Source organism: Haliscomenobacter sp., assembly GCF_041740695.1.
Lineage (GTDB): Bacteria > Bacteroidota > Bacteroidia > Chitinophagales > Saprospiraceae > Haliscomenobacter.
Genome location: NZ_JBGSLK010000098.1, coordinates 57,672 through 115,342, shown reverse-complemented (window position 1 = coordinate 115,342; position 57,671 = coordinate 57,672). Strand labels below are relative to the sequence as shown.

Below are 57,671 nucleotides of genomic sequence, written 5' to 3'. Positions count from 1 at the left end.
GTGGATGCCGATCACCCCAGGCATCTCCGGCAGTTGGAAAGCTGGATGAAAAGCTACAAGCCCGAAGAATTGTTCGATGCTGATGGCAGGCTGGTTCCGGAATTGGCCGAGCTGGCGCCCAAAGGCGAGCGGCGCATGGGCGCCAATCCGCACGCGAACGGCGGATTGTTACTCGTCGACCTGAACATGCCCGACTTTCGGAACTTCGCGGTGCAAGTCCCCGCTCCGGGAACTGTGGAGGCAGCCGACACGCATGAGCTTGGCGAGTTCCTGCGCGAGGTGATCAAGCTCAATCAGAAACAGCGCAATTTCCGGATATTCGGTCCCGACGAAACCCTTTCCAACCGCCTGAACGCCGTTTTTGAAGTCACCAACCGGCAATGGGACGTCCGGACGGAAGTGAACGACCAGTTCCTGGCAACCGAGGGGCGCGTCATGGAAATGCTGAGCGAGCACCAGTGCCAAGGTTGGCTCGAAGGGTATCTGCTCACGGGGCGGCACGGGCTGTTCAATAGCTACGAGGCTTTTATCCACATCATCGATTCGATGTTCAACCAGCACGCCAAATGGTTGAAAGTAACCGCGGAATTGCCCTGGCGGCGAAAAATTGCCTCGCTCAATTACCTGCTCGCCTCCCACGTCTGGCAGCAGGCGCACAACGGCTATACCCACCAGGACCCGGGATTCATTGATATTGTCATGAACAAAAAGGCCTCCATCGTGCGCGTCTATCTGCCCCCCGACGCCAATTGCCTGCTGTCGGTTTGGGACCATTGCCTGCGCAGTCGGCATTATGTCAACGTCGTAATAGCAGGCAAATACCAGGCACCGCAATGGTTGAACATGGAGGCAGCGATTGAACATTGCACCAAAGGGATTGGTGTCTGGCAATGGGCCAGCAGCGACCAGGGCGCAGAACCGGACGTTGTACTGGCCTGCTGCGGCGACGTGCCCACGCACGAAACGCTCGCCGCCGTTTCCATTCTTCGCAAACACCTTCCCGAACTGAAAATCCGGGTGGTCAATGTGGTTGACTTGATGAAACTGCAACCGGAAAGCGAACACCCCCATGGGTTGAGTGATCCCGACTTCGATGCCCTCTTCACGAAAGACAAACCCATTGTCTTTGCGTTCCACGGTTATCCTTGGCTGATCCACCGGTTGACCTACCGCCGGACAAATCACGATAACATGCACGTTCGGGGTTACAAGGAAGAAGGCACCATTACCACCTATTTTGACATGACTGTTCTGAACGATCTGGATCGCTTTCACCTGGTTCAGGATGTGATCGATCGGCTGCCACAATTGGGCGCAAAAGGGGCTAAGCTCAAACAGCTGATGCAGGACAAACTCATTGAGCACAAAAAATACATTAACAAACACGGCCTGGATATGCCGGAAATACGCGACTGGAAATGGAATCAGCAAAATACCTAGCGAAAGAAAGAGCCGATCAGGCTGGGAGAAAGCCGCGTACCCAAGCGTTAATCCATACAGCGAAAATGCTGGTCGCCAATGACAAGGGACTGCTGGCCATGGATGAAAGCAATCCAACCTGCAACAAACGGTTTGCCGCGCTGGGGATTCCCCAAACGCTGGAATTCCGGCGTGCCTGGCGGGAGTTGATCGTAACCACACCCGAGCTCGGCGAAAGCATCAGCGGCGCAATTCTTTATGACGAAACGATCCGGCAACACCAGCAAGATGGTACTTCCTTTATTCAAACCATCACCGATGCCGGTATCATTCCAGGTATCAAAGTCGATACCGGCGCTAAGGACATGGCAGGCCATCCCGGAGAGAAGATAACCGAAGGCCTGGATAGATTACGCGAGCGCCTCAATGAATATTTTGAAATGGGCGCCCGTTTTGCCAAGTGGCGTGCCGTGATTGCAATTGGCCCGGGTATTCCCAGCCACGCATGCATCGAGGCAAATGCACAGGCCTTGGCACGTTATGCTGCCTTGTGCCAGGGGGCCGGGCTGGTACCCGTAGTCGAGCCGGAAGTACTCATGGAAGGTGACCATACCCTGGAGCGATGCTCCGCAGTAACCGAAGAGGTGCTGCACACGGTTTTTAATCATTTGTACACCCAGAGGGTGCTCCTGGAAGGCATGATCCTGAAGCCCAATATGGTGCTCCCGGGGCTGAGCTGCCCGGTGCAAGCATCGGCGGCGGAAGTGGCCGATGCCACAGTACACAGTCTGCTGAAGACTGTCCCGGCTGCCGTTCCAGGCATCGCGTTCTTGTCTGGCGGCCAATCCGCAGAACTGGCTTCGGAACGTTTGAATGCCATGAATCTCAGGTTTAAATCTAGACAGCCCTGGGCCCTGGCGTTTTCGTTTGCCCGCGCCATCCAGCAACCGGCTATGGAGATTTGGCAAGGAAAGGAGGCCAACGTATTGGCCGCACAGCATGCGCTGATCCATCGTGCCAGGTGCAACCGGGCTGCGCGGCGGGGCGATTACCATGCTGCGATGGAAGGGTATTAGATGTATGCCTGAAACAAAAAAAATTAGACCTGCACGTAGTCCGCCACAAAAGGCAATGTACATCAGTGAAGCTTACCCCAGCTGAAGAAACGATCATGAAAAAACTCATTGTTTTTGATTTGGACGGCACCATTGCCAAAAGCAAATCGGCCGTGGATGCCGAAATGTCGGCGCTTTTGCATGACCTGCTTGGTATCGACAAAGCCTATGGAATTCGGAAACTCCGGGATCGGCTTGGCATTGCCATTCCAGAGATGATTTTTATCGGAGATGCATTGTTTCCAGGAGGTAACGATTATCCGGCCAAAGAAGCAGGTGTGGTGACGATCCAGGTGAATGGCCCCGAAGAATCGAAACGCGTGATTGAAGCAATCATCGCTTGTTCGGATGGTGTTCAGCATACAAAAATTGTGGAGGAACAAGTATGAGTAGTTTTCAACTGAAACGTCTGGGGCAGATCATGGAGCCCGAACCCGGCAATCCGCTGGAGGTCGAAGGTGTTCTGAATCCAGCTGCTGTACGCGGGCCGGATGGTGAACTGTACTTGTTTCCCAGGCTCGTTGCAAAGGGCAATTATTCGCGGATTGGCATTGCCCGGGTGCTGTTTAACGAAGCTGGCGACCCGACTGGTGTCGAACGGCTCGGCATTGCGCTGGAGCCAGAAGCGGCCTACGAGTTGCGACCAGATGAGAGCGGTGGATGCGAAGACCCCCGGATTACCTTTTTGGAGCCAATGCAGCGTTACATCATGACCTACACAGCCTTTTCTCCAATGGGTCCGCGTATCGCACTGGCTGAATCGGTGGATTTATTTCACTGGAAACGGCTGGGGCTCGCAACTTTTGAGGCGTATCGCGACATAGATTTCGTTCATGTAGCCAACAAGGATGCCAGCCTTTTCCCTGTCGCCATTCCCAATCATGCTGGGAAAATGCAAGTGGCTATCCTGCACCGGCCGCTTTTTCCTGGCACACTGCCAGAAGAAACAGCCTGCGGAACCGAACCCCGCCTGTTGGATATGGATCATGAAAGTATCTGGATTTCTTATTGCCCCATGCCTCCGGCAGGGCACGATGCGGACCACCTTGGCCTGTTCAACTCCCATCATCGCCTCGCTACGCCTGTTGCGCCCTGGGAACGGCTCAAAATCGGCGGCGGCACGCCCCCAATTTTGACCCGGCATGGTTGGTTGATTGTTTACCACGGCGTTTGTGAAATAGCTGCTTCCGAACAGGAAATGCGCCATTTATCTTACTCGGCAGGGATAATGGTACTCTCTACAAAGCAGCCGCACCTGATCCATTATCGTTCGGCCGAACCTGTACTGACGCCGGAATTGCCACAAGAACGCCGAGGAGCCGTCGACAACGTCGTATTCCCCACCGGCATCGATCGACGCGATGATCTTGGCCTGCCCGACCGTTTCGATGTGTATTATGGCATGGCCGACAACCGGATTGGCGTGGCGAGACTGGATTTGCCGGAGGTCTTGCCACAAGGAGAACCCGCCGACCCACCGGAAGCAATGCAGGGAAGTGTGTAACTTAAAATTTTTCAATCCATAAAAACAACATCATGAACAAGATAAAAATCATTAATGCCTTTGTTGTGGCTGTACTTTCGGTTGGTATTGCAGCCTGTACCAATCATCAGGGAATGATGCATGGAAACGGCACCATGTACATGACGAACTGGAATTGGGTTCTGGTTGTGATTGGTTTAGGGATCGTGTTCCTACTTGGGTTTTCAATTGCCAGAAGAAAACGGTAGTTGCTCTGAGAGGATGTTGAATTAGCCCCCCTGCCCTGTAATCTTTTGTTTCAGGCCATTGTTAAACCCCAGCCTTAGCCAAAATTTCTTCCTCCGTAATGTTTCGGAAGGAAAACTTGTAGCCTTCGTAAACAGCAATGCCATAAAACAAAATGTCCATTACACTAAAGGACTGCACCATTACCGAAGAGACTGAACTGACTTGGTTGATCATTTGGTAGGCTTCAAAAAAGGAAACATTGGCTTCTTTGGCAAAGTAAAATACGATGCCCAGATAATTACCAATCAAACAGCCCAAAAGCGCCAAACCTGCGCCCAAATAACCGAACTGAGGGTCAATTCCTTTGCCAGCAATCCGCACCGCCATTCCTACCAAAAAGCCTACCCCAACGGCCATGTAACCAATTTGGTAGCCCGTCAATGAGGTAACCAGCCCCCACAAAGCAGCACCGACCAGTGCCGCCAGAGCGCCTACCAAAATGGCCAAGGGAAAATTTTGTTCAACGCGGAGGTCTTCCAGGTACTCGTTTAGTTTGTTTTGATCGATTTGGGGTTCGACCGTGGAATCAAAATCTTGGGTTTGATTTTCCATACTGGGTTTTGTGTGTTAAGAGGTTTAATAAATATAGGTTTCGAGGACATAACTCTGGATGGAGAGAAAAGGTTCCCGAATTCTGTAAGGAACTTTTCCATTTAAAAACCAGCTTTTAGCTAATTTAAACTTAAACTTGAATTTCTACTCCCTGAGAGCATACTGCTTATTTCCCCTGTTTTTAGACTAGATTTAACAAATTGTGTACGACAGGTTGCCTTGTGAATACTGCTTTTTTTCGTATCTTTGTTAAAATGCAGCCAAGTATGACCATGAAAGTGAACATAACGGAGGATAGCCTGCTGATAGAAATTCCGCTGGATGAGAACCTGGATGAAGAAGCTCTCCAAGAACTTCATTTTCAAATATTAGCTGAGAAATGGAAGGAGGAAAACAAGTTTTTTTCCTTCGCGAGCGAGATGTCTAAATCGCCCTATTATCAGCGCATCATAGCCATGGGAAAAACTGCTCTTCCCTTTTTACTCAAAGCGCTACAAGAGGAACCACAGCACTGGTTCACTGCCTTGGGTGCCATCACGCAGGAAAATCCGGTAGCACCCGCTCACCGAGGCAATATTGCATTAATGACGAACGACTGGCTGGCATGGGGCAGGATGAACGGAATTATTTGAGCCACCGCTTGTTTCCCAATTCTTTTGAGGAGCCTTTTGAAATTACAAGTCCTGAGACGGCTGCCTACAATTGTGTAGCTTGGGCCATGCACGATTCAGAACGTTGGTGGGAAGCGGATGAAAATTATTCTTGGAAAGAAGGGGTTGCTTTAGACAACACGATTTCTACTTTTATTCAGTTGTTTCAGCAACTCGGATTTTCTGTCTGTCCAGATGTCACATTAGAAAAATCACATGAAAAAATCACACTTTTCTCTAATGGAGACGGTGATTGTAGTCATGTAGCGAGGCAATTGGAAAGTGGGCTTTGGACGAGTAAGTTAGGGGTTTCTTATGATGTAGCGCATACATTGGATGCGATAGAAGGTGGGATTTATGGTAAGGTTGTGTTGATTATGAAAAAGGTTATATAGTCAATAATTATTGTCCTTTTTTGTGTGTCAAGGTGGATGTAGAGGAACTTTTCACTCATCGACCTTATCCTAAAAGACAGCCAAATGAGAGATGCCTATAAAGCAAAATACCATGACGGGCTATCCAAACTCCCCAGTGGCTTATAATAAGTTAAAGTACAATCTATGGAAACACTCTCCACCTTTTGGCAACTCGACTTCCACTTAATAAAGCTTGGCTCTTACAGCCTGAGCCTGATCGAAGTCCTCGTCGTCGTATTCAGCCTGACGGGCACCTATTTTAGCCGTTTGGGTTGGCTGTTAACCCTACTGGCCAATGTTTGTTTTTTCCTCTTTTTTCATCAAATCCAATTGTATGGCTTGATGGCGGCGCAAGTTATTCTGTTCGTTTTTAATCTGGTGTGGGGCATTCGCTCTGGTGCTGCGAATGGACAGCCCATCAAAAAACTGGACAGCATGGGGCTGGTTATCAGTTGCATCGCCATTTTTATGCCCAGTATTTCTTTGGTACTTGCATTGACCGAAGTGCCCAGTTATTTTCCTGGCTTTTTCCCGCTACCAGCCACTTTTGCCATGCTGGATGCCTTGCTAGCCATGGGTAGTATTGTGGCTACAGTGCTGTTGGCGCGCCGCTTTACGGAGGCCTGGGTGTATTGGATCATCATCCACAGCTTGTTGATCGTTGTGCTGGCCTGGAAAGGTTATTATGTGGCTACGGTGGGGCAAATGGTGTTGTTGGGGCGTGCGGCAAATGAATATTTGCTTTGGCGAAGTTTGGCTAAATCTACTTTTCAAAAAAATAAAACCAAAAATTAAAATCCCTCACCTTTCAACTTATGAAATACCGCCATTTATTTTTTGATCTGGACCACACCCTTTGGGATTTTGAAGTCAACGCCAAAGAATGTTTTCAAGAATTATACATCGACAAGCAGCTGCAAAACCGTGGAATCGATGACTTTGGTGCGTTTTTCAGCGCGTATTCTGTTCATAACGAACGACTTTGGAGCGAGTACACCAAGGGCTTGATCCTTCAGGCTGAACTGCGCTGGCGTCGGATGTGGCTGACACTATTGGATTTCGGCGTTGAAGACGAGCCGCTTTCCAAAGCATTGTCGGTGGAGTTTCTGGAGCGTTTACCTTACAAAAAGAACCTGTTTCCACATACCATCGAAATACTGGAATACCTCAAAAACAAAGACTATGTCTTGCACTTGATCACCAATGGTTTTCAGGAAATTCAGGATCAAAAATTGCAAAGTGCTGATTTGCAAGGCTATTTCCAGGAAGTGGTTACTTCCGAAGCTGCTCAAAGCCTAAAACCGAATCGAGCGATTTTTGAATACGCCCTCAAGCAAAGCAAGGCTCTTCCCGGCGAAAGCATCATGATCGGAGACAATCAGGAAGCGGACATCCAAGGGGCTGCCAATGCAGGATTGGATACGGTTTTTGTCAACCATATCCAGGTAATGCCACAGGTGCAGTCGACCTACATGATCCATCACCTGCAAGAGTTGGAGGACATTTTTTGATTTAGTCGTACCTAATTGAGCATACATTTGGGTTAAAAGCCAACTGCGAACTACCACCCCCAATCCACCCTAACCGCAAAATTCCTCGGCGCCTCCAACAGCCCCGGTCTCGACACATACTCCGCATTCCCCACATTATTGACCAAAAAACTCAGCTTCAAATTGTCAATTGGCCGATACGCCACCCGCAGATCCAGCAGCGTCACACCCCCAGTGTTCATTTCCCGGTACGATTTAATCCCCGGCACAAAGAACTCAAAAGTCCGATCGATCGCCTCCTGGAAGCTGTAATACGTTCCTGCAAAACCAATTGAAAAACGTTTGATCTGGCTTTCGATGTCGAATTTGTAGCTGTTGCGCGAGCGGTATTTCAGCACATTTTCGGTGGAAGAACTGCCGATAGCATTGCGTTGCCCCTGGGTAGGTGTCACACCCGGCTCCTGGGGAGTCAGGTCAAATTCCAAAAATTGGGGATCAATCCACAAGTAACCAGCCATAAAAGTAGTTGGGCATTTGAACAGTTGCAATTCGCCCACGAGGCTCGCATCCAAGCCAGAAATGCGCACTCCACCCGTATTGAGCGAGCTAAAGCCACGTTGAAAATCAATGAAGTTGAACTCCATCATGTCCTGGTATTGCGTACGAAATAAGGCCAAGTCCAAAAAGCCTTTCAAACTCCCTACCTGCAAGCCTTGCTTGAGCCCCAGTTCCGCCGACCAGCCCGTTTCTGACTGCAAATCGGGGTTGGGCGAAATGTTAAAGCCCCCCAAATTTGTGTAAATGAACTTCTCCGCAATGGTCGGAAAACGGTAGCCCTGCCCCCAGGAAGCCCGCAGGAAGGAGTATTCCCCTACCTGATAGTTGGCCCCAATGCGCAACACAGGTTTGGCTTCACTTTCATTAGAGGGGGCCACTACCCCACCCGGATACACAAATCCTGGATTTTTGATGCGATTGGATTCGTAGCGGAATCCAGCGCTGATGGTGAGTTTGCTGCCAAATCTTTTTTCAAAATCGGCATAAGTCGCCAGGTTGCGCGATTGGAAGGTGGTATCGCCGTACAACTCGGCGTCCACATTGGTGCCGATGTACACTGCGCCCGCGGTGAAATTCAAGTCCAGGGCTTTAAACTTGCGCTGAAACTGATACTCCGCGTAGTACTGTGAGGAAAAATTGGAGCGCCCATTGCTCACCCGGTTTTCGACCCGAAAGTAACGGCTGAGAATCTTGTGCCGGTTCCCGCCCCCATCGTAATAAGTCAGGTGGGGATCGATGTTGAAACGGAATGGTTGATTTTTGGACACTGTGCCCCGGAATGGGCTGTATTTCAGCGAATCGGCTCGCCAGAAGAAAAAGCTGCTGTTGTTGCCGCCGTTGAGGTTGAGGTTGGCCCCCAGGGTGAGGCGTTTGCTGGCGCGGAAGCGGGTATTCAGGTTGATCCGACCGTATTTCGTGAAGGTGCTGTCGTTGTGACTTTGTTCGTTGAGGTAAAATACGCTGCTGACCAGGTCGAGTTTGCCTATTTTTTGTTTGTGCGAGAGGCTGGTGCCAAAGGTAACTGGTGCCTTGTCCCACCATTTGAAGCGGGCATCGGCCGGAGCATCTACGGTGGAAGTAAACAGGCTGAGTTTGGTTTCGGGTTCGTTGTGCGCGTAAGCAGTGCGGAAGTTGATCACCCCATTCAGGGCCGCCGAACCATACAGGGAAGAAGCTGCCCCTTTGACCACTTCAATTTGACCTACATTTTCGACCGGGATATCGTTCCAGTTGGGGAAGCCTGCATCGAGTTGCAGAATCGGAATATCGTCCATCAACAAGAGCACGCGGCTACCTGCGCCATAGGAAAAACCCGAGCCACCGCGAATATTGGCCTGCCCATCGATGACGCTCAAGCCGGGTACTTTTTGCAGGGCTTCGTCCAATTGGAATTTGTTGCTGTTGTTGATCAAACTGGGTTTGAGCACTTCGATGGACACCGTTTCGGAGCCAAGGCGTTTTTCAAAACGACCCGTGGTGAAGGTGAGGGTGCTCAGGATGGTAGGTTCGTTTTGCAGGATGATGTCCAAATCTAAGGTTTGCCCAGCCACAATGCCCAGGGTTTTGGTGTAAGTTTTGAAGCCCAGGTAAGACACGATGAGCGTGAGGTTGCCTGGGGTAGGATTGAGCTCAAACCGCCCTTCCGTATCTGTAGCCGTGCCCACATTGGCGCTGACGTACACGGAAGCGCCGATCAGGGGTTCGTGGTCGATGGTAGTCACCTGGCCGCGTAAAATGGCATTTTGGGCATTAATTGAACTAAAAGCAAAGCCAATCAGAGCGATAAGCCCAGCACAACGAAAGATGTCCTGCATTTTTTTATTTTTCATTTCAGGGAAAAGATAATCAAGACGTTGATGAGTTGCAGTAAATTGAGTCGAAATTCTCGATTTTTTTGTTAAATCTAAAGCTTAGTCGTGGCTTGGCTTTCTTGCAGAAAAAATTGCCCAATCAACCTGAAATGCTTATTTTGCATGCGGTCATTTCAGTTCAAGCGCAATTGCGTGATTGAACCTAAACTGGTGTTATGAAAAATTTTATACTTTCTATCCTGACGCTGTGCTGCTTGGGCACTGTGCTCGTGGCTCAACAAACCACTACTTGCAAGCCAGACGCTTCTTTGCCAGACACCGCAGTAGGCGTCATTCCCCTACCCTATTCTGCAACCAACCCCAAGGGCGGAATTTCTGACACTGCTTGCCTGAATACTTTTTACGATTTTGTATTCACCCTGGCCATTCCCAAAACAATTTCGCTGAGTGGCTTAACCCTTGCCATCAACAGTGTATCGCTCGCTACAACCGGGGCGGTGAAAAATCTGCCCAGCGGCTTGTCGTATACCTGCAATCCGCCCAATTGTGTATTCAAGTCTGGAGAAAAAGGCTGTATTCTCATTGCGGGCACCCCCAACAACGCAATTAACCTGGGTCAAAATGACCTTAAAATCGAAGGCCTGGTCAATTCTTTTTTACCCGTTCCAGTAACCTTTCCCAGCGATCAATTTGCTGCGGGCAACTACTATTTATACGTTCGGCCTCAAGGTTCTGCCGCTTGCCGTACTTCTTCTACCCGCGAGCTCGCCGCGACCAAACTGCGCATGGGCAATGTCCCCAATCCCTTTACAGGCTCAACCCAGATTGAAGTGGAAGCTGAAATCCGCGGGCAGTTCGATTTTCGGGTTTACGACCTGACGGGCAGGATGATCCAACGCCGCCCGGTGCAGATCACTCAAGGCATCAATCGTATTCCTTTTGAAGCCAACAACTTACCCCCCGGCTTGTACGTGTTTACCCTGACCGATGGGCTGAATACTGTTTCGCGAAAAATGGTCATTGGCCGTTAAATCCAATTCAGCATGAAACTGGAAGCTGCCCTGTGGCAAAGGAGTTACCTCTACTTTGTCTTCTTTTTTCTATTGGCCATCTTTGGCTTTTGGTTGACCTATTTTACCCGGATTTTTGAGCAGGAAAGTTACCGCATGCACCTGCATGGGCTGGCACTGATCCTGTGGTGCCTCATGTTGATTGTGCAACCTTATTTGATTCGCAGCAAAAAGAACCGCTTGCACAAAAGCATTGGCAAATTTTCTTACTTCCTGGTGCCGCTTATGCTCTTCAGCACTTTGGATTTGTTGAAGTTCAAAATGGATAAAAACACGGTATTGGACAGTCTGGATTATCATTTTATTGCCCTGGTGGTCAATGCCTTGATTGCATTTGTGCTTTTTTATGGACTAGCCATTTTTTATCGCAAACAAGCTACGGTTCATGCCCGTTTTATGGTGTGTACGGCCTTTCCGATGCTAACACCGATTACCGATCGGATCATTCACATTCATTTTCCGAGCCTCCTGGCCTATCTTCCCCAGATTGATGGACATCCCATTGCGCCCGTTTTTGGTTTTGCCGTGGTTGATTTGATTTTACTGGGATTGAGCATTTGGGATTGGCGCTCGCATCGGCGCTGGAATGTTTTTCCTTTGGCATTGTTGGTTATGCTGGTCTATCATTATTCGGTGCTGAATTTTCATGAGTTCTCCTTTTGGCAAGCTTTCTGTAACTGGTTTTTTAAGTTGTAATACACTACTGAGCCTGTAACTTTTTGGAGGAATCTGGTTATACTGGTGACACAACATACTGATCACCATACCATTTCCAGCCATGACCCACAAGTTAATCCTCCTGTCCAGTCTGTTTTTTTGTGCAAGCTTTTTTCGACTTTTCGCTCAAAGTGCCGAGGATTTGGGCCGTACCGAACCTTTTTTGATTGGTTTTAAAGGCACCATTTACAATTTGCCGCCCTCCAAAGATGGTTTTGTAGAAAAGAAATTAATGCGCTACAACCCGGCAATTGAACAAACTGAGCCCATCGGTTACGTTTATACCCAAAAATTATTCATCACCGAACGATTGCTCGACATGCCTTTTCCGGGCGTTCCGAAAGGTAAAGAGGTATTTGCCATCATTTATACTGGCCGTTTTGAAATCAAAAACAGTGGCCTGTACGAGTTTTTACTGCAAAGTGATGACGGTTCCCGCCTCTGGGTCGACTCTACAGAGGTAATTGAACGTGATGGCCTAAGGCAATTCAGGGAAATCAAGCAGGGAAAAATCCAACTCAAGGCAGGTTTTCACCACATCAAAGTCTGGTATTTCCAAGGTTTCCCCAACCGCATGGGTTTAGTTTTGATGTATAAAAAAGCCGAAGAAACGGCCTTTAAACCCTTTGATTTTAAACCTATGGAAGACGAGGCCAAACAATACATGCAAATGGAAGGGGAAACGATGAAAATTCGCTTTGCGGAAAAACTTTCCTTCGAAACGGGAGCACATGAGCTCAAGCCCGAAGCCGATTCCATCCTCGCCAACGTCATCCGCATCCTCAATTACAACCCTGGCCTCAAATGCCGCATCGAAGGGCATACCGACAATGTGGGGAGAGCCAAGGACAATCAGGTGCTGGCGCAAAATCGGGCGGAGGCAGTGGCGAATGCCCTTAAAGCGCTTGGGTTGCCGGAAACGGTAAAGGTCTCGGTCCAGAGTTTTGGATTGAGCAAGCCGATTGCGCCGAATGCCAGCGAAGCGGGTCGAGCGCAGAATCGGCGGGTGGATGTGGTGATGGAGTGGTGAGCAATCCTAAAAATTATGTTCAGAAATTTTCTTTACCTTAGGAACGTAAAGCATGTCAATAAACACAAGAAGCTACCATACATTAAACCTTATTGAATCTTTCAATCGCAAAAACCAGTCCAATGAAAAACACCTATTTCACCCTATTGCTCTGTACATTCATGTTGTCCTGCCAACAAACGGCCCCAAAAGTTGACTTTGAAAAAGAAAAAGCCGCCATTCAAGCCGTCATCGCCAAAGAAACCGAATCCTATTACAAACAGGATTTTGAAGCCTGGAAAAGCACCTACCTCGAATCTCCCGCTTTCCGCAAATACGCCTACTGGGAAGGTTTTGCCGAAAAAATCGCCTTCAACAATGGCTTTGAATCCCTGAAAAACGAAAAAAAGGCCCAATTCGACGCCGACGCCACCCTTTGGAAGGGTTCCACCGAAGAACGGGCCAATGAAAACTTCAGGATTTCCCCGGATATGGCCTGGTATACATTTGAGCAGTATTCTTATGAAAAGGATACCCGTAAGTTATTGGGCAAATCGCTGGAGACCCGCGTGCTGGAGAAACAAGGTGGCGAATGGAAAATTGCGTATTTGGGGTATCATTATTTCCCGGATACCTTGGTGAATAAGTAGCTGCAGCCCTGTGTGGCTGCTGTTAGCTGCAGCCCTGTCATAAAAACGATGGCACCGCTCTCACACAGTGCCATCTATATTTGCCCAATGTAAACGGAATGCCTTCCGTTTTACAGCAAACTTAACCCTCTCCTAATTTTTTTTACTGGGTCACGTTTAGGTATAAAGTATCCGAACTGATCGCTGTAAATATCCCCAAGCCATTTTTGACATTGGTTGGAGGCGACTTCAGGTTCTGCGAATTGTCGCCCGAGTCTTGGTACAACAGCGCGTATTCCGGATTGATGTGGTACAAAATGACCCGGTGTTGGCCGTAGTATTGAAACTGCCTGCTGTTGATCTCGAAGGAGTTGTTTTGCGTGGGTTCTACCCGAAATAAACGAGACGGCAGATTGCCTCCACCAAACATGCTAAGGTCAAAAATTGGGTCGGGATCGGTTTCGGTATTTTCCACCACCAGCAGGTAATACGTCAAATCGGGATTGCTCCAACTGAATTTGACGGGATCGGGGAAATTTAAACTCCCGGAAGGAGGAAAGCTGATTTGGGGAATTTTGATGGAAGTTGCATCCTGGGTAAAACCCTCGGGTTTGGCCAAAACTTTGGTTTCGGCACTCACGGTTTTTCCCTGGAACTCAAATTCCAGTTGATAGGTTTCTCCAACTTTGATTTGCAGCCCATCATTGCCTATGCGGTAAATGCCAGCTCCCTGGGGGATCAGGTTATAGAACTGATTGCCTGTTTTAATGCGGATGTCGAGCTTATCCAGGTCGGCGGGATCCAGGTTGAGATCATCGGCAAAAGGAGATTTACGGCTGATTTTTAACTCCACAGGATTGTCAGCGTACAAATAGCCTTCTACCACGGGCACGTCGTTGAAGGTTATCGCGTTATTGTCTTCGCAGGCCTGAAAAGCCATGCCCATCATCAGGATCAAGGCCAAGGTGAGGTATTGGATTAAAGTATACTTTTTCATAGGGATCGTGGATTAAAATTTGATGGTAAAGGTGAGGTTGGGCGTAAAACCCAGATAGTTTTTGTCCACTTCGTATACACTGCCGTCTTCAATCTGGTATTCTTTGTACCACACGTTTTTGCGCCCGTAAACATTGAACAAGGATAACCCCAGGCTGCCACGTTCCGAGCCATCCAATCGGGGATTGAAATTACAGGTCAAGCCTACATCGAAGCGGTGATAGTCGGGCAAACGGCTGCCATTTTTGGCACTCGTAGTGATGTAATCTTCCTCAACGCCATCCAATAAGGTGATGCTGTACCCGCCGTCCGGAGCGGTGTAAGGACGGCCCGTGGCGTAAATCCAGGTCGCCGAAAAGTCCCAGCGACCCATTTTGCGCATGGCTACTGCTTTGAACTCATGGGTGACATCCTGATTGGCTGAATAATAATCCTCCCCATAAATGTCGATTTGGTTGCGCGCTTGGCCCAGGGTGTAACTCACCCAACCCGTGATGCTGCCACTTTTTTTCTGCGCCAAAAATTCGATGCCCTGGGAATACCCTCGACCAGAATAGAAGTTCTCCTCATAACTGATTTGTCCAGGGCGCAAGGCGTAGCGCAAGGAGTATTCCGAGATGCCATCTAGCTTTTTGTAATACGTTTCAACGGAAAACAAGTATTTGGGCGTTTCATAAGCCGTGCCCAGAATGTAATGCCAGGCTGAACTGACCGGTACGTTTTGATCATTGGAAAGAATCCAAAAATCCCGACTGCCCGAGAGCAAATCTTCACGTACCACCCGGTTGGCAAACTGGTAGTACTTGCCCCAGGCCCCATTTACCCGGAATCGAGAGCTGATTCGATAGCTTGCGTTCAGGCGTGGCTCGAAGTAGGCTTTTCCGGTAGGTTCAAAATACGATACCCGCAGCCCCGGCGTGAGGTCGATTTTTTTATTGGACAGGCGGATTTTGTCTTGCACATAAACAGCGCCCACCCCCCCCTTGTCTTTCCGGTCTAAAATCGAAAGGGTGTCGTTTTGACCAAAATTGTAGGCAATATCGTAGTTGGTATATGCAAAGCCAAAACTTACACTATTCCGTTCGTTGAGGTCATACGTAAAATCAGAGCGCAAGCTCCAATCCTTCACATTATTGGTTTCGATCAAGCCGTTGCGTACCTCGCGTTCTTCGCCATCAGCGTTGGTAAAGCTGCCTTGCGTCGTGCGGTCGCGGTCCGAGTAATAATTGGAAAAACTCAAAAGGGTATTGCCGTATAACTTAGGCGAAAACCGGCGCGACCATTTCAAACTGCTCCCGATATTGCCGTAATTGGTGAGGTCGGTGTTGTTGATGCCCCCATCGTCACTCCCGCCAAATAACCCGCCAAAATTGATGCTGGTACTGTTGTCCAGGTAATCGGTACCGTTGAAAAAGCTCAGCGCAAAAATGTCGGACTTACCCGCGCGCCAAGTCACCTTTCCATTCAAGTCGTAGAAGAAAGAAGCTACTGTTGAGTTGAAACTGGGTCCACCTGAGCCGCCAAATGGATTGCCACCACCGCCACCGCCGCCCCCTAGTAGTCGACCCGGCCCCGGCCCTTCTTCTTCGTCTTTGAACCGATTGAAAATCTGGTTGTAAATCGGGCCCCTCCAGGAGCGCCGCCCAGTGGCCAAATAGCTGATTTTTTTGCCAATTGGCCCTTCCACATAGGCATTGGCGCTGAGCAAGCTGATGTCGCCTCCCACAGCAAAACGTTTGGAGTTGCCCTCTTTGCCCGTGATTTCGGTTACGCTGGACAAACGCCCGCCAAACCGCGACTCAAAGCCTCCCTTGTACAGCTGCAAATCTTTCAGGGCATTGTAATTGAATGCGGAGAAAAAACCGTACAAATGGTCTACATGGTACACTGTAAACCCATCGTACAAAATCAAGTTTTGATCGGGTGTCCCGCCGCGCACAAAAAGGCCAGAGGTGCTTTCATTGGCGGCAGACACCCCTGGCAAAAGTTGCAGAGAACGCATGATATCTCGTTCCCCTACGTTTGGAAGTTTGGCTAATTGTTTGGGTGTAAGTTGTACAATGCTACCTGATTCATTGGGGCGCATTAGGGCTTCGCTTTGGGCAGTAATGGTAACTTGATCCAGTTGAATGGAACCTTCCGGGGTCATTTCAATGACCAGATTGGTTTTGGACAAATCCGGTGACAGGCTCAATTCATGCGTCTTATAGCCCAAATAAGAAATAATCAACATGGAGGTGTCAGTAGGTACTTTCTGCAAAGTGAAATAACCATCTGGGTTGGAATTGGCACCCAAACTGGATTTTTTGACCTGAATATTGGCAAAAGGTAAGGATTCGCCAGTGCTGGCATCTTTGATTACCCCGCTTAGGGTGAAATTACTGGCGCTGGGCGGGCCTTGGTATTTTTTTGGGGTTTGCCCCAGTCTTTGGCCATTGGGATCATCGGTTCGTCGCATCACATAGATGACCTGATTTTTGCCGTCCAGGTACCACTTGAGTTGCAGGCGCTTACACCAACGGTTGAGCACTTCTTCGAGGCTTAGGTTGAAAGGACGATCTTCGATATTGGTACTGCTAAGCAATTTTGGATTCCCTTCGAAACGGATTCCAGTCTCAGCTTGCAATTGCCGCAGTACTTCGGCCAGGGTGCCGTGGTAAAAACGATCCAGTTTGTAAGACTGTAGCAATTTAACAATGGTCATTGAATCCACGGAACCGTTACTTTGAGCGCTGAGTGTAGCGCCTGTCCCCAGTAAAAACAAACACAGTAGGCTAGTAAATATTCGATTCATAAACGCAAGTTTTAGCTCAAAAACCCCAAATAATCTTGATGATTTCGTGCTAAAGATGAAGCATCTGCACCGTTGCGTTGGTCGGGTAGCTGACGCTCGTGACCAAGTGTATACCAAGCCGGAAAATGTGGAGATGAGTAGGGGAAATGTGGAGATGGAGAGATAGAGCGTTTTTGCCTACTTCAGTTTAAAATAGTTGTCTAGGCCTTCGCGAAACGCTTCTCCCAGGGGCAATTCATGTCCTTTAATGACCAGCGCATTTTTGCGCAGCGCGTCTATTTTGTCCAAAGCCACAATGTAAGAGCGGTGAATGCGGCTAAAATCAGAACTGGGCAAGGCTTCTTCTACTGCCTTTAGATTCATGCGCGTGACCAGAGGTTTGGGGGCGTTTTGCAAAAAGATTTTCACATAATCCTTGAGCCCTTCTACAAACAGGATGTCCTTAAATGAAATTTTGACCAGACTGTAATCAATGTGCACCATCATGAAATCGGCCTTGGCATTTTCTTCAACCGAAACTACTTCAGCAGCAGCTACCCGTTGACGGAGTTGGTGCCATTCCTGGGCTTTGCTACAGGCTTTGAAAAAACGTTCAAAGCTCACCGGTTTTACCAAATAATCAAGTGCATTCAGGTCATAGCTCTCTAAGGAATAATGCTTGTGAGCGGTTACGAATACAATCAAGGGAGGCTGGTTCAAAGATTTCACAAAAGACATTCCATCCAAACCTGGCATCTGGATGTCGAGAAAAATGAGGTCGGGCTGATGTTCATGAATGGCTTGAATGGCCTCAAAGGCATTTTTACAACGCCCTACATTGGTAATAAAGGGGATGCGCGACAGATTGTCTTCCAACAAATCCAGGGCAAGTGGCTCATCATCTACAATAATGCACTTCATCTTGTAAAGGTATTTTTTCGGGCTTTATGCTCATAATTCAATGTCCAATGCGACCCAAAATTCATTTTCCAATTGTTGAACCTTAAATGTAAAACGTTGAGGATAAATCAACTCCAGACGCCTTCGCAGGTTGCTCAAGCCAAGTCCAGCCGAAGGCATATTTTCTTCAGCGGATTTGTTGAGTGGTGTTGCGTTGCTGCAACTGTTTTTGAGCATCAATACCAGGTAATTTTGTTCCCTCAGCTCCAGCTTCAAATCGATGAAAGGTGCCCCCATTACTTGTGAACTGTACTTGAACGCATTTTCAATCAAGGGGATCAACAGCATGGGTGCAATTTGCTGATGTTGAATGCCTGTGTCGTCAATGTTGATGTTCAGGCGGATGTGTTCATCAAAGCGCAAACGTTGCAAGTTGATGTAGCTTTGAATGTAGTCAATTTCACTTTTGAGGGAGATAAAATCCTGATCGGTTTCGTAAATCGTGTAGCGCATCAACTCCGACAACTTGAGCAGCGAAGGCTCCAACAACTCCGATTTTTTACGCGCCAGGGCCGTAAGGCTGTTCAACACGTTGAACAAAAAATGTGGACTGATTTGGGAGCGCAAAAAACGCAGCTCGGAGCGCAAGTTTGTAGTTTCCCGCTCTTTGTACAGTTTTTCCTTGTTGCGGTGCTCGATAAAAATCCGGAACCCCGAGCTAAGCACAATCGTAATCAAACCAGGGAAGAATAAAAAAACCCAACGCATCATTCTAAAATCCCGATCTGGCAAAGGTGGTCGATTTGGCAGATCTGGCAATTCAGGAAAAGGGAAATTGTACAAAGCCAAAGCCCTTAGCGCCAGCACGACCAGTATAGCTAAGCCGTAAGCCAAATATTTTTTTTTGAAAAAATACTGTGGCATCAACCAATAGGCATTCAGGTAAAAAATCAGGATTTGCAGCAGGCTACTTATCCAAAACAAACTGGGCGGCCGAGGCAATTTGATTACAGCTGCTGATCCTGACCAAGTGGAAAGAATGGGCAAGGAGTAAAAAACCGTCCAGGCCAGCAGGTGATAAAATATGATGCGGTATTTCGGCATTGTGCAGTGTCATTTGTAGTCCGGTTACCAAAGGTAAAGCAATTCATGGTTAATCTTTATTTGGGTAATGCTTACTAATAAAATTGCAACTTGTCTATTTTAGCGTGTTCCAATTCTACAACCATGAAACAGTTCGCTTTTGTACTCTGCGCTTTGCTTACGAGCACTGTCCTTTTTGCCCAAAAAGCACCGCTTCGCCGCGCCGATAGCTTCTTTGGCTTGCACTTCGATTTTCACGCCAACGTCAACGACTCACTGGTGGGAAAAACGCTTACCGAAGGCATGATCGATAGCCTCTTGACCGCCGTAAAGCCCGATTTTATTCAAGTAGACTCCAAGGGGCACCCGGGAGTGACAAGTTATCCGACCAAAGTAAGCAGCGGAACGCAGGTCAAAAGTTTTGCCAAAGACCCCCTCGCCTTGTTCCGCAAAGTAACCCAAAAACATGGCGTGGCCCTATACGTCCACTATTCAGGTGTGTACGACGATGCCGCCTTGAGGAAGCACCCGGAATGGGCGGTAATCGATGCCAGTGGCAAACCGAGCACCCAAAAAACCTCGGTACATGGCGCGTATGTGGATGAGCTGATGATCCCCCAACTGAAAGAAATTGCCGATTATGGTATAGATGGGGTGTGGGTAGATGGGGATTGTTGGTCAACCGTTTTGGATTATTCCCCTTTGGCGCTGAGCAAGTTCCAACAGCAGACGGGAATAACTGCCGTGCCCAAATCCAAACAAGACGAACATTACCTCGACTTTATGAATTTTGCCCGCCAATCCTTCAAAAATTATGTGGGGCGCTACACCGATCAGTTGCACCAATACAAACCGAGTTTTCAGGTGGCTTCCAACTGGGCTTATTCCTCCTTCATGCCGGAGCCTGTTGAACTCAACATCGATTTCATGTCGGGCGACCTCACTCCTATGAACGGGGTGAATTCGGCCCTTTTTGAATCCAGGGTCCTGGCTGCCCAGTCGCGTACCTACAAAAAACCTTGGGATCTCATGTCCTGGAGTTTCAATACCGCCTGGAATACCAGCAATCACGGCCCCAAAACTGCCCTCAATCTCAGCCAGGAGGCGGCAGAGGTAATTGCCACGGGAGGAGGCTACCAGTGCTATTTTACCCAAAACCGCGATGCCTCCATTCGGGTGCAGCAAGTAAAAACCATGAGCGAATTGGCCAAATTTGTGCGGGCCAGACAGCCTTATACCCAGGGCGCAAGTGCGGTTCCACAGATTGCCCTGCTGTATTCACTGGCGAGTTTCAACAAATACAGCACTAACCTCTACGGCAATGGGATCGCCGAACCGGTCAAGGCCATCTTAACCGCCTTGATGGATGGGCAAAATGCCGTGGAAGTGCTGGCAGAACACCACCTGAAAGGAAACCTGGCCAAGTATCCACTAATCATTATCCCTGAGTGGATTTACCTCGAGCCAGACTTTTTGCAAGAACTAAAAACGTATGCCCAAAACGGAGGAAAACTGCTGGTCATCGGCGCTGAGGCGGTGAAAAATTTCAGCACTGAATTGGGCATTGAGCTGAATGGCACGCCCCAAAAACAACTCTGCTGGGTGGCCAACAATGGCGACCTGGGACTGGTGAATGATTTACTGCAAAAGGTGACCCTTAAAGCGGGAAACCCAGGATTGGGCAACTATTATGTGAACCAGGACACACGTTTTCCCAGCGGTATTGCCGCTTCAATGGCAGATTTGGGCAAAGGCAAAATTGCCGGGCTCTATTTTAACTTTGGGTTGAGTTACCGCAACTTTCAGTCGCCACAACTGCGGGACTTTTTAAATGGAATCGTAAAAAAACTTTTCACCAACCCCATGGTAGAAGTACAAGGGTCAAAATTGCTGCACGTCACGGTCAATGACGTAAAGGGAAAACTAGCCATCAACCTGATCAACGCGAGCGGAAATCACAACAGCGACAAAGTGTACACCTATGATGAGTTGCCTCCCTTGACAGATTTGAACCTCAGAATCAGACTACCTAAAAAACCCTTGCGCATTGTGCAACAGCCCGAGAATAAACCTTTGCTATTTGTGTATTCAAATGGAGTAGCCAGTGTGAAAGTGCCAAAAGTAGCGGTGCATTCGATTGTTTGGGTGGAGAAATAGTAAGTGTTACTCCAGCGTTGTTGGTTTTTATTGTCGCATTCCGGTACTTAGCACGGTTTGACCGTCCGGGTACTGAATATTTGCATCGTTTTCTGCTGTAATGAAAAAGCCCGTAGGCTTAAAGGTTGCCACAGTTTTAAGGGAACTTGTAAGTGTATTGGAAAGCAAACCACTTGCTGTTTTCAGCTGTCCAATGTTTTTGCTCCCGTTCTGTTCCGTTTCCATCCACACGATGTAGGTTTCTTTTGCAGTGCTAAGTCTTTGAGGCTCTGCCAAATTATTTACATCTAAAACAATGTTGTAGTTGCTGTTTTTATCTTTCTTCACCTTTACTGAACCTTCTGCAGCTGGAACTACGGGTGATGTTGAAAAGATATATTTGGTCGTATCGCACGAATGCAACATGACAATGGCAAACAATGTTGTAAAGGCTGCGTACACATTTATACCTGGCCTTTTTGATTGTATGAAGTTCATTTATAAACTATGATTGGTACCTTCACAAGGTCAGTGTATTTATCCCCCAAGGTGTTACACAATTTTGGGTTTTAGTTGTATTATTCACACTTTTAATTCGAGGCCCGTCAATCTCCCCCCCAGCATCACCACACGCCCAAAAACTCCATCTTTAAGATAAGATTGTACAAAAATTTCACCTCCACTTTATTGATTTTTGAATGCTAAATTAGGGCCCATTCAAGTGCCTCCAGAAAAGTAAAATGGATCAAGACTCAGGGGGAAATCCATTTTGTAGGTCTACTTAGAAACTACACCATTACTTACCAACACGCTCGTTTACATGCTACCAACCGAACTGATAGGTCGCTTCCATCCACTGATTGTCCACTTGCCCATCGGCATCTTGCTCTTTGCCTTTGCAATGATGGTATTTCAGCGCATTCGAAAAATTGACATCGATGTGGTGATCGGTTTTGCGTTGTTTTCAGGTGCACTGTGCTCGATCGCTGCTTGTGTAGCGGGCTGGTTTTTGGCGCAATCTGGGGAATACGACGCGGCGCTGGTCGCCAAACACCAATGGACTGGAATTGCGACCACCGCTCTGGCCGCGCTGGCTTTTGCACTCAAACGTTTCCGCTGGGTTTTGATGGTCAGTACTGTTATTCTGTTGACCTTGGCGGGCCATTACGGGGGAAACCTGACCCACGGCGAGGACTACCTTTTTCCCAAAAAGAAAACCGCGCAATCGGTAAACATCCCCAATCTGGATAGTTTACAAACGGTAGAATTGGCCAGTACTACCGATAGCACTGCTACAAACTCGGGCAATGAAGGTGTTCCACAAACCGTTGAACGAAAAACCTTTATTTACCGCGATTATGTGGTACCTATTTTGGAAAACAAGTGTTACAGTTGCCATTCGGCTACCAAAATGAAAGGTGGCCTCCGCCTGGATACCGAAGCATTCATCAAAAAAGGTGGGAAAAATGGCAGCATCCTGAGTCCCGGAAACCCCAATGCCAGCAGCATCTTCAGCTGCTTGCTGCTACCCCCCGACGATGACAACCACATGCCTCCCAAGGGCAAACCCCAGCTCAGCGAACAGGAAATCGCCGCCCTGCATTTTTGGATCAAAAAGGGCGCAGCTTTCCAGGAACAGATCGAAACCATTACCATTGGCGCAGGTAGCAGCCCAACTGCACTGGCAATCCCCAGCCTCAAACTGGCTGAGCTCCCCAAAGCCCCCAGCGCTGATAGCTTAGCCGCAAAAGGATCAATCAATGCCTCGGTAAGCAGATCCAGTCAAGAGGCCGGAATTTTGAGTACCCCCGTCGAAGTAGCAACACCAGCGGCTTTGGCTCAATTGCAACAAAACAACATCATCATCAGCGATTTTGGCCAGGGCAGCAATTACCTCATGGCGAATTTTGTCAATGTAAAAAAATACCGCGCCACATTGCTGGATGACTTAAAAAGCATCAACAATCAAGTGTTGAGAATCCGCTTGAGCAATCAACCCGTGCAGGACGATGACCTCAAAAAATTGGCCAGTTTTAAAAACTTAACCTGGCTCAATTTGGAAAAAACCAGCATTAGCGACGCAGGTCTGTCCCATTTGCAAAACCTGCCCAATCTGGAACAGCTCAACTTGTACGGAACGAACATTACGGATCGAGGACTACTTGCACTGCCGAAATGCGCCCACCTGAAAACGCTCTACTTATGGCAAACCAAAGTCAGTCCCACCGGAGTTGAACAATTGAAAAAGGCCATGCCACAATTACAAATCGTGATGGGGGGATTCCAATTTGTCAAACCCGATTCCATGGGTGCAGGCAAAAAAGAACTACCTTCCGGTAACAAACAGGCCCTCTAAATTCAAGCAACATGAACATTTTCGAAGAATACAATAGCAAAGTCAATCGCCGCGAATTTTTATCCGGCAGTGTGTTGGGTTTAGGCGCTACCGCGCTAAGCAGCCTGCTCACCGGCAATGAGTTTTTGACCAACGACAACAATTTGCCCCACTTCCCACCCAAAGCCAAACGGGTGATTTATTTGTTCCAAAGTGGCGCTCCTTCTCAATTGGAGTTGTTCGATTACAAACCCAAATTGAAGGAGATGTTTGGGCAGGAATTGCCTGCTTCCATACGGGGCGAACAGCGGGTGTCCGGCATGACAGCCAATCAGCGCTCTTTTCCGCTGGCTTATGGCAAATTTACTTTTGGTCAATATGGCCAGGGCCGCATTTGGCTCAGCGACCTCTTGCCGTACCACCAACAGATCGCCGATGAACTCTGCGTCGTCAAATCGGTTCATACCGAAGCCATCAACCACGATCCTGCGGTGACCTTTATCCAAACGGGCAGCCAGCAGGGTGCGCGGCCCAGTTTTGGCTCCTGGATCAGCTACGGACTGGGCTCCGAGAATAAAAACTTGCCTGCTTTTTGTGTGCTCTTATCGCGTTCCACCAGCTACGACCAACCGCTGTATGCCAAGTTGTGGAACAATGCCTTTTTGCCTTCCGAACACCAGGGCGTCTTGTTCCGCTCCGGCGATGATCCCATTTTGTACCTCAACGACCCACCCGGGGTCGACAAAGTGACCCGCCGGGACATGCTGGATGTGTTGGCCAAATTGCACAAACAGCAATTGGAAACCGTGCTCGATGACGAACTCAACAGCCGCATTGCCCAGTACGAAATGGCCTACCGCATGCAAACTGCGGTGCCCGATACCCTGGATGTGAGCAAAGAACCCGATTGGGTCTTCGACCTCTATGGCCCCCAGGCCCGCAAACCGGGAACCTATGCCGCCAACTGCCTCCTGGCGCGTAAACTCATTGAAAACGACGTGCGTTTTGTCCAATTGTACCACCAGGGTTGGGACCAACACGGCAATTTACCCACCGACATTAAAAAATTGGCCAAAGATGTGGATCAAGCCTCGGCTGCGCTGATTTTGGACCTCAAACAACGTGGACTGCTGGAAGATACCCTCGTGATCTGGGGTGGAGAATTTGGCCGGGGCTGTTATTCCCAAGGCAAGTTGACCCCCGACAATTATGGGCGCGACCACCATCCCCGCTGCTACTCCATCTGGATGGCTGGCGCCGGGGTGAAAAAAGGGTTTACTTACGGCGAAACAGATGATTTTGGCTACAACATCATCAAAGATCCGGTGCATGTTCACGATTACCAGGCCACCATCATGCACCTCCTGGGCATCGATCACGAGCGCTTTACTTTCAAGTTTCAGGGCCGACGTTATCGCCTGACCGATGTGGCCGGTCATGTGGTGAAGGATATTTTATTGTAAGCCAGTTGTTTATTTTTTGTTGAATTCAATAGTTGAACATGTTCCATCGCAATAAATTATTCGGTTTTGCTGTGCTGATCCTCTTTTTTGGAATTCAGAGCTACCCATATTTCGTCCCTACGGGCTACCCACATTTCGTCCCTACGGGACTCGGGAAAACATGGGGGCCCTTGTTTGCTACCCATATTGCGCCCCTAGCGGGGCTCCCGTTGCGCGGAAAAATAGTAGCAAACGGTAATTCCCAAAGGTTCCCCGAGGCCCGTAGGGACGAAATATGGGTAGCAAACGGTAATTCCCGAAGGTTTCCCGAGTCCCGTAGGGACGAAACGTGGGTAGCCCGTAGGGACGAAATGTGGGTAGCCAATATCCCCGCCGAACCCAAACTCGATTTCAACAGCCAAATCAAACCCATTTTGGCCGACCGTTGCTTCAAATGCCATGGCCCCGACGAAAACAAGGTAGACGCTGGCCTCCAACTCACTTCCTTTAAAAAAGCAACTGCCCTTTTGGAGTCCGGCAAACGGGCCATTGTCCCCTTCAAACCCCAGGAAAGTGAATTGGTCAAACGCATCCTGACCACCGATCCAGATGACGTAATGCCTTCGCCCAAATCCAACCTCAGCCTCGCTGAGGCCGAAAAAAAATTACTCATCCAATGGATTGAACAAGGTGCCGAATACCAGGAACATTGGGCCTTTATTCCCCCCGCAACCCATCAGGTTCCAACCGTCCAAAACAAAACCTGGGTCAAAAATCCCATTGATTATTTTATTGCCCAAAAACTGGAAGCAAAAGGCCTCAAACCCAATGCGGAAGCCAATAAAGAAACCCTGATCCGGCGACTTTACCTGGACTTGACGGGCTTACCCCCCACTGTGGCCGAGGTTCGTTCCTTTGTGAATGACCCCTCTCCCCTAGCCTACCAAAACCTGGTCGATCGTTTGTTGACCTCCCCGCATTATGGCGAACGCATGGCGCTCGAATGGCTGGATGTGGCGCGTTATGCCGACTCACATGGCTATCAGGACGATGGCTTGCGCAATACTTACCCCTACCGCGACTGGGTGATCCGGGCTTTCAACCAAAATTTGCCCTTTCACGAATTCATTACCTGGCAACTCGCGGGCGACCTCCTACCCAACCCTACCCGCGATCAACTCCTGGCCACTTGTTTCAACCGCAACCACCAACAAAGCCAGGAAGGAGGTGTGGTAGACGAAGAATACCGCGTAGAATACGTGGCCGACCGGGTGAATACCTTTGGCAAAGCTTTTTTGGGCCTCACCACCGAGTGTGCCCGCTGCCATACCCACAAATACGACCCGATCGAGCACAAAGATTATTACTCCCTTTTCGCTTTTTTCAACCAAAACAACGACACCGGGATTGTGCCTTACAACGGGGAGGCTTCTCCTACCGTGATCTTGCCCAGCCCAGCTGCCGAAAAAAGCCTGGACAGTTTGCGCGCCACGATGCAGCCCCATTTGTCCAAAATAAACGTGTCCAAACAATACCTCCAAGACCTGGAAAAATGGATGCAGGCCCTCAAAACCGAAGACAAAACCGCCCTCAGCCAGCCATCAGGCCGGGTGCTCCACCTCGATTTTGAAAAGCTGGATAGCACCCTTACCATTGACCACATCACCCCGCCATCCAAAGAAGAGCTGGCGAAACGCGCCAAGGAAATTGAAAAAAGCAAAAAAGACAGTACGTTCAAAATCAAACCCCTGGCCAAAATCAAGGGTTTTTGGAACCTCGAAAAAAGTGACACCAGCCTCAAAGCGGCTTCATTTTTAGGCGACCGCGACAAATACCCCCAGCAGACCCAGGGCAAAAAAGGCAACGCCATCACGTTCCGGGGCGACGCTGGAATGTACACTGGCCCAGCCCTCAATTATGACCGCCAGCAGCCTTTTTCGGTCAGCATTTGGGTCAAACTACTCAAAAAAGGGGAAGAAGGCCCGATCTTCAACCGCACCAATGGTGATGCCGAAGGTTATCGTGGCTGGCTTTGTAAACTGCACAAAGATGGTACCTTGTCTTTCCAGTTCAACCACGTTTGGCCAGCCAATGCCATCGATTTTCGAACCATCGATTCGCTCAAAGTGGGGGAATGGACCCACATCGCCCTGACGTATGATGGCAGTAGTAAAGCCGCCGGAGTACGCTTTTGGATCAATGGCACGATTCCCAAGTACGAGCTATTGACTGATGATTTGCAAAAAAGCATCGTTTTTGCCCGCCATCAATTCATCCGCGCCAAAAAGAACTTCATGCTGGGGATGGAACAGGGCAACAACTCCAAAACGATCCAGCATTTTGCGATGGACGAATTGCAGGTATTCAAACGGCAATTGTCGGAAATCGAAGTATTGGACCTTTTTGACGAACAGGAACGCATCAGCAAGCTCCTGGCCAAACCCACGCTCAATGCGAGCGAACAACAACAAGCACTGGAGTTTTACCTGCTCCGGGGGTTACAGCCGGAATTTGCCGCCAGTCAGGCCAGCTTATTGGCCTTGCGCCAGCAGGAAAACGAATTGGTAACCGATCAGGAGGAGGTGATGATCATGCGCGACCGCCAGGCTTACCGCAAAACCTTTATTCTCAATCGGGGGGCCTACGATGCGCCCTCCGACATCGAAGTGACCCCGGGTACCCTGGGCAAGGTTTTTCCTTTTGATGAAAAAAAATACCCGCGCAACCGCCTCGGTTTGGCGCAATGGTTGTTGGCACCCGAAAATCCATTGTTTGCCCGGGTGGCGGTAAACCGCTATTGGCAAATGCTCTTTGGCGAAGGTTTGGTCGAAACCCAGGAGGATTTTGGCAACCAGGGGGCACTTCCCTCCCACCCTGCTTTGCTGGATTGGCTGGCGCTTGATTTTAGGGCCAAAAACTGGGATGTGAAGGCTTTTATCCGGCAAATTGTGCTGTCGGCTACTTACCGGCAATCGTCCATCCCCAGCTCTGCTGCCAAAGAACTGGATTTCAGCAATAACCTGTACAGCCGCTACCCTGCGCACCGTTTGCCCGCCGAGTTGGTACGCGACAATGCCCTGGCTGCCAGTGGACTTTTGGTGCCGCATATTGGTGGCCCCAGTGTGTACCCCTACCAGCCCGCCGGATTGTGGGAAGCGCTGGCGACGCGCAATGCCACGGTCTATGTGCAAAACCACGGCGATAGTTTGTACCGCCGCAGCCTGTACACGATTATGAAACGTAGTGCTCCGCCCCCCTCCATGCTCAATTTTGATGCAACGGATCGCTCGTACTGTGTGGTGAGGCGGCAAAAAACGGCCTCACCCTTGCAAGCTTTGGTGCTGATGAACGATCCGCAGTTTGTGGAGGCTGCGCGCATTTTGGCCGAAAAAATGGTCAAAAGTGCGCCCCAAGTCGACGCGCGCCTGGAGTACGGTTTTCAAGCCTTGATCAGCCGCAAACCGCGTGCCGCTGAATTGGTGGAACTAAGCCGTTTGTTTGAAAAACAATGGGCCTATTTTCAGCAACACCCTGAGTTGGCTAGCCAATTGTTGAAAGTGGGCGAGTATACCCGCGACCCTCAATTGAACGAAGCAGAGGTGGCGGCTTTCACCATTGTGGCTTCTACTTTGATGAACTTTGATGAGTTTTCGGTGAAACGTTAATTTGCATAAATCCAGGTTGTTGTAAAGGTCAAAATAATCCAGGTTTTAATTAATATGGTCAAGTAATTAAGTAGCGCTTCACACTACTGGACATTTCGCTCGGAGGACATCCTAGTTCAAAAACCGTCAAATACATAGATAAATCTGCTCATTTAAAAATAGTATTTGGCGGTTTTACTCCCTTTGGAAAAAAAATTCTAAAAAACCTTTAAATTGGTTTAGGGGTTTCAGCCTTTCAACTCACTATAAGCGAATCGCAAGCGAAAAATGGATGCTAACTACATTTTGGAAGAAGAGCAGCTGATTCGACGCTTTCAAGCAGGAGATTTGAAGGCATTCGAAAAGATCTACGACCAGTACTGGCTGAAGTTGTATACCCTGGCGTATACCCATATCGGCACCAAAGAGGAAGCAGAAGACCTGGTTCATAACCTGTTTGAAAACCTTTGGAAAAAACGAAAAGAGTTAAACATCCGAAACTTGACCACTTATTTGATTGCTTCGGTCAAATACTTGTCAGTTGCCTACATCAAGTCAAAGATCAATCTGCGCAAGTACCAGGAATACCTCATTTTTCAGGAAATCGAGCGCAGCAGTACGGTAGAAGACATCATCAATTTTTCAGACTTGCAAAAAGCGGTAGAAGAAGCGATGAAAAAACTACCTGAAAAAACGGTAGAGGTCTTTAAAATGAGTCGCTACGAGCACAAGACGGTTAGTGAAATAGCCAAGCACTTAAACCTCTCGGAGAAAGCGGTGGAATACCACATCACCAAGTCTCTGAAAGTGTTGAAAGAGCGCTTGCAAGACTTCCACCAAAACTAATCCATCTCATCTCAACTCTTTAACCAGCTAGGCAATGACGCAGTATGAATTTGATAAGTTGTTGGAAAAATACCTCCAGGGTGGCTGTACCCCAGAGGAAGAACTACTTTTAGACAATTGGGCGAATCGACAAATGGAGCACGACACCAGCTTTTTACCCGAAGAGGAAGCCAAACTCATCAAAAAACAATTGTGGCGGCGCATCCGCCGAGGCGTGCTCAGCCATTCCTTGAGCATCACCCGTATTTCCTGGGTCAGATGGGGCATTGCGGCTTCCATTGTTTTTATTTTGTCGCTTTTTTTTCAGGACATCATCGCCCCCAGAAAAAGCGAACACCTGAGTAGTAAGTTGAAGCACCTTGAACATCGCAATACCAGTAAAAAAACCCAAACACTTACGCTCGTAGACGGTAGTACGGTCAAACTGCAACCCAATAGCGCTATTACTTACCCCAAAAAATTCAATCGCCAAAACCGGGTGATCTACTTGAAAGGTGCAGCCTTCTTTAAGGTTAAGCGCGATTCCTCCCGACCTTTTATTGTGCACACTGGAACCTTGGTTACCGAAGTATTGGGCACCAGTTTTCACATCAAACAGCACGAAGAAAACAATACAGTGGAGGTAGCAGTGGTCACCGGAAAAGTGTCGGTGTACACCATCAAACCTGAGCAAAAAGATGAGCACAATGGATTGATTCTCACACCCAATCAACGGGTAGTGTATGACCAGGTTTCTCAAAACATCGTACCCAGCATTGTTGAAAATCCTTTGCAACTCAACACCGCCTCATTGAGTGCACCCAAACTGGATTTTGAAGAGGCTTCGCTACAATCTGTACTGGACGTATTGTCGACTTTATACGGCATTGAGTTTGTTATTTCTACTGATCAAATTAAGGACTGCACCATCACTGCAGACTTGAATGGTTTGTCTATGTTCACCCAACTGGAACTCATTTGTAAATCGATCGATGCCAGCTATGAAAAGCGCGGCACGGTAGTATTTATCAACGGGGAAGGATGTTAGAGTTCGTTTAAATATTTTCGCCGAAAACAAAAATATTTAAACAAGCTCTTAAAAAAGAAAAAGCCGAAAATGCTACGAACACTTTCGGCTGCTGGTTCGCCCTCTACAAACGCCAATCTGTGGGAGGGCTTGTTTCTCAATTTTCCAATTAAAAAACAAGTAAATATGGACAAAAATTTACTCACTTCCAAAACATGGAGGAAATTTATGCGTATCACGGTTTCCCAATTGCTTTTGGTGGCACTCTTCAGCACAGTAGCGTGGGCACATAACTCTGAGGCGCAGGAAGTGCTCAATCGGAGCATTACCGTAGTGGGCAAACAACTCGAATTAAGAGACATTTTAACCCGGATCGAAAATCAAGCCGAGGTTAAATTTGTGTACAGCAACAAAATCAAGGTGAGCCAACGATTGAGCCTAAATGCCAAAGATCGGAAACTATCAGAGGTGTTGGGTGAAATCCTGAATCCGGCTTCCATTGATTATGAGGTCATTGAAAACCGGATTTTGTTAAAAAAAGGCAAAATGAAAAAAATGGGCCTATTGCCCAGTACAAAAAAAATAGAGTCCCCGGTATTCAGCATTGTAGAAGCGATCACCATTCAAGGGCGAATCCTGGATGAAACGGGCGCTGGACTTCCCGGGGTAACCATTCAAATCAAAGGAACCCAACAAGGAACGGTATCGGACACCAATGGCAATTTTACCCTCAATGTACCCGACGAAAAAGCCGTGCTGCTCTTTAGTTTTGTAGGGTATGTGCCCCAGGAAATTTCGTTGAATGGGCAAACCAACCTCAATGTGAATCTACAACCCGATACCGAGGCGCTGAACGAAGTAGTGGTGGTAGGTTTTGGTACCCAGAAAAAAATCAACGCGACCGGGGCTATTTCCTCTGTGGGCACCAAGGAACTCATCCAGTCTCCGGTGGCCAACATCAGCAATTCCCTGGTTGGTCGCCTGCCCGGGCTTTTTGCAACCCAGTCGGGCGGAGAACCTGGCAATGACGGCTCCAAAATCAGAATCCGGGGGGTAGGTACCTTTTCGGGCAATACCGACCCACTGGTCATGGTTGACGGCATTCAGGTTGACAATTACAACAACATTGACCCCAATGAAATCGAATCCGTCACGATTCTGAAAGATGCTTCCTCAACGGCAGTTTATGGAATTCGGGGCGCCAATGGGGTGTTGATCATTACCACCAAACGGGGCAAAACGGGTGCGCCAAAAATCAGTTATACCGCCAATCAGGGCTTCAATTCATTCACTGCTTTACGGGAGAACATGAACAGCGCTGATTATGCCACCCATTTTAATACGGCGCTAAAGGCCGATGCCTATGTTACTGGGGCCGTGTATACCCCCCGCTACTCACCTACCGATATTGAACTGTACGCCAATGGTCAAGACCCCATTTTTCACCCCAACTCCAATTGGTTTGACATTATGTTTAGAAAGGTATCCACTCAAGCCCAACACAACCTCAGCATCAGTGGTGGGCAAAAAAGGGTGCGGTATTTCATTTCGGGTGGCTACTACAACCAGCAAGGTTTGTTCAAAGACACCAAGGACATCATCGACGCTTTTTCTCCACAGTCGATTTTTAGAAGATACAACATTCGCTCGAACTTTAATTTTGACATCACCTCCCGTTTAAAAATGGCGCTGGACTTGTCGTCTCAAACCGAAATACGCTCTGGCAACAACAATTCGAGTACCGAACGGGTCATTGGCGATATTGCCCGAACCAGTTCATTGGAAACGCCTGGGGTGGTAGATGGCAAAATTGTGAACATTTTTACCGGATCCAGAAACAACCCCTACGTAAGCTTGCTCTATCCAAACGCCGCGGGCGGGATCAAACGTTCGTACCGCAATTACCTCAATGGGTCATTGCGCCTCGATTATGACCTTGGGCTGATCACCAAAGGTTTGTCGGCAAATGGATTTATGGCCATTCAAACCTACAACGATCAGCAAATCATCAACACCAAAACCTTGATCACTTATTTGGCCGTAAGGCTACCCGATGGTACGATCAATTACGTACCGAGCACCACCGAAGCACAGTTCAACTTTAACCAAACGGGTACTTACAATCGGCGCATTACCGCCCAATTCGGGATTGATTACAAAAGAACTTTTGGCAAACATGGGGTTACCGCTTTGCTCTTGTACAACCAGCAAAAAACGACCGACCCTTCTTTTGCCTTTTTAATCCCTAAAGGTTATCAAAGTTATGTAGGCCGAGCCACTTATGATTACGGTGGTCGCTATCTGGCAGAGATAAATGTGGGGTATAACGGTACCGAAAATTTTGCCCCCGGAAAACGTTTTGGCTTGTTTCCGGCATATTCCTTGGGCTGGGTTTTGTCGCAAGAAGCTTTCTTCCCCAAGCAAGAGCTGATTTCCTTACTAAAAATCAGGGGTTCATACGGTGAGGTTGGCAATGACAACATCGGGGGAAGTCGTTTTTTGTATCGGCCAACCAGTTATTCTACGGTGGGCAGAATTTACTATTTTGGCAATGTAGGGGCTACCTATACAGGCTTCACCGGACTTCGGGAAGGAGCTACCGGCAACCCCGATGTGACCTGGGAACGTGCAATCAAGCAAAACCTCGGGGTGGAGATTCGGATGTTCAAGGATAAGCTCAGTTTCACCGGGGATATATTCAAAGAAAACCGCAGTGATATCCTGGCCACACCTCAAACCATTTCGAACATCACCGGGCTATCACAACCTGCGACAAACCTGGGGCGTATGGAGAACAAAGGGTACGAAGCCGACCTTACGTTTACCAACAAAGTTGGTGATTTTGGCTACCGCATCTCTACCAACTACAGCTTCGCCCGCAACAAAGTACTCTTCAGAGATGAAATACCGAACCAATATGCCTACCAAAACCGAACCGGGCAACGCCTGGGACAAAATTTTGGGCTCATTGCCGATGGCCTTTACAATAGCTGGGAAGAAGTAAACGATGCTAACCGACCCGTTTACCAATCGGTAAACAACCGTGTACAACCTGGAGACATTAGATTCAGAGACATCAATGGTGACGGAATCATCAATGATTTTGATCAGGTACCCATTGGTTATTCCAATATTCCCGAAATAACCTACGGCATATCTTTGGGGGGTAACTATAAAGGTTTTGACCTCTCGGTATTGTTTCAGGGTGTGGGGAATGTGTCGCTGTATTATACCCGCTTTCAAAGAACCTCCGGCTATGGCGGTGCCCCTCCCGAAGGATCCCCCAATTATTTAATCGAAAGCTGGACTCAGGAGCGTTACGAAGCAGGTTTACCCATCAACTTCCCCCGTTTTTCGGTGAGTACAAATCCCAATAATGCCGGTTCCAGTTTTTTCCTGGCAGACGCCAGTTACTTGCGCATCAAAAATGTAGAAGTAGGCTATTCAGCCAATCCAAAACTACTTAAGAAGTTGGGGATCAGTTCCTGCCGGATTTACGCCAACGCCAATAACCTGTTTACCTGGGATAAAGTCTATCCTGGAATTGACCCGGAAAACACCTCAACCGGAGATACCAATACCGAACCTTACCCCTTGGTGCGAACCATCAATTTCGGCCTCAATGTTAACTTCTAATCCTTGCTGCCATGAAAAAAACAATACTTATCCTTCCGGTCATACTCTGCTTGTTCATCATTTCTGCTTGTAAAAAGGATTTTTTAGATAAAGCACCAGGTGTAGACCTTACCGAAGACAATGTCTTCCTTACCAAAGCGGACCTCGAGAGTTTCCTCGCTACGGTATACAAATACAGCATGCATTCCAATTTTCGTTACCGGGACCAGGGCAATATCCCTTTCTCACAGGTAAACAGCACCGATTGCATTCACCCCAGTTCCAGCATTAGTGATGAAGGAGATGCATCTGAAGCCAATTTTGTCAACAACAATCGCTGGAATGAGGGCTTGGTTCTTCCTTCTAACATCATCAATGTTGAAGACTTCCGCTACTTCATCCGCTGGATCGCCATGCGGCAAATTGCACTGGTGATCAACAGAATTGATGAAGTTCCCGATGCCGATGAGGCTTTCAAGAAGCAAGTTGTTGCTGAAGTCAAGTTCTTACGGGCCTTGATGTACATGGAAATGCTCAAACGTTATGGAGGTGTACCGATTGTGGATCAAATGTTTGAACCGGGCGTAGCCGTTGACGTACCCCGCAGTTCATTTGAAGATTGTGTAAAGTTCATCATCAAAAATCTGGATGAGGCGATTCCGAATCTGCCTCCAATTTATTCTGCTTCCCAAACCGGCAGAGCAACTTCAGTGGCCGCACTGGCCCTGAAATCGGAAGTATTGTTGTATGCGGCTAGCCCACAGTACAACACCGCCGCCCCCGTTTTGAGTATGGCCAACCCAGCCGACAACAAGTTGATCTGTTATGGCAATTACGATGTAAACCGCTGGAAACTGGCCGCAGATGCTGCCAAAGAAGCCCTCGATTTTGCACTGGCCAACGGTTATGGCTTGATTGATGAACCCAACAACCGCAGTCCCAAAGAGTTGGACAATGGCACCGTGGGTCCTTTGGGCAATTACCGTGCATCATGGGAGACACCAAACAATAAAGAGCTGATCCTGATGTTCCAGGGTGGCCAATTGGCAGGTGGGATTACGAACATCGGAAACGCGCCCCTGACTTTCATCAACCCGGCCTGCTTTGGTTCATTCTGGAGTGGGATCAGTGTACCCCTCAACTTTATTCGGAAATATGAAGACACGCTGGGGCAGGTCGTTACTTGGGATGTTAAAGGTGGACCCGACTTGATTGCAAAATACCGCTCCCTCGATCCCCGCTTTAAACAAACTGTGGCTTATACCAATAGCTATTATACTGCTCGGGATCCCATCGCGCAAATTTACAGTGGAGGGAAAGATTACGTCAATTGTAAAGGTGGAGTCTGGCTGCGGAAATACATCCCCCGCAACGCCACCAGCGGCAATTTTGTGTTGAATGACGTATTGTTTCGGGTCAATGAACTTTACCTGAATTATGCGGAAGCCTTGAATGAATTCAGCGCGGCACCACCTGCGGAAGCCTATGCGGCTGTAAATGCCATCAGAAGCCGTTCGAAAATGCCCAATCTGCCCGAAGGCCTCAGCAAGGAGCAATTCAGGGAACGGGTAAGAAATGAAATTGCCGTTGAAATGGCCGCCGATGACCACCGCTTTTGGGACGTCAAACGTTGGTTGCTTGCTGAAGACGAAGGGGTCATGAAAGGAAACTTTGAAGGCCTGAGAATCAACCGGGTTGGTACGGCGCCCAATTATACCTACAGCTGGGAGCCCTATACTTTTGAAACCAGAACCTTCAACCGCAACATGTATTTGCACCCCTTTCCACAGAGTGAAGTCCTGAAAGGTAATTTAATACAAAACCCGGGTTGGCAATAGACAACCGCCTTCAAACGTCATCATGAAATCAACCTATAACATCAGCGTACAGCTTATTGTACTCTTTATCCTACTACTCGCTCAGGCTTCGTTTGCACAAACGACCGAGAGCGATACGATAATCCTGAGCAATGCGCCAGTTAAGTCCCTTTTTAAGGGGCAAAGAAACATTGCATTTGGCGTTCAGCCTGCCCAACACGTCAGCACGGCCATATCAACCGTTTATGGCAGCGATTTGGAAAAAACCTTCAACCTGAACCTGGGCAATACTCTTTATGGCCGCCTGAGTGGTTTAGTGGTGACCCAAGGGGGGGCCGAACCCGGTGTCGCTACCCCTGGTATGCTGATCCGGGGCATCAATACATTTGGTGGGGCCAGCAATGCCCCTTTGTACATCATTGATGGTTTCATCAGCAATGGTACGGGTCCATCCAATGCGTTTATGCAATTGACCCCCGAAGAAATTGAGTCCATCTCGGTACTAAAAGACGCAGCTTCCACGGCGCTTTATGGTGCTCGTGCTGCAAATGGCGTGGTATTGGTCACGACCAAAGCGGGAAAAGAAGGCCAATTGAAAGTTTCGTTTACCACCCGTCAGGGCTTCAACCAGGCGCAGGCCTTGCCCCAATTTTTGAATGCCTATGATTACAGTGTATTGTACAACGAGGCCTTAAACAACGATGGCTTACCCATCCGTTATTCCGATGCAGATCTCGAAGCGTATAAAGATGGCTCCGACCCGGTTTTCCATCCCGATGTGGATTGGTACGATCAAGTGCTGAGGCCCACCTCGTATGCTTCCAGCTACAATTTGAATTTTGGCGGTGGCGACAAGTTTGTCCGGTACTTTGTGTCGCTAAATGCCCTGAACAGCCAAGGCTTGTTCAAAAAATTTGGCGACCTCAGCGATGAGAGCATTGATTCAAAATATGCGAAATACAATTTCCGGTCCAATTTAGACATTTCGCTCTCCAGAAGATTGTCTGTGGAGTTTAGAATTGCTGGCTCCATTGAGGCAAGCAGTAACCCGAACAACTACACGACGGGGTCAACCTTTAGTTTGTTGCAATCATTGCCACCCAATGCATTTCCGGTGTATAACCCCAATGGAAGCTACGGCGGCAATGCCTTGTACGCCAACCCGGTGGGCAATTTGATCTCCACGGGTTTTTACAACAACAATTCCCGCACCATTTTGTCTTCCTTGAAATTTACCGAGCAGTTGGACATGATTACCAAAGGTTTGAGTGTGTCCGCGGCCGTTTCCATCAACAATTATTTTGAACAGGGTTCCCGGAAATCCAAACAGTACCCCCGCTATTCAGTAACGCGGGGGGTAATCGGGGATACCATTTATAGCCCTCCAGTGGGTCAGCTGACTTCCTTATCTGGCGCCGAGGAGACCCTGGATCAATACCGGAATTTCATCGTACAGGCTTTTTTAAACTACCAAAGAACCTTCGGCAAGCACGATATTTCGGCGATGGTCATGATGAACAACGACAACGTTACGCTCTTTGGACCAGCTTCTGACCCGTCAAACCCCACGGCGAATTCTACGGATCCCTACAAACACAATAGCGCGGCGGGCCGACTCACCTATGTCCTCAATGAGAAGTACATCGCTGAATTTTCATTGGGCTACATGGGCAGCGAGGTTTTTGCCCCCGAAAAAAGATATGGCTTTTTCCCAGCCGGTTCTGTCGGATGGATCTTGTCTAACGAAGGTTTTTTGAAACAAAGTCAAACCATCAATTTTTTAAAGCTGCGCGCTTCCTACGGCTTGGTGGGCAACGACATCATTGCCTCGCAAGGATTGTCCACTCGTTATGCCTATACCCCAACTTTTGGAGGTGGGGGCTATTTTTTCGGTACGGGTAACACCGGCGTTGGTGGTTTTGCCGAAAATGCCATCGCCAACAACAACGTAACCTGGGAAAAAGAAAAATCTTTGAACGTAGGACTTGACATCGCCTTCTTCAAACATTTCGAAGCCTCTTTTGACTATTTCAACCGCGACCGCTACGATATTCTGGTTGGTTCAAACAGTACGATTCCCCTCTACCTCGGAGTCATCACACCAACACTCAACCAGGGCAAAACCAACAACAATGGGTTTGATCTTGCTTTGCGGTACAATAGTGCCAACAAAAAGGCACTCCAGTTCTTTGCCGCAGCCAATGTATTTTATGCGAACAATAAAATTGTATTCAATGCGGAGGCCATTCAATTGAACCCACAACTCCTCAGTACCGGCAATAAAATTGGACAACCGCTGGGACTCAAAGCCATTGGTTTTTACTCCGCCGATGACATTGCCCAACGCTCGATCGATCCCAAAAGTGTACCGGGTGTACTGACCGAAGTAATCAGGGCCGGAGACATCAAATACCAGGATATCGGCGGGCCAGAAGGGAAACCAGATGGAATCATTGATGGCAATGACCGCATGCCCATCGGCAACCCTAGCCAGCCGGCATTGAGTGTTGGCTTACATACGGGGCTACGGTACAAGGGGTTTGATCTGGATTTGGTTTTCCAGGGAGTAACGGGTAATACCGTTTATCTGGGAGGAAATACTTTTCATGCGTTTCAGAGCAATGGGCAAGTTGCGCCCATTGCCTTTGGTCGCTGGACACCCCAAACTGCGGAATCCGCCACCTATCCGCGGCTATCTTCCAGAGACAACCTCAACAACTACCAGTTTTCTTCTTTCTGGCAACGGGATGGCAGCTTCGTCAAATTGCGCAGTGCCGAGATTGGCTATTCTTTACCCGCTCAATTGACGGATAAAGTCAGAATTTCATCGGCCAGAATTTTCATCAATGGAACCAATCTTTTCTCCTGGGACAACATTGAATACGGCGACCCTGAATCTCTGACCGGCTATCCGGTCATGAGAACTTTGACCCTTGGGCTGAACATTCAATTGTAAATCCTTAAAATGAATAGTTGACATGAAAAGATATAGCTACCTGTTTGCGGTTTGTGGCGTACTTGCTTTGGCGAGCTGCGAAAAACTGGACCGGGATTTCGTCACGACCATTGGTCGCAATGAAATTGAACAATCATTTGGCAATGTGCAGGCACTGTTGAATGCCATCTATGCCGACCTTCCCGATGGCACTTTGTACATCGGCGGCGCAGCCATGATGGGTGCTGCTACCGATGAAGCTGAGTTTACGGCAGAAACCAATGCCGTCCAAAGTTTCAACTCCGGCAGTTGGAATGCGGTGAGCAATCCCGATTTTGTTTGGGATCGTTATTACCGGGGCATCCGTAAAGTGAACCAATTCCTGTTGTCTACAGGTAAAGTGAACCTTGACCCCTGGAGATTGGATCCCAATCCATCGGCGCAAACCGTTTATCAAACCAACCTGGCGGCCATCAAAAGATGGGCTTACGAAGCCAGATTTTTAAGGGCCTTTATGTATTTTGAGTTGGTAAAACGTTACGGCGGAGTGCCCCTGCTCAACGAAGCCCTCGAAGTAGACGCCGACTTTTCAAAAACCCAGCGCAATACCCTGGACGATTGTATCAAATTCATCGTCAGTGAGTGCGATTCGGCGGCCCTACAATTGCCACTCAATCCAACGACCCTACCTTATGTGGCGGCCACGGATCTGGGTAGGGTAACCAAGTTGAGCGCCTTGGCCTTAAAAAGTCGGGTATTGTTGTATGCGGCCAGCGAATTGTTCAACAACCCCTCCTGGGCCGCTGGGTATGCCAAACCAGAGTACATTTCCTTGCCCGCTGGAGACCGCAATGCCCGCTGGAAGGCGGCTTCTGATGCCGCCAAGGCCGTCATTGACGCCGCGCCATTGCCCAACTTGGGCGCTTACAAGGCGCTCTTCAATACCTTCAACAACGCGGAAATTATTTTTACCCGCCGGAATGGTGCGAGCAACCAGTTTGAACGGATCAACTCACCGATTGGATTCCCTCAAGGGCAAAGTGGCAATACGCCCTCCCAAAATCTGGTCGATGCGTACGAGGTAAAAGTAAATGCCACTACTGCGGTCAAGTTTGATTGGAACAATCCAGCCATGGCGGCTAACCCTTATGCAAACCGCGATCCGCGGCTGGAAATGACCGTCGTAAGAAATGATGCCTCCTTTGGCACCCCTGCACGCAAGGCGCAATTGTATACCTCAGGACTCGACGGCAAACCCATCACCAATGCCTCTAAGACTGGCTATTACCTGAGAAAATACCAAATCGAAAGTTTGAACCTGAACAACAACAATACTGGGGTACACAGCTGGATCATTTTCCGTTACCCGGAAATTTATTTGAATTATGCCGAAGCATTGAATGAGTGGAGTCCGGGTAATTCGGACATCAAAACATTCTACGACCGGGTCAGAAGCAGAACCGGGGTAGCCATGCCCGGTTTGCCGACTGGTTTGTCGCAAGCGGAGGTGAGAGAAGCAATTCGGAACGAAAAAAGGGTGGAATTTGCCTTTGAAGACCATCGTTTTTGGGATGTGCGCCGTTGGATGCAAGGGCCGACTTATTTTGGCACGCCACTCCGCGGAGTTGACATTACCCGCGACGCAACGACTGGCGCATTCAGCTATACGCCTAGCACAGTGGAGCAACGCACTTTTGACCCGAAAATGTACCTGTACCCGATCCCGCAAAACGACCTGAACATTTCGCCCTTGATCGTACAAAATCCATTGTGGTAACCAGCACTAATTAAAATTTCACCAATGAAAAAACACCTTTTCTTCAGCAATTTTTGGGCACTACTTTTCCTGGGATTTGTCGTTCTGTTTGCTTCCTGTGACAAACAAGGTCTCATCGGAGAAGCCATTTATCCTGCTCAAAACTTCTACATGTCTCAGGCTGCAGTAGCAACAGTAGGCCCTGGTGCCAATGGCATTTATACCATCACACCGCGCATTGAAGGTGTAGTGACCAGGTTCATCATTGACGCAGCCACTAAAAAATTCAACGTACCATTAGGGGTAATCCGTTCCGGAGTCAGTCTTGATGGTGAGGTCGAGGTAAGTGTGTTGACCAATACCGATACCATCAACAAGTTGATCGCGCTCAACAAGTTTGCGGTGGCTGCTGATCCAGCGGTTACGACCGAGCTCCTTCCATCGAGCGCATTTGCGTTGCCCGGATCGCTTACCGTCAAAGCTGGTGAGACCAATGCAAATTTTATACTGCCGATCGATTTGAATTTTTTAATCAATAGCCTGAACGACAATCCTAAAAAAAGGTACGCCATGGGGGTGTCGATCAAGCCCAACACCAACGCCGATAATCCCCAAATCGTGCCACTCCGCACCACGGTAATTTTAATTGACCCCGCTCAGGTTTTACTAGCGGCGGCTAATTTTTCATCGTTCGTGTATGCGGAAACCAAAACTGGGAATTTCAGCAACAGTACGGCCAATGGGGTGACCTATTCCTGGAATTACGGTGATGGATCGCCAGCGGAGACCACTCCTTCGCCAAGCCATAAATACGCTGCTGCGGGGACCTACACAGTTACCTTGACCGCAACCGGGGTTACCGGTCCTCCTTCGGTGAAAACAGCAAGTATCGTGATTCCATAAATTCATAAACATTGCCTTATGAAGCGCAGAACTTTCATTAAAAACGCCTCACTTGCCAGCGCAGGAGGGTTAACCATACTGAACTTTCCGGTATTCGGCAAAAATGCACCCAGCAATAAAGTAGTGGTCGCCGTAATGGGGGTCAACAGCCGTGGGGCTTACCACGCTGAAAAATTTGCTGAAATTCCTGGCGTAGAGGTGGCTTACCTCTGCGATGTGGAAGATGGTGCAATCAAAAAAGGCTTAAGTGCGGTCAAAAATGCCGCACGAAAGCCTGTGGTAGAAAAAGACATCCGCAAGTTGGTCAGCAAAAATGACTTCGATGCCCTGGTCATCGCTGCACCCGACCACTGGCATGCTCCTGCGGCCCTGCTTGGCCTGGCCAACGGCAAACACGTTTACGTTGAAAAGCCTTGCAGCTACAATCCCCAGGAAGGTGAAATGCTCATCGCAGCGCAAAAAAAATACGGCAAAACTGTCCAGGTAGGTAGCCAGCGTCGCTCCTTCCCTACCCTGATCGAAGCCGTGAAAGAAGTACGCGCTGGCTTGATTGGCAATCCGTATATGGCCAAAGCCTGGTACACCAATTCGCGCAAATCGATTGGGGTAGGAAAATCCATCCCGGTGCCCACTACCCTGGATTTTGACCTATGGCAAGGCCCCGCACCGCGTAAGGCGTACCAGGACAATCTGGTACACTACAATTGGCATTGGTTTTGGCATTGGGGCACCGGCGAAGCCTGCAACAATGGCAACCACGAGATCGATTGCTGCCGCTGGTTCTTAGGAGTCGACTTCCCCTCTAAGGTAACTTCAGCAGGTGGGCGCTACGCCTTTAAAGACGATTGGGAAACCCCCGATACCCAAATTGCTTCCTTTGAATTTGGCAACAATAAAACCATCACCTGGGAAGGCCGCAGCTGCAACTCCTACCCCATCGAAGGCAGCGGCCGTGGTTTTATCATTTATGGAGACAAAGGTACACTCGTCAACTATGGCGGTGGGGATTACAAAGTATACGATACGGCCAACAAGCTGGTCAAAGAAATCAAATCGAACGTCAAGGCTGATCCAAACAATACAGTGAGCGCCAGCGGCAATGCCGATATGTACCACTTGAGCAACTTTATCGAAAGTGTGCGGGGGAACGCAACGGTTACAGCCTCGGTCGAAGAGGGTCACCGCAGTGTGCTGCTTTGCCACCTAGCCAACATTGCCCAACGCACCGGAACAACCCTACAATGCGACCCACAAAACGGACGCATCCTCAACAACAAAGCTGCCACAAAATTGTGGGGACGGACTTACGAAAAAGGCTGGGAAATGACGGTTTAAAACCACCACACAAAGTATAAACGTATGGATTTTTTCAAAAAAGCGGGTTTGAGCCTAGGTGTGGCCTTACTCGCCCTGGCATGCTGTGCCCAAACCTACAACATCACCACCTTCGGGGCCAAGGGTGATGGCAAAACCCTGAATACCCGAGCCATTCAAGCCACCATTGACCGCTGTTTTAACCAGGGTGGTGGGGAGGTGATTGTGCCCGCTGGAAATTATTATACGGGAACCCTGTTCTTAAAATCCAGGGTATACCTCCATTTGATGCCTGGTGCCGTGATTCAAGGCAGTAACAATCCCCTGGATTATCCCGATCACAACATTTTGGCTGCCAAAAAATTTGGCACCATTACCCACAATGGCTTGTTTGTAGAAACCATGAAGGCACTCATCATTGCTGATCAGGCCGAACAAGTAGGGATCATCGGCAAGGGAACGGTTCGAGGGGCTGGGGATGCCGCAGTTTATCAATTGGGGATCAACAAAGATGGGAAACCCAAAAACCTGTTTTTTATTCGCTGTACTGATGTGTTGTTGCGGGATGTACATGTTTTAAACGCTGCCCAAATTACCATCTCTATTTCGGGCTGCAAAAAGGTCAATATCGATGGCATTTTTGTACAAAGCTTGAGCAATTGGAATTGTGATGGCGTCGATGTGGATGCACAAGACGTAACCATTTCGAATTGTATCATCGATTCAGAAGACGATGCACTCTGTTTCAAAAGTGAATACCTGAATCAGTTTTGTGAAAACATTACAGTTACCAATTGTGTGGTTTCTTCACTTTGTAATGGCATCAAGTTGGGCACAGGTTCTCGCAGTGGATTCCGCAATGTTACAGTCAACAATTGTGTGATCAAAAAAGCCTCCTTCAATGGGTATCGCCACTGGAAAATGCCCCCCAGCATCGTCCACCTGCCCGATACCCAAAGTGTCAATACCGGGATTGTGATTTTGGGGGTAGATGGTGGGCTTGTTGAAAACATCAGTTTCTCCAATATTGTAATGACTGATGTGCTTAGCCCAATCTTTATTCGGGTAGGCAAACGTTTTTTGAACCCTGAGCAAAAACCTTCGGTGATGCGCCACATTAGCATCCAAAATGTGCGGGCGGAGTGCCGTAGCATCATTCCATTGATCATCGCTGGCCTGGAAGAAAGCCCGATTGAACAGGTACAATTGTCCAATCTCCAAATCAGTATCCCCATTGCTGTAAGCGCCGACTCCTTAAAAACCTTCCCAACTACCATCAGCGAAAATGTGAAGGGCTATCCTGAAAATCGACTGACTTTTGGCACCAAATTGCCCTCCAGTGCTTTTTACGTGCGTCATGTCCGTGGGCTGATCATGCGGGATGTCTCCGTGCATTACCCAACAAATGAAGCCAGACCTGCCCTTCATTTCGATGATACCAAAGCGATAAAATTGAAAAACATCCTCCTCAATGGCCATCACCTGGAGTTGCAACCTGCTTTGCTGGTGCAAAAAAACAGTGATGCAGTTGAGGTTATACATTAGAACCAAAGTATGTTGAGCAAATTTACGATTGCCCTGCTGATGTTTGCTTGTTTTTCAGCACAGCTCCAGGGGCAGAACAAAGGCAAGATTACCGAAAAATACTACCAATTGATCGAAGTACCTACTTCTTCCGATCAGTGGAATGCGTGGCGCTTGAGCTTGAGTGCCTGGAGGGATTCGGTACGCCAACACTTGAATTATCAGGGTGAAAACTATCAAAAAAGGGAGTATGCCTGGGCCTCCAAAGCCTATTCCACTTTTTTCCTGATGGCCAATGAATTGACCCTTTACGACGCCAATTACCGCTTTGATATCAAACGCTGCCTCAAAAAATACGAAGAGGATTATGGCAAAGTAGACGTTGTAGTACTTTGGCCCACCTATCCACAATTGGGTTTTGACAATCGCAGTCAATATTCCTTTTACCGGAACTTACCCGGGGGCGTGGCTGCCTTGAAACAACTTTGCACCGAGTTGCACCAAATGGGCAAAAAACTAATGATTGCCTACAATCCCTGGGACAACATTTCCCGCAATCAAGGGCTGACGGATGAGGAGGAATTGCTTGAATTGTTGCAAAAAACCGGCGCCGACGGCGTCTACCTCGACACCATTTCCAATTTTGAAGGTTTTTTCCAACAAATGCAAAGCAGCAACCCCAATGCCATTTTCCAATCTGAAATTCCAATTCGCCCGGAGGTTTTGAACCAGGTTCACCAATCCTGGTTGGAAGTAGGTTGGTCTGAAAAATACAAGAGCCTCGAATTTGAGGAAATTCCCGCGCTGGTGCGCAACCGCTGGTTGGAACAACGACACATGATTTATCGCGTTTCGCGCTTCAGCCACGAACAATCCACGCTGTTGCAAAATGCCTGGATGAATGGTTGTGGGGTGGTAATTTGGGAAAATGTTTTTGGTACGGTCAATCCTGTAAATCCGCGTGACCGTACTTTATTGCGCAGCATGTTGCCAGTTTTGCGCCAATTCAGCGACTTTTTTACCCAAGGCACCTGGTTTCCACTTTTTCCTACCCAACTCAACCGGGTTTATGCCAACCAATGGCAATTGGGTCAACAAAAACTTTGGACCGTCATCAACCGACAGGAACAATGGGCCATTGGAAAATTATGGAAAGAGGACGCAGTAGCGGGTATGCGTTATTTTGACTTGATCAGTGGCCATGAAATTAAAGTCAAAACTGAACAGGGGAAAACAAGTCTTTACATCCAATTGCCGCCTAAAGCCATTGCACGTATCCTCGCCATTCCTGAAAAAGACCTAAATCCTGCTTTTTTCGACTTTCTCAAAAGCCAAAAACTCCTGCACCAACGCGCAGATTTTAGCACCAAATACCAGTTGCCCAAACACCAACTAAAAACTTACCTCCCTACCCTCAAATATACTAAGGCCAATTTGCCCAAAGGGATGATCAATATCCCGGTTCCCCTAGATTCAGTTACGCTCAGTTTTAGTTTTCGGCAGCGCGAAGGAGGATTTTACCCACTGGGGGATTTTCTCGATTTTTCCTACAGCCAAGCCAGGAATGAAATTACCAAAGGAGACGTACGGGTGAAACTAAAACCTTTTGCAATGGATGAAACGCTGGTCTCCAATGCCCAGTTTTTGCAATTTCTTCAGGCCAGCAAGTACCAGCCTAAGCACCCCGAAAATTTTCTCAAACACTGGAGTAAGGGCAGTCCTACACCTGGGCAAGAAAACCATCCGGTTACCTGGATTGCCCTGGAAGATGCCCGTGCTTACGCCAAATGGGCCGGAAAACGTTTGCCCACTGAGGCAGAATGGCAGTGGGTCGCCCAAAATGGATCAACAAACACGGTCTATCCCTGGGGAAATCAATTCGATTCAACCCTGGTCAATACTGGCCAATGGGCTGGTACGACTCCTATCTCTCAATTTGTAAAAGGCAGGACTCAGCAGGGGCTCTACGACATGAGTGGCAACGTTTGGCAATGGACCGAAAGTGAACGCAGCGATGGTTACAACCGCTACTGCATCCTGAGGGGTGGAGCGTGGTACGTCAATCGGGGATCGGAATGGTACGCGGATCAAGGTGCTCAAACGAGCAGTTTTGGTGCCAAATACCTGCTGACCTGGCCAGGGCTGGATCGCTGCGCTACCATTGGGTTCAGGTGTGTAGTCGATCTGCAAAATTATTAACCCAAACCTCTTTTCCCAAAAAATAGACTTTATGAATAGAAGCTGCTTGAGACAGAATGGAGGGATTTTTGAGCTAATTGAGGCTTATTTTTGAGTGCGTAGCAGCGCTACGGACGAAAAAATAGCCGAAAAGTAGCTCAAAAAGGGCCCATTCTGGCCAAGTGAGCTTCTGTTCATAAAGTCTAATATCAACCCAAACCATGAAAAACATCATCTTACTGCTGTTCCTTTTTTGTTTGTGGAGTGCTGCTTGCGACAAGCCAGAAGTAGGCGCTCCAGTCGTCCCAACCACCCCAACTGCCAGTGGAAAACTGATCGTTTATCCTGCTCCTGGGGATTTAAGCACTGTAGAACACCTGACGCAATCCAATGATTACAAAGTAGAAGTGCGGCGGAAAGGTGATACCGATTTCCAAACCATCTTTGTGTACAAAACCGATAATTATTGGGTGGACACCTATTTTGGCAGCAAACCCAAGCCACAAACTGCCGCCTCTTTCAGCAGTTTTGCCTTCAGCGAAACGGCGGTGGACATAAAAATCACCTGTAATTTTTCAGCCAATAAGGTTACAATCAGGCCCTTGAATTTTGGCATCAACCCAGTTCAAAATGGCAACGTCATCAGCTTTACCCTGAGCGAACCCAAAAAGGTTTCGATCGAAGTAAATGATCGAACCAATCCGCTGTTTTTGTTTGCGGAGGCACCGGATGTACCCAATGTTGCGGCGACTTACTATTATGGCCCTGGAATTCACCACATTGGTTTGCAAAAGACCATCCGATCCAATGAAACAGTATACATCGCTGCGGGAGCTGTAGTGGAAGGCTCTTTTTTGATCCCCTACAACACCCAAAACGTCAGTATAAAAGGTCGGGGTATCCTTTCCATGGGCGAGTGGAAGCACGAGTCCACGGCGGTGAGTTGGTTAGGGGCGCATTCTGCCATCAAAGCAAATGGCGTGAGCAACCTGCAAATGGAAGGTTTGATCATTGCCAACAGTTGCGGTTGGACCATTCCCATTTACAACAGCGACAACCTGACGTTCAATAACCAATTCAAGAACCTCAAACTAGTCTCCTGGAATGGAAATTCCGATGGTTTTTGGGTCAACGGCCGCAACCACCTCATCGATGATTGTTTTATTTTTAACAATGACGACATCTTCATGTCGCACGGCGCCACCAATTGTAAAATTTCCAATATCGTAGCCTGGGGTGGCCCTTGGGGAAGATTGTATTGGTTGAGTGAACAAACTTCAACCAGCAACATCCTCTTCGAAAACATCAACCTCATTGGCAAAGATGGTGGCGTTGCGCTTATTCTGGTCGATGAGGCGGAAGGCACCAAAATAGCGATGAGCAACATCACTTTTCGGAACCTGCGCATCGAAGCGCATCCCAAAACCAGCAGTTACAACACCAATAAGTTCCTCGTATTGAATTCCGGTTACAAAGGGGTGAGCAATTGGTTGTTTGAAAACCTCAGCATCGACGATAAAAATGTCGATGAAGGGGATTTATTAGGAACGGCAAATAGCCCCATCAATGGCATCAAGTTTAAAAATTTCAAACTGGGCGGCTCCAAAGTGAATTCACTTTCGGATGCCAACATGGACAAAAATGAATTTGCCACCGGCATCACTTTTGAATAAAAAGTGCATTAACTTCAGACCATCATGAAATACTTCCTTTGTTTTTGCTTTCTGCTTGGTTTGCTTCAGTTTATGCAAGCCCAAGACATCAAATCATGCACGGCTACCTTAAAAAACGATACGCTATACATTGCCAATAATCTGATTTCCAGAACTTACTTCTGGAACCAAGGCAACCTCATTTCGCGTGCATTAAGTGACAAGGCCAATCGAAAAACCTGGCTGATGAGCGGCAATAAACCCGACTTGATCTTCACGGGGCAAGGGGAGAAGGCTGAAAATGCGCGCTTTGAGGCAAAAATTGTTCCCAAAACGTCGGTCACACCCGAGTACCTGAGCGCAGAAGTCACTTATTTTTTGGATAAACTGGAGGTCAAGCGGGTATTTCGCATTTATCCCGATTGCCCGGCTATTGCTTGCGACCTCTATTTTCGAGGCAGCTCTAATGCTGTTTGGCTTCAGCCAGGCACAAACTTGGCGGATATGGTTAACCTCGAAAAATTGAGCGCCAGCACCGCCGGGAGCAATACCCCGGTGATTGAAAAATTAGAATTACCCGGCCGGCATTGGCGCTTGGATGCCGTGGAGTTTTATGACATCACCGACCGCTTTAACAATCTGGTGAACACCATTCAGGCCATCTCTTACCGACCTAATTTGTACCGCGGAAACCTACTTTTTGCCCACGACAATACCAGCAATCACGGGGTGTTCATACTCAAAGAAGCCCCCACCTCCAATGTGCAATTGGCCTATCCTGGCGGCGACTTCCTCACCGAGTTTGGCACCCTGCGTATCATTGGTGCGGGTTTAAATCCGGCTGATTTACACCCCTCGGAATGGCGGCGCGGCTATGGATTTGTGACCGGAGTATATGCAGGTGACCCCAACAATCGTTACAAAGCCCTGCGTACTTATCAGCGCAAACTGCGCATCCATGTGCCCGGACGAGACGAAATGGTGCTCATGAACACCTGGGGCGACCGCGGCCAGGACACCAGGGTCAGTGAAAAATTTGCCTTGCTGGAATTGGAAGCGGGTGCCAAACTGGGCATTACCCATTTCCAACTGGACGATGGCTGGCAGTTGGGGCGTTCTTCCAATTCCGCGTTCAAAGGGGGATCTTTGGAACAAATCTGGGACAATCCCAAATACTGGGAACCACATCCCGAAAAATTCCCCAACGGACTCGCTCCCGTCGTAAAAAAGGGCAAAGAACTGGGTATTGAGGTCTGCCTGTGGTTCAATCCCAGCAAGGACAACAGCAACGAATATTGGGAAAAAGACGCCGATGTCTTGATTGGAATCTACCAGAAATACGGCATTCGCACCTTCAAGATTGATGGGGTCGCTTTACCTGATAAACTGGCGGAAGTGAATTTTCGGAAGTTTCTGGACAAAGTCAGCCAAGCTACGGATCACCAGGTGGTGTTCAACCTGGATGTAACCGCCAATCGCCGGGGGGGCTACCATTACCTCAATGAATATGGCAATATTTTTCTGGAAAACCGCTATACGGATTGGACCAATTATTACCCCTACAATACCCTGCGCAACTTGTGGATGTTGTCAAAATACGTCCCGGCACAAAACTTCCAGATTGAGTTTTTGAACAAGTGGCGCAACCTGGATAAATACTTGTCTAACGACCCTTTTGCTCCCAAAAACTACTCCTTTGACTACCTTTTTGCTATCACTATGTTTGCCCAGCCCCTGGCTTGGTTTGAAGGCACCGGGCTGCCCGCAGAAGCCTTTTCGACCACCAAGCTGATCAAAACTTATCTCCAGCACAATACCAAAATACATGCTGGCCAAATTTTTCCAATCGGCAACGAACCGGATGGTTTGCAATGGACGGGCTTCCAATCGATCGGCAATGCACAATCCGGCTACCTCCTGGTGTTTCGCGAAGCCACTACTGAAGCCAGAAAGGCCGTAAAAACCTGGTTGCCAATGGGCAAAAAAGTAAAATGTACGCTGATCGCTGGTGCGGGGAAATCTTTCGAAGCCTTGGTTCAAGCCGAGGGCAGTGTGGCCTTTGAATTGCCCAGTAAGAACAGTTTTGTTTTGTATCAATATTCCATCACCGAAAAGTAAAGCTATGTTGTATTTATGGTTTGTTTTCACCAATTTATTGAACTTAGCCGGGCCTGATTTTTCGATTCAGCCAGGCAAGTTCAGCAGGCTTGATCCAGGTTTAGACGCTTCCCAATCAAGGGTAGCACCATCCATGCAGATTGATACCGGGAAATCCCCCTTCTTGCCTGCGCCACTGACGATGGAATTTGCTCCTCCGCCCCGAAAACTCCGCGAGGTGGAGCAAATTCTGGGTACTGCCCTGAAGAACAAGAAAAATAAAAAACTGGCGGATCTACGCATTGTGCTTTGTGCGGCCGAAAAAGACCCCAGCCATACCAAAGTAGGTTTGCATGATTACCCGCTGTGGCAGTCCCGCTGGACCAGATTGTTGAATATGGGGCAGCAGATTGAAGCGGAACCTGCTATCCATTGGCCCAGCCCGGAGCAATGGCAAAACGCCGATCTCATCGTATTCAACTCTTATAATCCAACTTGGAGTTTGGAAAAGGATTCGCTGAAACTCAAAGACCGTAGCCAGGAACTGGAACAATTCCTGGCCCGTGGGGGTGGCCTGGTCTTTATTCATTTTGCTTTGAATGCCGGGCCTAATGGGCCCAATGCCCGAGCTTTGGCTAATTATACTGGGCTGGCTTTGCATCGGGGGCAAACCCGCTACCGACTGACCAAAGAATGGCTAATTGACAGCAGCCATCCCTTGGCTAAAGGATTTAGCAACTTGCAGATTCCAGATGAATGTTACTGGAATTTTGCCGGAAATCTTGATTCAAGAGCGAAGGTCTTGGCCAATAACCTGCAAGACGACAGTTTGAGGCCCCAAATGTGGACGTTGGAGCATGGCGCGGGGCGGGTCTTTGTGAGCGTACCCGGTCACCATACCTGGACTTTTGATGATCCTTTGTACCGGATTCTCATCTTCAGAGGAATGATGTGGGCTGCTCGACAACCAATGGATCGTCTGGCACCACTGAGTATCGTAGGCGCCCGGGTAGAACCTTAGCGCTGCTACCCGGGGCTTGATTTTAATGCCACATAAATTAAGCATAAAAACGCTCCTTGATGATCTTCCCATCCTCCCAATCTTGAATGGCCACTTCGATCACCTTAAAAGGGTTGCCATCCAAATCGCAGTCAAAAGACCACACAATGAAGCTTCGATTGCCTTGGACAATTTTTCCGGTACAGGAAAAATCCCGCACATTCGTAATTTTTGCAGAAAATGCCCGGCCATTGGCGATGTTTTGTTCCATGCCCAGCACGGGAATCCCATCCAGATCTGTTTTCTCAAAATCCTGGTGATAAAATTTTTCACAGGCAAGTTCCCACTTGCCTTCCAGAGCCAATGAAACCAATTCATCGACTGCATTTACAATTTGTGTTGCTACCATTTTATAGTGAATTTTAAGGTTTTTGAGCTCCATTGAAATTTCTTTTGATGAAATGATGGTGCAAAATTGGAGATAAGTATCTTTACTCACAAAAAGTAAGGTACCTACAATAAAGTGCGTACATATGCGAAAGGAAACGTCCACCAATTTCATCAACGAGCAGTCCATTACGGACGACTGCCCGATCGCCGCCACCATTAAAGCGATTGGTGGCCGCTGGAAACTGATGATTGTATGGAATTTGAGGGAACAGCCCTTGCGGTACAAGGTCTTGCAAAGATCCATCCCCAATATTTCAGAAAAGATGTTGACCCAACAACTGGGTGTTTTGGTTGAAGATGGTTGGGTAATAAAAAAAGATTATGGAGAAATTCCTCCCCGAACGGAATACAGTCTGACCGAATTGGGACAGTCCTTCATCCCAATTCTGAATCACATCTATACCTGGGGCACCGAAAATAGCATCACGGAAAAGGTGAACGCCAAAACTTAAGGGTGAATGGACCTAAACTCACTATAAGTACAAACACTTTAGTGAATAAAAGAAGTTCTTTATGCAACAGTTCCTCGTTTTGTCCTTTTTCTGCTGTATGGTCTGGAATATGCCAGCGCAATCGATTCAACACCTTTACCTCGCCAATGACGACCACACCGACTACATGTGGACGGGCAACGAAGTGGAGTACGACAGCGCCTTTGTAAAAATGCTCGACTATTACCTCCATCAAATAGACGCTACTAAAAACAATGCCCCCGATTTTCAAACCCGCTTTAATTGTGATGGCAGCTATTGGTTGCACATTTATGAAAAATACCGCAGCCCAGCGCAGTTCAATCGCCTGGTCGCCGCTCTTCGCTCGGGGCACATCAGCAGCCCGCTCAACACTCTGGTGAGCACTTACGGGGCCCAACCCACCGAGGCGGTCATTCGGGGAATGTATTACGCTGGCCAAATGGAACGCCGCTTGGGCTTACGATTTCCGCTGGCCGTAGCGATGGAAAACCAAACCCTGCCCCTGGGTTTGAGCTCCTTGTGGGCAGGTTCGGGGGCCAAATACAGCTGGCGGGGGGTATGTGGCTGCGCCAGTCGTTTGGCCAACACCCAACTCGCTCAACGCCAGCATCAGCTGTATCAGTACCGTGGACTAGATGGGCAGGGAGTGACCATGAAATGGTACAGCCTCAAGGGCGACAACCGCTCATTGGGTGGCTATGGGGAGACCCGCCAAGAAAAGGAATTGAAGGATGCTGCCCTCAGTTTAGCTCAAACGATCAGCGAACTTAGTAAGCTCTGCGACAGTACTTCAACTGCTTATCCTTTCAAGATCGCTGGTGCCTTTGGTTATGGCTGGGATGATCTTGATACCTACGTCGCACCAGCTTTTGTAACTGCCGCCCAAGCCGGAACTACTCCGCAACGCAAAGTAAGGGTCTCGAATGAGGTAGACTTTTTTGAAGACGTTCGCCGCACCTACCCCAACTTGCCCCATGAATCCCTTGCTTATGGCAACGAGTGGGACACCTATTGCGCCTCGATGAATGAAACCACCGCCCAAGTGCGCCGCGCTACCGAAAAACTGCGCAGTGCTGAAGCGTTGGCTACCCTAGTTGCACTTCAGGATAAAACCTTTGGCCAGCAATTGCAACAACTGCGCAATCGGGCCTGGGAGGGTTTTGGTTTGTATTGGGAGCACGACTGGACTGCAGACGGCCCCGTCAAACCTCAGGAGCGCGCCGCCTGGCAAATCCGCGTCCAACAACAAATTACGACCTACGTCGATACGTTATTCAACCTGGCACGTACCCGCTTGGGAGGGCAACTGGCCAAAACTGTACTTCCCCGCTTTTATATTTTTAACCCCTTGAGTTGGGTACGGAATGATGTGGCAGATTTGGAATATGCCGGAACTTACCCGGTAAGGATCGTGGATGTAAGCACGGGTCAGGAAGCCAATAGCCAGTTGATTCATCAAAATGGCCAGCGGTATTTGCGCATCTGGGCTGAAAACATTCCCTCAGTGGGGTACAAAGTATTTGAAATCCAGCCTGGTTCGCCAAAACCACAAGTGGCTGCGGCTCTGGTCGATGGCGAAGTGATCCAAAACCAATTTTACCGCATCCACTTGCGCAAGTCCGGGGTAATTACCGAGCTATACGATAGCCTGGCAAAACGGCAATTGGTCAAAGCAAGCGATGGCAGGTACCTCAATGACTTGGGCGCTACCCTGCTGGATGAAGGAGAAAATTTGGTGGTTGAAAACGCAGGCCCGGTGTCCGTCACCCTCAAGGCGGTTTCCAAACATCCCTTGCCGCACAGCGTTCGACTCACCTTATACAAAAACAGCCCCCGCATCGAAATCCAGAACGACATTCAGGAAAATTTTCAAGACTTAAAAACCTGGGCCTTTTCCACGGCTTTAAACCAACCCAATACCCACCACGAGGAACTGGGGGCAATACTCAGCGCCAAAAAACAAACCCGTGGTGGACATTACGCTGCTCAAAACGCCCGTTACGACTGGTTGACTTTTAATCATTTTGCCGACTTGAGCGAAGCCAACTATGGCCTTACTTTGTCCAACCTCGATTGTAGTTTTTTTAAGTTGGGCAACAGCAGCCCCGACTCTTTATGGGAACAATCGGCTCAATTGAATGCCCTGGCTGGCGGCCAAACGGATGGACCCAAACTGGGTATTCCTGCTCAAAATGGCGCAACTGATTTGCGCTACCACTTTGCCCTGCGCAGCCATCAACAAGCTTTTGACGCCACCGAGGCCATGAAATTTGCGCTGGAACATCAAAACCCGCTCGCAACGGCCATGGTCACTGGGGAAAGTACCCCAAAGTCTAAACAGCTGAATTACTCGCTCCTCCGCATCAATGACCCTGGTGTATTGCTTTGGGCCGTAAAACCTGCGGAAGAGGGAATAGAACAGGGCTTGATTACCCGTTTTTGGAACCTTAACAACGGGGTAAAAAAACCAAACATCCACTTTGCGAAGCCCCTTCAGGAGCTCTGGGAAAGCACCCATTTGGAGACCAATGTAGCCAAATTAAGCACCCGCAAAGGGACGCTAAGCGAGGCCTTTCAGGCTCAACAAATAAAAACTTTCCGCTGTTGGTTGAGATAGATCTTTAGATCGGAAACGAAATAAAGTTGCAAAGTTACCTCCCGAAAGTCAACACTTTCGGGAGGTTGGAAAAAATAGAAGGACATTTTAAACTTGTACACTTTGTTGAAACAGGCTCTTATGCTGCGCTACCCAAGCTTCAATACTGGTCATTTTGACTGGTATTTTTGCCAAAATCCCTTCCATTGGAACGTGCATGGGCTGGTATTTTTTGGTGTCAGCAATTTCCTGGTACACGGCTGCCGCGCCGTCGCCTGCTCCCTCGCCAAAGAGACCATCCAGAATTTTGCCAAAGGCCTTGGGTGGAAGTGGATAATAGCTGATGGGCTTTTGCAAACCAACGGAAAACTTCTCCGCTAAACCCTTCCCCGTCAGGTTTTCAATCCCACTGATGAAAATGGCTTCCCCAGCCAGTTCTGGTTTTTGTAAAGCTTCGGCCACAAATTCGGCCACATCCTGCGTTGCAATCCAACCCACGGGCATTTCTTCTGGCTTTGGATAGGCTACTTTTTGCTCATTGGCCACAAAGGGTGCAGTCCAGGGACCTAGTAAGTTTTCTGCATAAACCGATGGTTGTAAAACGATGTAAGGCAAGCCACTTGCTTTCAAATAATTCAAGACATCGATCCGTACATCAATGGAGGGATTGCCCACTTTTTCAGGTGTTGTTGCTTTTCTTCAAACAGATGGGCGTTGACAATGATTCAATGATCATTGTTTCTTTTGGGTTTTTAAGTACAATCATCCTGCTAGTTTTGCTGATGACCCATAAAAAAGCAGTCAAATGAGGGTTGAGCGAGACCTTACCGGCTCAACAGATAAAAACCACAAGTTTACTCCCGATCTCTATTGCCGCCGCTTTCAAAGATTGAATAATTTCCTGCTCCCGTGTATCCGTACAGCGGTACTCCGGCAAAAATACGCTCAAACCTGCGACAACCTTATCACTGACCACAATGGGTACCGCAAATCCCCGGACGTGCCGGTTTCCCATAAAGGTCATCGCTAGAGCTTCCTTTTTGATTTGGGCCAGGGCTTCGTGCAATTTTTCCATCGAACTAGCTTCCTCCCAAAGCGCTGGATCAGGCAGGCCATTGTGTTGGATAAAACGCTCCAGTTCTTTTTCGGACAGATAGGCCAGGAGCATACGTCCACTAGCGGTTTCGTATACATTGCGCTCAGAACGCATTTGGACCTGAATTTCCTGCTCCGAGTTGACCACGTGTAAAATGTAGCGCTTGTAATTGCGCAATACCCCCAGCAGGCAGGATTCATTGAGCTTGGTGGTCAGTTTTTCCATAATCTCACGGGCTGCACTGACCAGATCCTGACCATAAGGCACATCATTGGTTAAGCGATACGCTGCTGGTCCGAGGCGGTAACCCTTCTTTTTGCCAATGTGCTCCAGGTACCCTTTGTGTACCAGGGTTTTATTGATGTTGGCGGCAGTAGCTTGATTGAGTTCGAGTTCATTTGCTATCTCGGTAAGCGTGATGGATTGCCCATTGCGTTGGGCAACCAGTTCCAGGATGTCAAAAGCCTTGATGAGAACTTGTACCATACTTTAATATTGTGAGAGTAAAGATAACTATTTTCTGATCCGTTCGGTCAGTCCTGTGAATACAAATACAGGCAGCACAAAGGTCAACTAGTTTGCAAAAGTAAAAATACTATATCATTGTGATAGTAAAATAAAAAATACTCAAGCATCGTTGTTTTTTTCTGCCTAAAAATTTGGTTAAACCAGTCCTGTTTATACTTTTGTATGGTGATACTTTTATTCAACCATAATAAAGTATAATTTTCAAAAATGAAACAGGTCGCACTACATCAACCTTATTGGTACCTGTGCATAGTCATTTGGCTATGGGCAGGAACCACTACCGCACAAACCATCAGTGGAAAAATCACCGACGAAACCGGACAGGCACTGCCTGGCGTAAACATCCTTGAAAAAGGAACGAGCAATGGTACTTCTACTGGAATTGATGGTACTTACAACCTAGCCGTGAGTTCAAACAATGCCGTCTTGCTGGTTTCCTTCATTGGGTATTTGACCCAGGAAATCACCGTCGGCAATCAAACCAGCATTAATTTTCAACTGGTACCCGATGAAGCGCTACTCAACGAAGTTGTGGTGGTGGGGTATGGCACCCAGAAAAAGAAGGATTTGACGGGTTCGATTGCCTCGGCCAATCTTGCGGCTTTCAAAGAAGCCCCCAATGTGAGTATCCTCCAGTCGCTCAAAGGTTCACTACCAGGCTTAACCATCAGCCAAACCAACCGCCCTGGGCAAGAGGCTTCTATCAACATCCGGGGTACTTCCACTTTGAATGGCAATACAGCGCCATTGATCATCGTGGATGGGATTATTTTCAGCGGTCGCCTCTCCGACATCAACCCTGCCGATGTGGCCAACGTGGATGTGTTGAAAGACCCTAGTAGTAAGGCGGTATATGGCTCACAAGCGGCCAATGGGGTGGTGCTGGTAACCACCAAAACCGGACGCCTGGCTCAAAAACCAACCATTACCTACTCCACCAATTATGCGATCTCTTCCCCTACCGTGGATGCCCGCTTGCTCAATCGGGAGGAATTTTTGGAGAAAGTAAGAAACATTGAATACCGTAACGCGTACACCCAAGCATCTGGCTATACCGAACAAAACCCGGCCTGGACCTTCGCTAACTCAGATTTTTTACCCCCCAATATTGCGGGTGCCAACACCACTAATGATTTTGACTGGTTTGGTTCATTGACGCAAAATTCACTCATCCAAAACCACTCCTTGGGGCTGTCTGGCGGATCGGATAAAACCAACTATTTCCTGTCGGCTGGCTATACCAATGAAAAAGGCTATATCAAAAACGATGATTACAAACGGTACACCGTACGCATCAACCTCGACAATGCCATTACAAAATGGCTGACGATTGGGGTAAATACTTCTGGTGCCTTTACTGATTTTTCGG

At 48.3% G+C, this 57,671-nt stretch carries 42 protein-coding genes and 1 pseudogene (2 of these 43 cut by a window edge); 33 read left to right on the top strand and 10 right to left on the bottom strand.

Annotation, left to right across the window (positions count from 1 at the left end):
- The 5 genes and pseudogenes from ACEW9O_RS19870 to ACEW9O_RS19850 all read left to right on the top strand — a co-directional run.
- On the top strand, positions 1–1,440 hold the 3' portion of the coding sequence (locus tag ACEW9O_RS19870; protein ID WP_373551942.1) for a phosphoketolase. It extends 1,011 nt beyond the left edge of the window; the window shows 1,440 of its 2,451 coding nt (coding positions 1,012–2,451); its start codon lies beyond the left edge, outside the window; its stop codon occupies positions 1,438–1,440.
- A 65-nt stretch (positions 1,441–1,505) separates the two neighbouring features.
- On the top strand, positions 1,506–2,495 hold the full coding sequence (locus tag ACEW9O_RS19865) for a class I fructose-bisphosphate aldolase (protein ID WP_373551947.1): 990 nt from the start codon (positions 1,506–1,508) through the stop codon (positions 2,493–2,495).
- 191 nt (positions 2,496–2,686) lie between these two features.
- Positions 2,687–2,923 (top strand): annotated as a pseudogene (locus tag ACEW9O_RS19860) (hypothetical protein); the annotation flags it as partial.
- On the top strand, positions 2,920–4,038 hold the full coding sequence (locus ACEW9O_RS19855) for a glycosidase (RefSeq protein ID WP_373551941.1): 1,119 nt from the start codon (positions 2,920–2,922) through the stop codon (positions 4,036–4,038). The pseudogene ACEW9O_RS19860 and the gene ACEW9O_RS19855, both read left to right, overlap by 4 nt.
- Before the next feature lie 32 nt (positions 4,039–4,070).
- Entirely contained in the window at positions 4,071–4,265 is a 195-nt protein-coding gene (locus ACEW9O_RS19850) for a hypothetical protein (RefSeq protein ID WP_373551940.1), read from the top strand.
- Positions 4,266–4,326: 61 nt separating this feature from the next.
- On the opposite strand, the gene ACEW9O_RS19845 is transcribed toward ACEW9O_RS19850, so the two are convergent.
- A complete protein-coding gene (locus ACEW9O_RS19845) occupies positions 4,327–4,857 on the bottom strand; it encodes a hypothetical protein (RefSeq protein ID WP_373551939.1) in 531 nt (176 codons plus the stop codon).
- A gap of 266 nt (positions 4,858–5,123) precedes the next feature.
- On the opposite strand from ACEW9O_RS19845, the gene ACEW9O_RS19840 reads away from it, so the two are divergent.
- The 4 genes from ACEW9O_RS19840 to ACEW9O_RS19825 all read left to right on the top strand — a co-directional run bounded on the left by ACEW9O_RS19840 (position 5,124) and on the right by ACEW9O_RS19825 (position 7,434).
- Complete coding sequence (locus ACEW9O_RS19840) at positions 5,124–5,489, top strand: hypothetical protein (RefSeq protein WP_373551938.1); 366 nt, start codon at positions 5,124–5,126, stop codon at positions 5,487–5,489.
- Positions 5,462–5,902, top strand: a complete 441-nt coding sequence (locus ACEW9O_RS19835) for a hypothetical protein (protein WP_373551937.1) — start codon at positions 5,462–5,464, stop codon at positions 5,900–5,902. The genes ACEW9O_RS19840 and ACEW9O_RS19835 overlap by 28 nt, the downstream gene beginning before the upstream one ends.
- Before the next feature lie 165 nt (positions 5,903–6,067).
- Positions 6,068–6,718 carry a nicotinamide riboside transporter PnuC gene (gene pnuC / locus ACEW9O_RS19830; protein WP_373551936.1) on the top strand — a complete coding sequence of 217 codons (651 nt, stop codon included), beginning with the start codon at positions 6,068–6,070 and terminating at the stop codon, positions 6,716–6,718.
- Between the two features lie 20 nt (positions 6,719–6,738).
- The gene (locus ACEW9O_RS19825) at positions 6,739–7,434 is read left to right on the top strand and encodes a YjjG family noncanonical pyrimidine nucleotidase (RefSeq protein ID WP_373551935.1); all 696 of its coding nucleotides are present in this window, start codon (positions 6,739–6,741) and stop codon (positions 7,432–7,434) included.
- Between the two features lie 50 nt (positions 7,435–7,484).
- On the opposite strand, the gene ACEW9O_RS19820 is transcribed toward ACEW9O_RS19825, so the two are convergent.
- On the bottom strand, positions 7,485–9,785 hold the full coding sequence (locus tag ACEW9O_RS19820) for a TonB-dependent receptor (protein WP_373551934.1): 2,301 nt from the start codon (positions 9,783–9,785) through the stop codon (positions 7,485–7,487).
- Positions 9,786–9,997: 212 nt separating this feature from the next.
- Here ACEW9O_RS19820 and ACEW9O_RS19815 point away from each other — a divergent pair, with 212 nt between their 5' ends.
- From ACEW9O_RS19815 to ACEW9O_RS19800, 4 genes are all read left to right on the top strand, one after another.
- Positions 9,998–10,813 carry a T9SS type A sorting domain-containing protein gene (locus tag ACEW9O_RS19815; RefSeq protein ID WP_373551933.1) on the top strand — a complete coding sequence of 272 codons (816 nt, stop codon included), beginning with the start codon at positions 9,998–10,000 and terminating at the stop codon, positions 10,811–10,813.
- 12 nt (positions 10,814–10,825) lie between these two features.
- Positions 10,826–11,548 (top strand): hypothetical protein, encoded by a 723-nt coding sequence (locus ACEW9O_RS19810; RefSeq protein WP_373551932.1) that lies wholly within the window; start codon positions 10,826–10,828, stop codon positions 11,546–11,548.
- Positions 11,549–11,630: 82 nt separating this feature from the next.
- Positions 11,631–12,599: an OmpA family protein gene (locus ACEW9O_RS19805; protein ID WP_373551931.1), complete on the top strand. Its 969-nt coding sequence runs from the start codon at positions 11,631–11,633 to the stop codon at positions 12,597–12,599.
- A gap of 122 nt (positions 12,600–12,721) precedes the next feature.
- Positions 12,722–13,228 carry a hypothetical protein gene (locus ACEW9O_RS19800; protein ID WP_373551930.1) on the top strand — a complete coding sequence of 169 codons (507 nt, stop codon included), beginning with the start codon at positions 12,722–12,724 and terminating at the stop codon, positions 13,226–13,228.
- Positions 13,229–13,370: 142 nt separating this feature from the next.
- Here the strand turns inward: ACEW9O_RS19800 and ACEW9O_RS19795 are convergent, their stop codons facing one another.
- The 4 genes from ACEW9O_RS19795 to ACEW9O_RS19780 form a co-directional block, all read right to left on the bottom strand.
- On the bottom strand, positions 13,371–14,204 hold the full coding sequence (locus ACEW9O_RS19795; protein WP_373551929.1) for a DUF4249 family protein: 834 nt from the start codon (positions 14,202–14,204) through the stop codon (positions 13,371–13,373).
- Positions 14,205–14,216: 12 nt separating this feature from the next.
- Positions 14,217–16,997, bottom strand: a complete 2,781-nt coding sequence (locus ACEW9O_RS19790) for a carboxypeptidase-like regulatory domain-containing protein (RefSeq protein WP_373551928.1) — start codon at positions 16,995–16,997, stop codon at positions 14,217–14,219.
- Between the two features lie 177 nt (positions 16,998–17,174).
- Positions 17,175–17,897 (bottom strand): LytR/AlgR family response regulator transcription factor, encoded by a 723-nt coding sequence (locus ACEW9O_RS19785; RefSeq protein WP_373551927.1) that lies wholly within the window; start codon positions 17,895–17,897, stop codon positions 17,175–17,177.
- 30 nt (positions 17,898–17,927) lie between these two features.
- Positions 17,928–18,980, bottom strand: a complete 1,053-nt coding sequence (locus ACEW9O_RS19780; protein ID WP_373551926.1) for a sensor histidine kinase — start codon at positions 18,978–18,980, stop codon at positions 17,928–17,930.
- Positions 18,981–19,103: 123 nt separating this feature from the next.
- Between ACEW9O_RS19780 and ACEW9O_RS19775 the strand changes: the two genes are divergently transcribed.
- Positions 19,104–21,116 (top strand): beta-galactosidase, encoded by a 2,013-nt coding sequence (locus ACEW9O_RS19775; RefSeq protein WP_373551925.1) that lies wholly within the window; start codon positions 19,104–19,106, stop codon positions 21,114–21,116.
- A gap of 27 nt (positions 21,117–21,143) precedes the next feature.
- Here the strand turns inward: ACEW9O_RS19775 and ACEW9O_RS19770 are convergent, their stop codons facing one another.
- Complete coding sequence (locus tag ACEW9O_RS19770; RefSeq protein ID WP_373551924.1) at positions 21,144–21,593, bottom strand: hypothetical protein; 450 nt, start codon at positions 21,591–21,593, stop codon at positions 21,144–21,146.
- Positions 21,594–21,915: 322 nt separating this feature from the next.
- Here ACEW9O_RS19770 and ACEW9O_RS19765 point away from each other — a divergent pair, with 322 nt between their 5' ends.
- The 16 genes from ACEW9O_RS19765 (at position 21,916) to ACEW9O_RS19690 (ending at position 51,180) form a co-directional block, all read left to right on the top strand.
- Positions 21,916–23,451: a c-type cytochrome domain-containing protein gene (locus ACEW9O_RS19765; RefSeq protein ID WP_373551923.1), complete on the top strand. Its 1,536-nt coding sequence runs from the start codon at positions 21,916–21,918 to the stop codon at positions 23,449–23,451.
- An 11-nt stretch (positions 23,452–23,462) separates the two neighbouring features.
- Positions 23,463–24,893, top strand: coding sequence for a DUF1501 domain-containing protein (locus ACEW9O_RS19760; protein WP_373551922.1), 1,431 nt, complete (start codon positions 23,463–23,465; stop codon positions 24,891–24,893).
- A 350-nt stretch (positions 24,894–25,243) separates the two neighbouring features.
- On the top strand, positions 25,244–28,537 hold the full coding sequence (locus ACEW9O_RS19755; protein WP_373551921.1) for a DUF1553 domain-containing protein: 3,294 nt from the start codon (positions 25,244–25,246) through the stop codon (positions 28,535–28,537).
- A 267-nt stretch (positions 28,538–28,804) separates the two neighbouring features.
- Positions 28,805–29,362 carry an RNA polymerase sigma factor gene (locus tag ACEW9O_RS19750; RefSeq protein WP_373551920.1) on the top strand — a complete coding sequence of 186 codons (558 nt, stop codon included), beginning with the start codon at positions 28,805–28,807 and terminating at the stop codon, positions 29,360–29,362.
- A gap of 34 nt (positions 29,363–29,396) precedes the next feature.
- On the top strand, positions 29,397–30,389 hold the full coding sequence (locus ACEW9O_RS19745) for a FecR family protein (RefSeq protein WP_373551919.1): 993 nt from the start codon (positions 29,397–29,399) through the stop codon (positions 30,387–30,389).
- A gap of 165 nt (positions 30,390–30,554) precedes the next feature.
- Positions 30,555–34,004 (top strand): SusC/RagA family TonB-linked outer membrane protein, encoded by a 3,450-nt coding sequence (locus tag ACEW9O_RS19740; protein WP_373551918.1) that lies wholly within the window; start codon positions 30,555–30,557, stop codon positions 34,002–34,004.
- A gap of 11 nt (positions 34,005–34,015) precedes the next feature.
- A complete protein-coding gene (locus tag ACEW9O_RS19735) occupies positions 34,016–35,821 on the top strand; it encodes a RagB/SusD family nutrient uptake outer membrane protein (RefSeq protein ID WP_373551917.1) in 1,806 nt (601 codons plus the stop codon).
- Between the two features lie 22 nt (positions 35,822–35,843).
- A complete protein-coding gene (locus ACEW9O_RS19730; RefSeq protein ID WP_373551916.1) occupies positions 35,844–38,756 on the top strand; it encodes a SusC/RagA family TonB-linked outer membrane protein in 2,913 nt (970 codons plus the stop codon).
- A gap of 22 nt (positions 38,757–38,778) precedes the next feature.
- Positions 38,779–40,512, top strand: a complete 1,734-nt coding sequence (locus tag ACEW9O_RS19725; RefSeq protein ID WP_373551915.1) for a RagB/SusD family nutrient uptake outer membrane protein — start codon at positions 38,779–38,781, stop codon at positions 40,510–40,512.
- 24 nt (positions 40,513–40,536) lie between these two features.
- Positions 40,537–41,394, top strand: a complete 858-nt coding sequence (locus ACEW9O_RS19720; protein ID WP_373551914.1) for a PKD domain-containing protein — start codon at positions 40,537–40,539, stop codon at positions 41,392–41,394.
- 18 nt (positions 41,395–41,412) lie between these two features.
- A complete protein-coding gene (locus ACEW9O_RS19715) occupies positions 41,413–42,729 on the top strand; it encodes a Gfo/Idh/MocA family protein (protein WP_373551913.1) in 1,317 nt (438 codons plus the stop codon).
- Positions 42,730–42,753: 24 nt separating this feature from the next.
- Positions 42,754–44,253, top strand: a complete 1,500-nt coding sequence (locus ACEW9O_RS19710; RefSeq protein ID WP_373551912.1) for a glycoside hydrolase family 28 protein — start codon at positions 42,754–42,756, stop codon at positions 44,251–44,253.
- Between the two features lie 9 nt (positions 44,254–44,262).
- On the top strand, positions 44,263–46,431 hold the full coding sequence (locus ACEW9O_RS19705) for a formylglycine-generating enzyme family protein (protein ID WP_373551911.1): 2,169 nt from the start codon (positions 44,263–44,265) through the stop codon (positions 46,429–46,431).
- A 200-nt stretch (positions 46,432–46,631) separates the two neighbouring features.
- A complete protein-coding gene (locus ACEW9O_RS19700) occupies positions 46,632–48,083 on the top strand; it encodes a glycosyl hydrolase family 28 protein (RefSeq protein ID WP_373551910.1) in 1,452 nt (483 codons plus the stop codon).
- 24 nt (positions 48,084–48,107) lie between these two features.
- Complete coding sequence (locus tag ACEW9O_RS19695; protein ID WP_373551909.1) at positions 48,108–50,180, top strand: alpha-galactosidase; 2,073 nt, start codon at positions 48,108–48,110, stop codon at positions 50,178–50,180.
- A gap of 4 nt (positions 50,181–50,184) precedes the next feature.
- Positions 50,185–51,180 (top strand): ThuA domain-containing protein, encoded by a 996-nt coding sequence (locus ACEW9O_RS19690; RefSeq protein WP_373551908.1) that lies wholly within the window; start codon positions 50,185–50,187, stop codon positions 51,178–51,180.
- Between the two features lie 37 nt (positions 51,181–51,217).
- Here ACEW9O_RS19690 and ACEW9O_RS19685 read toward each other — a convergent pair whose 3' ends face one another.
- Positions 51,218–51,568 (bottom strand): SnoaL-like domain-containing protein, encoded by a 351-nt coding sequence (locus tag ACEW9O_RS19685; protein ID WP_373551907.1) that lies wholly within the window; start codon positions 51,566–51,568, stop codon positions 51,218–51,220.
- Between the two features lie 124 nt (positions 51,569–51,692).
- Between ACEW9O_RS19685 and ACEW9O_RS19680 the strand changes: the two genes are divergently transcribed.
- Positions 51,693–52,061, top strand: a complete 369-nt coding sequence (locus ACEW9O_RS19680) for a winged helix-turn-helix transcriptional regulator (protein WP_373551906.1) — start codon at positions 51,693–51,695, stop codon at positions 52,059–52,061.
- Positions 52,062–52,122: 61 nt separating this feature from the next.
- Positions 52,123–54,699 (top strand): glycoside hydrolase family 38 C-terminal domain-containing protein, encoded by a 2,577-nt coding sequence (locus ACEW9O_RS19675; RefSeq protein WP_373551905.1) that lies wholly within the window; start codon positions 52,123–52,125, stop codon positions 54,697–54,699.
- A gap of 87 nt (positions 54,700–54,786) precedes the next feature.
- Here ACEW9O_RS19675 and ACEW9O_RS19670 read toward each other — a convergent pair whose 3' ends face one another.
- Both ACEW9O_RS19670 and ACEW9O_RS19665 read right to left on the bottom strand, forming a co-directional pair.
- Complete coding sequence (locus ACEW9O_RS19670) at positions 54,787–55,353, bottom strand: SDR family oxidoreductase (RefSeq protein WP_373551904.1); 567 nt, start codon at positions 55,351–55,353, stop codon at positions 54,787–54,789.
- 157 nt (positions 55,354–55,510) lie between these two features.
- Positions 55,511–56,260, bottom strand: coding sequence for an IclR family transcriptional regulator (locus ACEW9O_RS19665; RefSeq protein WP_373551903.1), 750 nt, complete (start codon positions 56,258–56,260; stop codon positions 55,511–55,513).
- 249 nt (positions 56,261–56,509) lie between these two features.
- Between ACEW9O_RS19665 and ACEW9O_RS19660 the strand changes: the two genes are divergently transcribed.
- Positions 56,510–57,671: the 5' end (the start) of a SusC/RagA family TonB-linked outer membrane protein gene (locus ACEW9O_RS19660; protein ID WP_373551902.1), read on the top strand. 1,853 nt of this gene lie beyond the right edge of the window; only the first 1,162 of its 3,015 coding nucleotides appear in the window; the start codon lies at positions 56,510–56,512; its stop codon lies off the right edge, out of view.

Bases quoted from the DNA above. Each gene is read 5' to 3' on its own strand.
- ACEW9O_RS19705 (WP_373551911.1), top strand. From the start codon at position 44,263: ATGTTGAGCAAATTTACGATTGCCCTGCTGATGTTTGCTTGTTTTTCA.
- ACEW9O_RS19770 (WP_373551924.1), bottom strand. From the start codon at position 21,593: ATGAACTTCATACAATCAAAAAGGCCAGGTATAAATGTGTACGCAGCC.
- ACEW9O_RS19800 (WP_373551930.1), top strand. From the start codon at position 12,722: ATGAAAAACACCTATTTCACCCTATTGCTCTGTACATTCATGTTGTCC.
- ACEW9O_RS19685 (WP_373551907.1), bottom strand. From the start codon at position 51,568: ATGGTAGCAACACAAATTGTAAATGCAGTCGATGAATTGGTTTCATTG.
- ACEW9O_RS19790 (WP_373551928.1), bottom strand. From the start codon at position 16,997: ATGAATCGAATATTTACTAGCCTACTGTGTTTGTTTTTACTGGGGACA.
- ACEW9O_RS19730 (WP_373551916.1), top strand. From the start codon at position 35,844: ATGAAATCAACCTATAACATCAGCGTACAGCTTATTGTACTCTTTATC.
- ACEW9O_RS19780 (WP_373551926.1), bottom strand. From the start codon at position 18,980: ATGCCGAAATACCGCATCATATTTTATCACCTGCTGGCCTGGACGGTT.
- ACEW9O_RS19810 (WP_373551932.1), top strand. From the start codon at position 10,826: ATGAAACTGGAAGCTGCCCTGTGGCAAAGGAGTTACCTCTACTTTGTC.
- ACEW9O_RS19675 (WP_373551905.1), top strand. From the start codon at position 52,123: ATGCAACAGTTCCTCGTTTTGTCCTTTTTCTGCTGTATGGTCTGGAAT.
- ACEW9O_RS19835 (WP_373551937.1), top strand. From the start codon at position 5,462: ATGGGGCAGGATGAACGGAATTATTTGAGCCACCGCTTGTTTCCCAAT.
- ACEW9O_RS19720 (WP_373551914.1), top strand. From the start codon at position 40,537: ATGAAAAAACACCTTTTCTTCAGCAATTTTTGGGCACTACTTTTCCTG.
- ACEW9O_RS19820 (WP_373551934.1), bottom strand. From the start codon at position 9,785: ATGCAGGACATCTTTCGTTGTGCTGGGCTTATCGCTCTGATTGGCTTT.
- ACEW9O_RS19710 (WP_373551912.1), top strand. From the start codon at position 42,754: ATGGATTTTTTCAAAAAAGCGGGTTTGAGCCTAGGTGTGGCCTTACTC.
- ACEW9O_RS19805 (WP_373551931.1), top strand. From the start codon at position 11,631: ATGACCCACAAGTTAATCCTCCTGTCCAGTCTGTTTTTTTGTGCAAGC.
- ACEW9O_RS19680 (WP_373551906.1), top strand. From the start codon at position 51,693: ATGCGAAAGGAAACGTCCACCAATTTCATCAACGAGCAGTCCATTACG.
- ACEW9O_RS19735 (WP_373551917.1), top strand. From the start codon at position 34,016: ATGAAAAAAACAATACTTATCCTTCCGGTCATACTCTGCTTGTTCATC.
- ACEW9O_RS19775 (WP_373551925.1), top strand. From the start codon at position 19,104: ATGAAACAGTTCGCTTTTGTACTCTGCGCTTTGCTTACGAGCACTGTC.
- ACEW9O_RS19865 (WP_373551947.1), top strand. From the start codon at position 1,506: ATGCTGGTCGCCAATGACAAGGGACTGCTGGCCATGGATGAAAGCAAT.
- ACEW9O_RS19740 (WP_373551918.1), top strand. From the start codon at position 30,555: ATGGACAAAAATTTACTCACTTCCAAAACATGGAGGAAATTTATGCGT.
- ACEW9O_RS19845 (WP_373551939.1), bottom strand. From the start codon at position 4,857: ATGGAAAATCAAACCCAAGATTTTGATTCCACGGTCGAACCCCAAATC.
- pnuC (WP_373551936.1), top strand. From the start codon at position 6,068: ATGGAAACACTCTCCACCTTTTGGCAACTCGACTTCCACTTAATAAAG.
- ACEW9O_RS19825 (WP_373551935.1), top strand. From the start codon at position 6,739: ATGAAATACCGCCATTTATTTTTTGATCTGGACCACACCCTTTGGGAT.
- ACEW9O_RS19795 (WP_373551929.1), bottom strand. From the start codon at position 14,204: ATGAAAAAGTATACTTTAATCCAATACCTCACCTTGGCCTTGATCCTG.
- ACEW9O_RS19750 (WP_373551920.1), top strand. From the start codon at position 28,805: ATGGATGCTAACTACATTTTGGAAGAAGAGCAGCTGATTCGACGCTTT.
- ACEW9O_RS19840 (WP_373551938.1), top strand. From the start codon at position 5,124: ATGACCATGAAAGTGAACATAACGGAGGATAGCCTGCTGATAGAAATT.
- ACEW9O_RS19850 (WP_373551940.1), top strand. From the start codon at position 4,071: ATGAACAAGATAAAAATCATTAATGCCTTTGTTGTGGCTGTACTTTCG.
- ACEW9O_RS19765 (WP_373551923.1), top strand. From the start codon at position 21,916: ATGCTACCAACCGAACTGATAGGTCGCTTCCATCCACTGATTGTCCAC.
- ACEW9O_RS19760 (WP_373551922.1), top strand. From the start codon at position 23,463: ATGAACATTTTCGAAGAATACAATAGCAAAGTCAATCGCCGCGAATTT.
- ACEW9O_RS19785 (WP_373551927.1), bottom strand. From the start codon at position 17,897: ATGAAGTGCATTATTGTAGATGATGAGCCACTTGCCCTGGATTTGTTG.
- ACEW9O_RS19855 (WP_373551941.1), top strand. From the start codon at position 2,920: ATGAGTAGTTTTCAACTGAAACGTCTGGGGCAGATCATGGAGCCCGAA.
- ACEW9O_RS19715 (WP_373551913.1), top strand. From the start codon at position 41,413: ATGAAGCGCAGAACTTTCATTAAAAACGCCTCACTTGCCAGCGCAGGA.
- ACEW9O_RS19725 (WP_373551915.1), top strand. From the start codon at position 38,779: ATGAAAAGATATAGCTACCTGTTTGCGGTTTGTGGCGTACTTGCTTTG.
- ACEW9O_RS19815 (WP_373551933.1), top strand. From the start codon at position 9,998: ATGAAAAATTTTATACTTTCTATCCTGACGCTGTGCTGCTTGGGCACT.
- ACEW9O_RS19745 (WP_373551919.1), top strand. From the start codon at position 29,397: ATGACGCAGTATGAATTTGATAAGTTGTTGGAAAAATACCTCCAGGGT.
- ACEW9O_RS19690 (WP_373551908.1), top strand. From the start codon at position 50,185: ATGTTGTATTTATGGTTTGTTTTCACCAATTTATTGAACTTAGCCGGG.
- ACEW9O_RS19665 (WP_373551903.1), bottom strand. From the start codon at position 56,260: ATGGTACAAGTTCTCATCAAGGCTTTTGACATCCTGGAACTGGTTGCC.
- ACEW9O_RS19700 (WP_373551910.1), top strand. From the start codon at position 46,632: ATGAAAAACATCATCTTACTGCTGTTCCTTTTTTGTTTGTGGAGTGCT.
- ACEW9O_RS19755 (WP_373551921.1), top strand. From the start codon at position 25,244: ATGTGGGTAGCCAATATCCCCGCCGAACCCAAACTCGATTTCAACAGC.
- ACEW9O_RS19695 (WP_373551909.1), top strand. From the start codon at position 48,108: ATGAAATACTTCCTTTGTTTTTGCTTTCTGCTTGGTTTGCTTCAGTTT.